Genomic DNA, 41,639 nt, shown 5'->3' with positions numbered 1-41,639 from the left:
ACCCAGCCGCGCCGCGCCGCCGCGAGCAGGCCCAGCGCGGTGCCGACCACGAGGCCGATGCCCACCGCGATCACGCCGACAAGGATCGACGCCCGGGCACCGACCAGCAGCAGCGAGGCGACATCGCGCCCTAAGGCGTCGGTGCCCAGCCAGTGCCTGGCCGAGGGCGCCTGCATCTTGTTGGCCATGTCCATCTCGTACGGCGACCAGGGCGTCCAGACCAGCGAGACGGCCGCGGCCAGGATCAGCAGCAGGCTCAGGACGGCGCCGATCGTGAAGCTGCGGTGGTGCAGCGCGCGGCGCCAGAAGCCCGGCACCTTGAAGGCGGCCGCGCTGGGTATGGTGGCGGGAGCGGTATTCATGTCAGCCCCACGCTCATATGTCGGATGCCTTGATGCGCGGGTCGATCACGGCATAGAGCACGTCGACCACGAAATTGACGATGACGACCATCGCGGCCAGCAGCATCACGCAGTTGCGCACCACGATCAGGTCGCGGTTGCTGATGGCCTGGAAGATCAGCCGGCCCAGGCCAGGCAGGTAGAACACATTCTCGACCACGATGGTGCCCGCGAGCAGCTCGGAGAACTGCATGCCCATCACCGTGATCACCGGGATCAGCGCATTGCGCAGCACGTGGCGCCAGAGCACGGCGCGCTGCGACACGCCCTTGGCGCGCGCGGTGCGCACGAAGTCCTCGCGCATCACCTCGAGCACCGCCGAACGCGTGATGCGCGCCAGGATCGCGGCCTGCACCACCGCCAGCGACAGCGCCGGCAGCAGCAGCGCCTTGAGCCCGGGCAGGATGCCTTCGCCCCAGCCCTCGAAGCCGCCGGCCGAGAACCATTGCAGCTGGACCGAGAACACCAGGATCAGCAGGATCGCGAACCAGAAGTTGGGGATCGCGATGCCGACCTGCGTCAACCCCATCAGCCCGACGTCGCCGAGCTTGTTGTGGCGGGCCGCCGCGGTCACGCCGACCACCAGCGCCAGCACGGTCGTGAAGGCCATCGCGAGCAGGGCCAGCGGCACGGTCAGGGCGAGGCGCTCGAGGATCAGGTCGAGCACCGGCGAACTGTAGGCATAGCTGTCGCCCAGTTCGCCCGTCAACAGGCCGCCGATCCAGTGCCAGTAGCGCGTCCAGGCCGGCTGGTCGAGCCCGAGCTTGGCGGCCAGCGCGGCCACCGCGTCGGGCGAGGCGTCCGGGCCCATGAGCATCTGCGCGGCGTTGCCGGGCAGGATCTCGAGGACCAGGAAGACGATGACCGAAGCACCGATCAGGGTGGCGATCAAGGTCAGGAAACGCTTGAAAAGAAACAGACTCATAGGGCGGGGCGCAGCATAACCCGACACGCAACGTCCATGCCCGAGTCGATCGATAATCGTTGAATGGCCCTGATGATCACCGACGAATGCATCAATTGCGATGTCTGCGAGCCGGAGTGCCCCAACGACGCGATCTACATGGGCGTGGAGATCTACGAGATCGACCCGCACAAGTGCACCGAATGCGTGGGCCACTTCGACGAACCGCAGTGCGTGCAGGTGTGCCCGGTTGCCTGCATCCCGACGCATCCGGAGCACGTCGAGACGCGCGAGACCCTGTGGCAGAAGTTCGAGCGTCTCGCCGCAGCGAAGGCGGCCAAGGCCGCGGCGGCGCAGGCGGGCCCGGCTGCCGCCTCGGCACCCTAGCTGTCCGCGTCGTTCGCGGCGCTTGAGTTGGAGCGCTTCTTCTTGCCCGGTACCGGCGGCTTCTGGACGCCCACGTACTGCGGGTCTTTCCTGGCCTTGCCTTTTTTCATCGCGCTTTCCCTGGGATTCGACGCGGCGTCCCGCGGGCGTGGCGCGTTGTCGATCAGGGCGGCTTGCCCGGGCCCTTGCGTCGCTTCCAGGCGCAGCCGGTCCCGCTCCATGCGCATCGCCTCGGCGCGGGCTTCGCGCGTCGCCCGGTCGGCGTCGTGTTTCTGCACCGCGCTGCGTGCGTCGTCGAGTTCGAGGGCCTGGCCCGCCTTGCAGGGCTGGTCCGTGTAGGTGTTGCCGCAGCGCCAGACGGAGGTTCCGCCCTCCGCCGCGATGGCGCCCCATTGGAGGCAGGCGCCCGCCAGCAGCAAGCTGCCCCGGGTCGCGATCCGTGCATGTGACAGTCTCATTGTTCTTGTCTCCCTTTCCTTCTTCTCTCTCTCGCTTCCGCTAGCCCGCGGCGGGTGCACCCCCGTCGCCGGGCTCGCGCCGCGGTGGTTTGGGGCGCGGCGGCTTGCTCGTGTGAATGAGCAGGGTCGCCTTGTCCATTTCGCCGGCCACCAGCGCCGGGAAGGCGTGCAGCGTGCGCACGATCGCGTCCTCGATGGCCTCGCGTTGTTCCTTCAGCGGCTTCTTCAGCACCCAGTTCACGACCTCGGACTTCACGCCCGGGTGGCCGATGCCGAGGCGCAGCCGCCAATAGTCGCCGGTGCCGAGTTGGGCGTGGATGTCGCGCAGGCCGTTGTGGCCGGCGTGGCTGCCGCCGAACTTCAGCTTGGCCTGTCCCGGGACCACATCGAGCTCGTCGTGGGCGACCAGGATCTCGTTCGGCTCGATCTTGAAGAAGCGCGCCAGCGCCGCCGTCGATTTGCCCGAGAGATTCATGAAGGTCTGCGGCTCGAGCAGCCAGAGCGGCTTGCCGCCGACCTGCGTGCGCGCCACCAGCCCGTGGTAGCTGCGCTCGGGGGACAGCGTGAGCTTGAGGTCGCGGGCGAGCGCATCGATCCACCAGAAGCCGGCGTTGTGGCGCGTGGCTTCGTATTCAGGGCCGGGGTTACCGAGGCCGACAAACAGCTTGATCATAAAAACGGATTGTGACTTGCGCCCGGGAAACGAAAACGGCCCGCACTGGGCGGGCCGTCGAAGCGCGATCGCGGGAAGAATTACTTCTTCTTCGCGGGCGCCTTGGCGTCGGCCTTGGCGGCGGGTGCGGCTGCGGCGCCTTCGGCACCTTCGGTGCCGGCTGCGGGCTCTTCAGCGACCAGCGGCGGCACGGCGGAAACCACCACCGGGTTGATCTTGCCGTGGCTCACGAACTTCACGCCCTTGGGCAGCTTGATGTCGTTGACGTGGACAGTGGCGTTCTTGGTCAGGCTGGAGAGGTCGACTTCGATGAACTCGGGCAGGTCGGCCGGCAGGCAGCTGACTTCGAGTTCGTTCATCACGTGGTTCACGAGGTTGTGGTCGAGCTTGACGGCGGTCGACTCTTCCTCACCCTTGAAGTGAAGCGGCACCTTGACCGTCATGCGGGTGCGGGCATCGACGCGCTGGAAGTCGATGTGCTGCACCAGCTGGCGGAACGGGTGGTATTGCACGTCGCGCAGCAGCACCTTGGTGGTGGTGCCGGCGAGTTCCATCTCGAGGATCGAGGCGTGGAAGGCTTCCTTCTTGAGGGCATGCCACAGCGCGTTGTGATCGATTTCGATCATCTGGGGCTTGCTTTCGCCACCGTAGACGATGCCGGGCGTCTTGCCCGTGATGCGGAGACGGCGGCTCGCACCCGTGCCCTGCTTGGCGCGCTCAAAAGCGACGAATTTCATAGTTAACTCCTGTGGAAGTCGACCGCGACCAGTGCGACTCCGGTTTCAAAAAGGGCTTCCGCTGCGGGAAGCCCGGCTTCTTTCTCGGAACAGGCTCGTCAAAACCTCAGAAGAGGCTTTGTCCAAATCTCAAAAGAGATTTTCCTGGTCCGAGAACAAACTCATCACCGACTCGCCCTTGGCGATGCGCTGGATCGTCTCGGCGATCAGCGGCGCCACGGACAGTTGGCGGATCTTGGTGCAGCCCAACGCAGCGTCGGACAGCGGGATGGTGTTCGTCACGACCACTTCGTCGAGCGCCGAGCCCTGGGCGATGCGCTCGATGGCGGGACCCGAGAAGATCGGGTGCGTGCAATACGCATACACCTTCTTGGCACCGCGTTCCTTCAGCACCTCGGCGGCCTTCACGAGCGTGCCGGCGGTGTCGATCATGTCGTCCATGATCACGCAGTTGCGGCCGTCGATCTCGCCGATCACATGCATGACCTCGCTCACGTTGGCGCGCGGACGGCGCTTGTCGATGATCGCGAGGTCGCAATTCAGCTGCTTGGCCAGCGCCCGGGCGCGAACCACGCCGCCGACGTCGGGCGAGACCACGATCAGGTCTTCGTAGTTCTTCTGCCGCAGGTCGCCCAGCAGTACCGGCGAGGCATAGATGTTGTCGACCGGGATGTCGAAGAAACCCTGGATCTGGTCGGCGTGCAGGTCCATGGTCAGCACGCGGGCCACGCCCACGGTCTCGAGCAGGTTGGCCACCACCTTGGCCGAGATCGGCACCCGGCTCGAACGCGGACGGCGGTCCTGGCGCGCATAGCCGAAGTACGGGATCACGGCACTGATGCGCTCGGCCGATGCGCGCTTGAGCGCGTCGACCATGATGAGCAGTTCCATCAGGTTCTCGTTGGTCGGCGCACAGGTCGACTGCACCACGAACACGTCGCGGGCACGCACGTTCTGATTGATCTCGACCGTGACTTCCCCGTCGGAGAAGCGGCCGACCCGGGCGGCCCCCAGCGAGGTGCCCAGGTTGTGCGAGATCTCGGCGGCAAGGCCCGGATTGGCGTTGCCGGTGAAAACCATGAAATCAGGGTGTTGAGCCTGCATGAGTGCGTCCCGGCAATGCGAAGTGGCTCTTTCGGGAGAGCCGCCAAAATTCTCGTGAATGAATTTGGCAGGGGAGAAAGGATTCGAACCTTTGCATGCTGGAATCAAAATCCAGTGCCTTAACCAGCTTGGCGACTCCCCTACACGGGTCGACGACCAATGTCGCCAACCGATATATGTCGCATCAATCCGCGTGAGCGGGTTGATCTACTTCATCAATCCGCGTGAGCGAACTGACCCGTTTCATCGAACCGTGTGAGCGATCCGATCTTAACTTCAGGCTGCCCAGCCCACGAGGGGATGAACGGCCAAGTTGCTGCACTTGCGAACCTGCCAGCCCTGGGGCGCCTCGGCGAGTTCCGCGTCATGCGGCATTGTCGCAAACACCGAACTTCCCGAACCGGTCATCCGGGCCTTGAGTCCTTGGCGACCGAGCCATTCGATGGCTTCGGTGACCGCGGGACAAAGCCGCTGGGCAACCGGCTGCAGATCGTTTCGACCAAATCCAGCAAAACCAAGAAAACCGGATTTACCGTTTTCATCAACTTGGCCTTGATGCGATTCGCTGTGTGCAGCAAAGCCAGAGATTATAGCAGTCGGTGTGGCGCGTTGCAGGTCCGGTGCAGTAAAAATTTGACGGGTATCGATTCCTTCGGGCGGTTTGACCACCGCGAAGCGCCCTGGCGGCAGGGTGACAGGGGTGATGATTTCCCCGATCCCCTCGACCCAGGCATTGCGTCCACGCAGGAAGAAGGGCACGTCGGCACCCAGTCCGAGACCGATCTGCTCCAGTGTCGAGAGCGGCAGGTTCAGGCCCCAGAGCCGGTTCAGGGCCAGCAGGCAGGTGGCGGCGTCGGAAGAACCGCCGCCCATGCCCGCCTGCGCCGGCACCTGCTTGGCGACGCCGATGTGGGCGCCGAGCGGCGTTTGCGCAGCCGATTGCAAGGCTCTGGCGGCGCGCACGATCAGGTCGTCGGCCGGCAGCGCCGTGGTGAGGTCTTCGCGCGTGATCGCGCCGTCGTCGCGCCTTTCGACATGCAGCGTGTCGCACCAGTCGATCAGCATGAAGACGGACTGCAGCAGGTGGTAGCCGTCGGCGCGCCTTCCCGTGATGTGCAGGAAGAGGTTGAGCTTGGCTGGCGCCGGGAGGTCGTAGATCGCCTTCATGCGCGCTCGAACACGATGCGCAGGTCGGCACGGGGCTGCGGCGACTCGCGCGTGGCCTGCAAGCGTCCGGCGGAGACCTGCGACAGGTCGGGCCGCCAGCCGGGCACCTGTTCGTCGCGGCCGGCCAGCCAGGCGAAGAGGGCGCCGACCGGGATCACCGCGCCGGTCGCGGCCTCGATCAGCGCATCGACCGAGTCGTAGCGGCGCGTCTCGCCGCCGTTCCTGAGCAGCGCCTCGCCGGGCGCCCAGTGGAGCTGGGCCAGGGTGCTGCCGATCGGGCTCGTGAGGATCAGCTCGCCGGCCTGCGGCGCGCCGCGCAGCTCGAACAGGGCCGAGAAGCTCTGGTTGGGGTCGCCGTCGACGCGCAGCGACAGGCGGCCGCTCCAGGCCGCGCGGCCGCCGCCGGCCGGGCCACCGGGGCTTGCGCAGCCGGCCAGCAGCAGGCCGGCCCAGCCGGCCAGCAGCGCCCTGCGCCGGTTCAAAGTTTCACGTGCAGGCGCTTGAGCGTTTCCTGCAGCGTCTCGTTGTCCGCATCCGCGAGCGACGCCTCTTTCCAGATGACCACCGCGCGGTCGCGCTGGCCGGCGGCCCACAGCACCTCGCCGAGATGGGCGCCGATTTCAGGGTCGGGGCGGCGCTTGTAGGCGTCCTCGAGGACGCGCAGCGCCTCGGCCGTGTTGCCCAGCCGGTACTCGACCCACCCCAGGCTGTCGGCGATGAACGGATCGTCGGGCGCCAGCTGCACGGCCTTCTGGATCAGCGTGCGGGCCTCCTCCAGCCGCACCTTGCGATCGGCCAGCGAATAGCCGAGCGCGTTGTAGGCGTTCTGGTTGTCCGGCTTGAGTTCGATCACGCGGCGCAGCAGGCGCTCCATCTCGTCGAGGCGGTTCAGCTTCTCGGCCACCATGGCCTGGTCGTAGATCAGGTCGGTGTCGGTCGGCGCTGCCGTGCTGGCCTGGGCCAGCATGTCGAACGCGGCCTGGTGCTGCTTGGCATCGCGCAGCAGCTGCACTTCGGTCAGGAACTTCTGCTTCTTCTCGTCCGCGGTGCGTTCGGGCAGGCTGCGCACCAGTTCGCGCGCCTCCGATAGCTTGCCCTGGCGCGCGAGCAGCGCGGCCCGCCGCGCCTGCGCGCCGATCAGGTCGTCGGTGCTGTCGATGCGGGCCAGCCAGCTTTCGGCGCCGGTGAAGTCCTTGCGCCGCTCCGACAGCTGCGCCATCAGCAGGTAGGCCTGGGTCAAGCCGCGCTCGCGGCCTTCGGGGTCGCGCAGCGTGGGCGCGAGCGAGATGAAGCGCTTGATCGAGGCCTCGGCCGCCTTGTCCTGGCGCGCCTGGGTCTGGAGGCTGCCGAGCAGCAACCAGGGTTCGGGCAATTCGGGTCGGGCCGCCGTGAGGGCCGAGAGTTCGGCCGAGGCTTCCGCGTAACGACGGCCTTCGACCAGCACCCGGGCGTAGGCGACACGCATCTCGGGCTGCGCCTTCGGCCCGGCGAGGTAGCGCTTGACGATCGGTTCGGCCAGCGGCTGGCTGGGGTCGATCAGGTCCAGCGCGACCAGGGCCGGCCCTTCCGCGGAGGGGTCCAGCTGCTGTCCCTTGATGGCGGCTTCGAGCGCGCCGGACGTGTCGCCAGCGCCGAGGCGCAGGCGGCCGACCGTGGCCCAGGCGGCGCCGCCGGTCGCGGGGCTCGCGAGTTCGTCGGCCAGCGCCTGTTCGACCACCGAGGCCGCGAGCTTCTTGTCCGTCGCCCTCGAATAGTTGCGCGCAATGACGGCCATCAGGAACGGCCGCTCGACCTGTGGCGTGGCGGCGATCTCCGCGCGCAGCGGTTCGACCGTGTCGGCGATGCGGTTCAGCGCGATCAGGATCTGGAGTTCGAAGCGGCGAGCCTCCCTCGAGTCGGGCAGCGTTTCCTTCCAGGCTCGGGCGGCTGCCAGGGCGGAGTCGCCCGAGCGCGCCTGCAGCGCGATCTCGACCGCGCGCTGGAACAGCTTGCCGTCACGCGCGCGCCGCGCCGCGTCGAGCACCAGTCCGTAGGCGGTCCCGGGGTCGGAGCGCGCGTTGAGCTCGCCCAGCAGCACCTCGTAGAACAGCTCGGCGGACATGGCCGAGGGTTGGGCGGGCGATGTCGCCTTGGCCGCCGCGGACTGCCCGGCAGGGTCGACAAGAGGTGCGGGGTTCGTGGGCGCTGCGGCAGGCGCTTCGGTCTGGCCCTGCGCTGCGAGCGCGATCAGAGCCAGGAAAGCGGCCGCCGCAAGACGGGATCGGCGAGGCAGGAAGGTCATCGAAGCCATAATAATCCAAGGCTTTTGCGCCATGTCGCGTGGGGCTTCAACGCCGGCGTGATTTGATGTCAGCCTTCTCACATGCCTGAACTCCCCGAAGTCGAAGTCACCCGCCGCGGAATCGCCGATCGCATCGCGGGCGCCCGCATCGATGCGGTGCGCCTCGGGAAGCCCCTGCGCTGGGCGCTGGCGGTCGAGCCTGGCGCACTCGTCGGGCGCACGGTGCGCGCCGTGCGCCGGCGCGGCAAGTACCTGCTGGTCGACCTCGACGCCGGCCTCCTGCTGCTGCACCTGGGCATGTCGGGCAGCCTGCGCTTCGACGCCGTGTTGCCCGCGCCGGGTGCGCATGATCACTTCGACCTGGTCACGAGCCGCGGCACGCTGCGGCTCAACGATCCGCGCCGCTTCGGCGCCGTGGTCTTCGTGGAGGACGAGGGTTCTCTGCTCGCACGCAAGCTGCTCGGCGGCCTGGGCATGGAGCCGCTCGGCGATGATTTCGATTTCGAGGCCTTCCACGCCGGCCTGCGTCGGCGCCGGGCGCCGATCAAGCAGGTGCTGCTGGCCGGCGACGTGGTGGTGGGCGTGGGCAACATCTATGCCTCCGAGGCGCTCTTTCTGGCCGGCATCCGGCCGACGCTGTCGGCTGCGCGGATCAGCCGGCCGCGTGCGCTGCGGCTGCATGCCGCGGTGCGCGACATCCTGGCGCGTGCGGTCGAGCGCGGAGGCAGCACCTTGCGCGACTTCTCGAACGTGGACGGCCAGAGCGGCTACTTCCAGCTCGAAGCCACTGTCTACGGCCGCAAGGGCGAGCCGTGCCGGGTCTGCGCGACACCGGTGCGGGCGATCCGGCAGGGCCAGCGCGTAACCTATTTCTGTCCTGTGTGCCAAAAGCACTGAATCGCGCGGGCGAATGACTTCCGTTGCGCGTGCCGATGCTATATTTTGTAAGTCGTCTTTACAAATCCTGCCTTGACCGATTCATTCAATCAGCAATTCGACAAGCACGGCGCTTGGCGGCGCAATTTTGCGCACCGGCTCAAGTGGCTGTCCCGCTGGCTGAATGAAAACGAGCTACTGAACCAGAGCGTGGCCGAGCGGCTGCGGGATCTGGAATCGCAGTTGCGAACCAGCAAGGTCATGGTCGCTTTCGTGGCCGAGTTCTCGCGCGGCAAATCCGAGCTGATCAACGCGATCTTCTTTGCCGGCTACGGCCGGCGGATCATGCCGGCCAGCGCGGGCCGCACGACCATGTGCCCGACCGAGCTGGGCTATGACGCTGCTTTTCCGCCGAGCCTGCGGCTGCTGCCGATCGAAACCCGGCTCGAAGCCCATTCACTGGCGCACTGGCGCGACGAGCCCGAACGCTGGACCGAGATCGCGATCGATGTCGAGAACGCCGAACAGCTGTCGGAGGCGATGAGCAAGGTCGCGGAAGTCCGCTGGGTGCCGCTGGCCGAAGCCCGTGCGCTGGGCTTCTGGAGCGACGACGTTCCCGACGACAACCCGGTGCCCGATTCGGACGGGCGGGTCGAGATTCCGCGCTGGCGCCATGCGGTGCTGAACATGCCGCATCCGTTGCTGGAGCAGGGGTTGGTGATCCTGGACACGCCCGGCCTCAACGCCATCGGCGCCGAGCCGGAGCTCACCGTGAGCCTGATTCCTCAGGCCCATGCGGTGGTCTTCATCCTGGGCGCGGACACCGGCGTGACGCGGTCGGACCTTTCCATCTGGCGCGAGCACCTGGTCACCGAAGGCGATCTCGCCGACACCCGGATCGTGGTGCTCAACAAGATCGACACCATGTGGGACATCCTGAGCACGCCGGCCCAGGTCGACGCCCAGATCCAGCGCCAGCGCAAGGGCGCCGCCGAGCTGCTCGGCGTGCCGCTGCCGCAGGTGCTGCCGGTGTCGGCGCAAAAGGGGCTGCAGGCCAAGATCCGCCGCGACGCGCCGCTGTTGCAGGCCAGCCGGCTGCCGGCGCTGGAGGCCGTGCTCGGCGAGGGCCTGCTCGGCAAGCGCGAGCTCATGCTGCGCCTGGCCGTCGACGCCGGCATCGTCGCGCTCAGGGCCGAGGCGGCGCGCATCCTCAACGTGCGCCAGCGCGACCTCTCCGAGCAGGCGCTCGAACTGCAGGGCCTGCGCGGCAAGAACGGATCGGTGATTCGCCACATGCGTACGCGCATCGAGCAGGAGCAGACCGAGTTCGAGGGCAGCAACGCCCGCATCCTGGCGCTGCGCTCGGTGCAGGGCAAGCTGCTGCGCGAGGTCTATGCGGTGCTCGGCAGCACCGCGCTGAAGGCCGACATGGCGCGGCTCGCGGCGGCCCTCAAGCGGCGCGGCCTCAAGTTCAGCGTGCGCAAGGTCTACGGCGAGACCTTCGACTCGCTGCGCAACAATCTGCGCGAGGTGCAGGCGACCAGCGCCGAGATCCAGGCGATGCTGCATGCGACCTTCCGCCAGCTCAATGCCGAGCACGGCTTCACGCTGCAGGCGCCGCCCGAGCCCGACCTGTCGGACTTCGAACAGCAGCTGAGCCAGATCGAACGCAGCCACCTCCATTACCTGAGCGTGGGCAACCTGCTCAAGCTGGCACAGCCGGACTTCTGCGACAAGCTGGTGCGCGCGCTGGCGAGCCGGCTGCGCGTGGTCAACGAGGCCGCGATGACCGAGGTGGAGCGCTGGAGCAAGGGGGCGGGCGCCCAGCTCGACGCGCAGCTCAAGGAAAGACGGCGCAATTTCACCAAGCGGATCGAGGCCGTCGAGCGCATCCAGGGCGCGGCAGGCAATCTCGACGAGCGCCTGTCGGAACTGGCGGCGCAGGAAGGCAGCCTCGGGGAACTGCACCGGCGCCTGCTCGAACTCACCACCTTGCTTGCCAGCAACGAAGCGCCGAACGCCCCGCCCGCGCGCGTCGAACTCAGTGCGGCTTGAATTTGCTCACCCCCAGGTTGGCTCACTTCGTGTAGCCGCCCACCCCCTCACTGGGGGCAACACCAGCGGCCCGGCGAAGCCGGTTCCGCGGTGTTTCTGGCTTTGAACGCGCCGGCTTCATGCGGCGCGGGTCGCGAGGCGGCTCGGATGCTGGCACCGGTTTTCGCGGAGCGCATCGTCGCCTGGCAGCGCAGCCACGGGCGCAGCGAGCTGCCGTGGCAGAACACCCAGGATCCCTACCGCGTGTGGCTGTCCGAAGTGATGCTGCAGCAGACGCAGGTCTCGACCGTGCTGGGCTACTTCGCGCGCTTCCTGGCGCGCTTCCCGTCGGTGGCGGCGCTCGCGGCAGGCACCGAGGACGAGGTGTTTGGACTCTGGAGCGGACTGGGCTACTACAGCCGTGCGCGCAACATGCATCGCTGCGCGCAGGAAGTGGTCTCGCGCTTCGGCGGCGAATTTCCGCGCACGGCGGCCGAGCTCCAGACCTTGCCCGGCATCGGCCGCTCGACCGCTGCGGCGGTCGCGGCCTTCTGCTTCGGCGAGCGGGTGGCGATCCTCGACGGCAACGTGAAGCGGGTGCTCACGCGATTGCTGGCCTTCGACGGCGACATGTCTTCCGCGGCCCAGGAGCGCCTGCTGTGGAACGAGGCCACCGAACTGCTGCCGCCGGCAAAGGATCGGCCCGGCATCGCCCGCTACACCCAGGGGCTGATGGACCTGGGCGCCACGGTCTGCCTGCCGCGCAAGCCCAGTTGCATGATCTGCCCGGTCAGCGACCTGTGCGCAGCACGCGAACAGGGCGCGCCCGAAAGCTATCCGGTCAAGACGCGCAAGCTGCGGCGCAGTTCCCAGTCGCTGTGGATGTTGCTGGCCCGGGACGCCCAAGGGCGCGTGTGGCTGGAGAAGCGGCCGTCGCGCGGCATCTGGGCCGGGCTCTACTGCCTGCCGATCTTCGAGAGCCGTGCCGCACTGCTGGAAACGCTGGCCGCCCGGGACCGCGCCAACGCCCGCGACGACGTCGCCTTTCTGCACGTGCTCACGCACAAGGATCTGCATCTGCATCCGGTTGGCGTCGACAGCCGCGGCACCACGCCGACGGCCGGAGCAGGCGACTGGTTCGCCACCGGCGAGTGGACCGCGCTGGGGCTGCCCGCGCCGGTGCGCAAGCTGATCGCCCAGGAGGGTTAGGGCCTGTGAACAGGCCCTAGATTCCGTCGAGCTCGCGGTGCCGCTTGAGCGCGGCCCAGCGGGCGCCGAAGCCGCGCGCCAGCTGCTCCACCAGGAACACCGAGCGGTGCTGGCCGCCGGTGCAGCCGATGGCCACGGTGACGTAGCTGCGATGGTCGCGCGCCAGGGCGTCGAGCCAGCGGCCCAGGAACTGCTCGATGTCGCCGTACATCCGGGCCACGTCTTCGTCCTCGCGCAGCCACTCGATCACGGGCGCATCGCGTCCGGTCAGCGCCCGCAGCGCCGGCACGTAGTGCGGGTTGGGCAGCATGCGGACGTCGAACACGAAGTCGGCGTCGAGCGGCACGCCGCGCTTGAACGCGAAGGACTCGAACACCAGCGTGAGCGCGCTCTCGGGGGCCGAGATCAGCGCCTTGACGTAGCTCTGCAGCTGGGCCGGGCGAATGATGCTGGTGTCGACGACGTCGGCGCCGTCGCGCAGGTCCGCCAGCAGTTCGCGCTCGAGCTCGATCGCCTGGATCAGGACGCGCTGCTGCTCCGGCGCATCGGTGGTGCGGCCTTCCTGGCGCGACAGCGGGTGCCGGCGCCGGGTCTCGGAATAGCGGCGCACCAGCGCATCGGTGGTGGCGTCGAGGAACAGCGAGCGCAACGACACGCCCTGCTGCCGCAGGCCTTCGAGCTGGTGCGGCACCAGCGGCAGCGAGACGCCGCTTCGCACGTCCATCGCGATCGCGACCTTGGCCGCCTGCTGTTGCTGCTGCAGCGCGATGAAAGGCGAGAGCAGCTCGGGCGGCAGGTTGTCGACGCAGTAGTAGCCGGCGTCTTCGAGCGCGTGCAGGGCGACGGACTTGCCGGAGCCCGACATGCCGGTGATCAGTACGAGTTCAAGGCTCATGACGCCGCCGCCGTCGCCTTCTGCCCCAGCATCTCGCGCGCATGCGCCAGCGAAGTGCGGGACACGCGTTCGCCGCCCAGCATGCGGGCGATTTCCTGCGCCCGGCCTTCGTCGTCGATTGCCGCGACGCTGCTCTCGGTGCGCGCGGCGTCCTGGCCCTTGGCGGCGGTCTGGCGCTTGGCGACCACGAGGTGGTGGTCGGCGCAGGCCGCCACCTGCGGCAGGTGGGTCACGGCCAGCACCTGGCGGTCGCGGCCGAGCTGTTTCATGAGCCGGCCGACGGTTTCGGCCACGGCGCCGCCGACGCCCGCATCGACCTCGTCGAAGATCAGGGTCTGGGCGGCGCCGAGCTCGCTGGTCGTCACCGCGATGGCCAGGGCGATGCGCGAGAGTTCGCCGCCGGAGGCCACCTTGCCGATCGAGCGCGGCGTGCTGCCGGCATGTCCGCTGACCAGGAAGGCGATGTCTTCGAGGCCCGAACGGCTCGGTTGTGCGAAGGGCTGCAGCGCGACCTCGAAGCGGCCGCCCTTCATGCCGAGTTCCTGCATGGCCTGCGTGACTGCCTGCGCGAGCTTGGGCGCGGCCTGCTTGCGGGCCTTGGCGAGCGCCTTGGCCTCTTTCAGGTAGATCTGCTGCGCCGATTGCTCGGCGCGTTCGAGCGCCTCGAGATCGCTCTGGGCATCGAGCGCCTTCAACTCGGCCTGCCAGCCGGTGAACAGCGCCGGCAGCTCGGCCGGTGTGCGCCTGTAGCGGCGGGCCAGCGACATCCACAGGCCCATGCGTTCGTCCAGCTCGGCCAGCCGCTCGGGGTCGGTGTCGGCCTGGCGCAGGTAGCTGTGCAGCGAATGCGCGGCGTCCGAGGCCTGGGCCACGCTGGAGGCGAGCACTTCGCCCAGCGCCTTGAATTCCGGCTCGATGTGCTCGCAGTTCTGCAGCAGCGCGAGGGCGCGGGCCAGCGCAGCCAGGGCGCCGCTGTCGTCGTCCTCGAGCGCGCTGCTGGCGCCCTCGGCTGCATCGATCAGTGCCTGGGCGTTGGAGATGCGGCTGTGGCTGGCGGTGAGTTCTTCCCACTCGTCCTCGCCCGGCGCCAGCTTGGCGACCTCGGCCACCTGCCATTGCAGGCGCTCCCGTTCGCGCTGCAGCGAGTCCTGGGCCGAGCGGGCAGTCTCGAGCGCGGCGATCGCCTGGCGCCAGCCTTGCCAGGCCGTCTCGAGCGCGCCGGTGTCGACGCCGGCATAGGCGTCGAGCAGGCCGCGCACGGCTTCCGGCCGCGTCAGGCTTTGCCAGGCGTGCTGGCCGTGGATGTCGAGCAGGCGGTCGCCGAGCTCGCGCAACTGGGTGGCGGTGGCCGGACTGCCGTTGATCCAGCCGCGGCTGCGGCCCTGGAGGTCGACCGTGCGGCGCAGCAGCAGGACATCACCGCCCTCGAAGCCGCCTTCCTCCAGCCAGTCGGCCAGGCCCGGGTCGGTGTCGAATTCGACGCTCACGTCCAGCCGCTCGGCGCCTTCGCGCACCGCGCCGGCATCGGCCCGGTTGCCGAGCGCCAGCTGCAGCGCGTCGATCAGGATGGACTTGCCGGCACCGGTCTCGCCGGTGAGCACCGTGAAGCCGCCGGCCAGATCGAGCTCGAGCGCATGCACGATCACGAAATCCCGCAGCGCAATGCGCCTCAACGCCATCTCAAGATCCCCCTTCGTTCCAGTGCAGTTTGCGGCGCAAGGTGTCGAAGTAGCTCCAGCCCTTGGGATGCAGGAAGCGCACCCGGTAGTCGGAGCGGCGCACCATCACCTTGTCGCCGATGGCCAGCGTGGCCAGCGATTGCATGTCGAAATTGGCGCTGGCGTCGCGCCCGCCGACCAGTTCGATCGTGACCTCGTCCGCGTCCGGCAGCAGCAGCGGCCGGTTCGACAGCGTGTGCGGCGCGATCGGCACCAGCACCCAGCCCCGCACCGCGGGATGCAGCAGCGGCCCGCCGGCCGACAGCGCATAGGCGGTCGATCCGGTGGGGGTCGCGATGATCATGCCGTCGGCGCGCTGGTTGGCGACGAAATGGGCGCCCACCGTGACCCGCAGCTCGACCATGCCCGAGGTGGCGCCGCGATTGACCACCACGTCGTTCATTGCCAGGGTGTCGAACACCGATTCGTCGCCGCGCATCACCCGCGCCTTCATCAGCGTGCGCAGGTCTTCCTCGTAGTCGCCGGCCAGCATCGGGATCAGCGTCGCCTGGTAGTTGTCGAGCGAGATGTCGGTGATGAAGCCGAGCCGGCCGCGGTTGATGCCGATCAGCGGCACGTCGTGCGGCGCGAGCTGGCGACCGATGCCGAGCATGGTGCCGTCGCCGCCGACCACCAGGCCGAGCTCGCACTGCTGGCCGATTTCTTCCACCGTCAGCGCGGGATAGGGGCCGGTTTCGACGGCGTCGGATTGCGACTTCTCGACGAACACCTTGCAGCCCTGCGATTCGAGGAAGGCGCCGATGCCTTCCATGATGTCGTCCTGCGCGCCGCATTGCGCCCGGGCGCCGGAGGCCTGGTATTTACCGATCAGTGCGACATGCCGAAAGCGGGAGCTCATTCACAAATTACAACATTAAAATCATTCGATGCTGGACGACCGTGCCAAGTTGCTGCTGAAGACTCTCGTCGAGCGCTACATCGCCGACGGGCAGCCCGTGGGATCGCGCACGCTTTCCCGTGCGCCGGGGCTGGACCTGTCGCCGGCGACCATCCGCAACGTGATGTCCGACCTCGAGGTGCTCGGGCTGATCGCAAGCCCCCACACTTCCGCGGGTCGCATTCCGACCGCCCGCGGCTATCGGCTGTTCGTCGACACCATGCTGACCGCGCAGCACGAGCAGTTCACCTCGGCCTCGGCGCCGAGCCTGGCGCCCGACCAGCCGCAGAAGGTGATCACGAACGCCGCCCACTTGCTGTCGAACATGTCGCAGTTCGTCGGCGTGGTGATGGCGCCGCGGCGTGCCTCGGTGTTCCGGCAGATCGAGTTCCTGCGGCTGGCCGACCGCCGTCTGCTGGTGATCATCGTCGCGCCCGACGGCGACGTTCAGAACCGGGTGATATTCCCCGAGGTCGACTACTCGCAGTCGCAGCTGGTCGAGGCGTCGAACTACATCAATGCCCACTTTGCCGGCTTGACGATCGAGCAGGTGCGCGACCGCCTGCAGTCCGAGGTCGAGCAATTGCGCGGCGAGATCGCGGCGCTGATGCAGGCCGCCGTGCAGGTCAGCTCCGAGGTCATGACCGAGGCCCAGGACGAAGTCGTGATCGCGGGCGAGCGCAACCTGCTGGCGGTGACCGACTTCTCCAGCGACATGAGCCACCTGCGGCGCGCCTTCGAGCTGTTCGAGCACAAGACCCAGCTGATGCGCCTGCTGGATGTCTCGAGCCAGGCGGAGGGCGTGCGCATCTTCATCGGCGGCGAAAGCCAGGTGGTGCCCTTCGACGACCTGTCGATCGTCAGCGCGAACTACGAGGTCGACGGACAGGTGGTCGGCACGCTGGGGGTCATCGGTCCCACGCGGATGCCGTATGAGCGCATGATCCAGATTGTCGACATCACCTCGAAGCTGGTCACCAACGCGCTGAGCCACCGCAAGTAGGGCACGGCGTCGCGGCCCACTAGAATCCGGGGCGCGTGGGCCGTTAGCTCAGTTGGTTAGAGCAGCGGACTCATAATCCGTTGGTCCCTGGTTCAAGCCCAGGACGGCCTACCAGGCATTCATTGAAGTTCAGGTCTGCTCCCGCGCTCGGTCTTTTGCAAAACAAAAACCGATGCGTCGACAGATACCGAAAATTGGCGCTATAATCGAAAGCTGTGCGGCTGTAGCTCAGTTGGATAGAGTACTTGGCTACGAACCAAGGGGTCGTGGGTTCAATTCCTGCCAGCCGCACCACTCTCTTAAAGGGTTAGGACGTTCACGCGTCCTAACCCTTTTTCTTTTGCGCGACTTCTTGCGCGACGGCGACCTGTCTTTCGCCTCGTCGCGGCCGGGCGCTCAGGTCACGTCGACATTGATGCGTCGCGGTTGAGCGTGTTCCGTCTTTGGAATCCGCAGCTTGAGCACGCCCTGCACCAGCTCCGCCGAGATCTTCTCGGTGTCGAGTTCCTTGCTCAGCGTGAAGACCCGATGGAAGCGGCCGAGGCCGACTTAGGTGTGGCTGGACTGCAGCCCTTCGGGCACCGCCATGTCGATCTCCCCTTCGATCGTCAGCGAATCGGATTCGACGTTCAGGTGCAGCTTGTCGCGCGGCACGCCGGGCAGGTCGGCGTACAGCGTGATGCCGGCGCTGTCCTCGATCACGTCCACGGGGGGCGTGAGGGCGGCCTCGGCGTAGCGCCGCTCGTCCTTGCGCGCGACCACGTCGGAGGACTTGTTTCTCTTCTGGATGTCGTTCATGGCTGTTCTCCCGATCATTGGATGGCGATGCGTCGCGGCAAGGCGGAGGCGCGGCGCTGGACGGTGATGTGGATGACGCCGTCCCGCGCCTTGGCCTCGACCGCCTCGGGGTCGGCGTCGTCGGGCAGGCTCAGCACCCGGCGGAAGGTGCCCTCGAAACGCTCGTTGATGTGCAGCGTCTCCTTGCCGCCGGGCTGCGGCGCCGCACTCTGGCGCTCGCCGGCGATGCTGAGGATGCCTCGGTCGAGGTTGATCTCGAGCGTCGCGGGATCGACGCCCGGCGCCAGGACATAGATTTCGACCGTCTTGGCCGTGCCACCGACGTTGAGAGCAGGGAAAGCGCTGCGGCCGAAGCCGCGGATGGTGGGAGAGAGGTCGAAGGCCTGCTGCATCTCGCGCTGCAGGCGATCCATCTCCGCGAACATGTCGCGTGAAAAAAGGGATCGATACATGGCGCATACCTCCATTCAGGGTTGAGGTGGGCGCTGGAGGCGTCTCCAGCGCTTCCGGATTGGAAACTAGGATCGGCTTGCGAAACTTCAAGGGATGACCCGGCCAAACTTGCTCAGGGCGTCACAGAACGCGCTGGCGCGCCGCTTGGGGCGAGTCGGCAATGCGGCAGGTGTAACCGCGAGCCGCAAGCAACATTACCGCCGCCGTGGGCGCCCTGTGACTGCGGGCAACCGGACGCCCATAATCCGACCCTCGGCCAAGCCAGGGGCCGCTTTCATATGCCTGGCGTTCATTGGGGCGACCACGATGAGTTCATTGCAAAAGTTCCTGCCGGCCTCCGAGCCCGCACGCAGCGAGGCCCTGGCCCAGCTGAAGAAGACGCACCATGCGCCGCGGCATCTCGTCCGGGGCGTCGCGCGCGGCGCCTTCGGAAAACAGGCGTCGGCAGTTCAGCAAGACCAGGAACAGGAAATCGTCCCGCAGGGCGAATCGCCGTCGGAACCGCAAGTGGGCTGAGCGCCGCACCTGATCCGACCTCCGACCCGGTCCCGCGCCGTCGCGACCCCCGCGATGGCGCAGCCGCGGGCGGCGGCTGCGCACGGGCAAGGGTAAAGCCGGGCTTTCCGATCCTTCAAACGCCGGTATCTTTTGTATCCAGTGGCATCTAGACGCAAGTCCGGGTGCAGGCTGGGCCGAGGTCGGCCGCGGCCCCACCGTGCAAGGAGTCGGCCATCGCCTCGCCTGCCCACCGTGCCGATCTGTTGCGCGTCGAAGGTGTCACCGTGCGTTTCGGTGGCATCACGGCGCTCGACAAGGTGTCGTTTTCGGTGCCGGAGGGCCACATCGTCGGCCTGATCGGCCCGAACGGCGCCGGCAAGACCACGCTCTTCAACTGCCTGTCGCGGCTTTACGCCTTCAGCGAGGGCAGCATCTCGTTCGAGGGCCGCTCGCTGGTCGAGACGCCGGCGCACGGCATCGCGGCGATGGGCATCGGCCGTACCTTCCAGAACCTCGCGCTGTTCCGGACCATGACCGTGCGGCAGAACATCCTGCTGGGCGGCCACTGCCGCACCCGCAGCGGCTTCTTCGCCAACGCCTTGCGGCTGCCGGGGGTGCGGCGCGAGGAACAGGTGCTCGAAGCCCATGCCGACCAGCTGGTCGGCCTGCTCGACCTCGGCGCCGTGGCCGGCACGCGCGTGATGGACCTGCCCTTCGGCACCCAGAAGCGCGTCGAGCTGGCCCGGGCGCTGGCGAGCCAGCCCAAGCTGCTGCTGCTCGACGAGCCGGCCGGCGGCCTGAACCACGAGGAGGTCGGCAGGCTGATGGCGTTGCTGCGCGAAGTGCGCGCGCGGCTCCAGCTCACGATGCTGCTGGTGGAGCACCACATGAACCTCGTGATGCGGGTGTCCGACAAGGTGGTGGCGCTGGATTTCGGCCGCATCATCGCCGACGGCTCGCCGGCCGAGGTGCAGGCCAACGCCGAGGTGATCCGCGCCTACCTGGGGGACGCCGGCTGATGGCCCGCCTGCTCGAAGTCCGTGGACTGCGCGCGCAGTACGGCGCGAGCCAGGTGCTGCACGGCATCGACTTCGACGTCGAGGAAGGCGGCATCACGACCATCCTCGGCGCCAACGGCGCCGGCAAGACGACCACCTTGCGCGCGGTCTGCGGCATGGTCAAGACCGAAGGCGAGATCCACTTCGCCGGCCACCGCATCGAAGGCCGCGCGACCGAGTCCATCGTGCGCCTGGGCGTGGCCCACGTGCCCGACGGGCGCGGCACCTTCGTCGCGCTGAGCGTCGAGGAGAACCTGCGCCTGGGCGCCTACACGCGCCGCGACAAGGCCGAGGTGGCGGCCGATTTCGAACGCATCTACAACCACTTCCCGCGGCTCAGGGAGCGCCGCCTCCAGCAGGCCGGCACCCTCTCGGGCGGCGAGCAGCAGATGCTCGCCGTCTCGCGCGCCCTGATGCTGCGGCCCCGGCTGCTGCTGCTGGACGAGCCCTCGTTCGGCCTGGCGCCGCGCATCGTGCAGGAGCTGTTCGAGATCCTGCGCGAGATCAATGCCAGGGAACGCGTGAGCATGCTGCTGGTGGAGCAGAACGCGGCGCTGGCGCTGCGGCTGGCCGACCATGCCTACCTGCTCGAAACCGGCCGCGTCGTGATCTCGGGCAGCGCCGAAACCGTGCGCAACGACGAAGCGGTGCGGCGCTCCTACCTCGGATATTGAAATGAACCTGCTGCTGCACCAGGTGCTCTCCGGACTCGCCACCGGCGGCATCTATGCCAGCGTGGCGCTGGCGCTGGTGATGATCTACCAGGCCACGCACCTGGTGAACTTCGCCCAGGGCGAACTCGCGATGTTCTCCACCTATATCGCCTGGAGCCTGATGCAGGCCGGCATGCCGTACTGGGCGGCGTTCTTCGCCACGGTGGCGGTCGCCTTCGTGCTCGGCGTGCTGATCGAGCGCATCGTCGTGCGGCCGGTCGAGAGCGCGCCGATTCTTTCGGTCGTGATCGTCTTCATCGGCCTGCTGGTGATCCTCAACAGCCTCGCGGGCTGGATCTTCAGCTACACGATCAAGCCCTTCCCGAGCCCGTTCCCGACCGAGCCGCTGTTCGGCAATCGCTTCATGTCCTCGCACGAGCTGGGTTCGATCGGCATCACGCTGGCGGTGCTGGCGCTGGTGTTCGTTTTCTTCCGCTACACGCCGCTCGGCCTGGCGATGCGCGCGGCGGCGCAGAACCCGGACTCGAGCCGGCTGGTGGGCATCCGCGTCGGCTGGATGCTGGCCCTGGGCTGGGGCCTGGCGGCGGCGATCGGCGCCATCGCCGGCATCATGGTCGCGCCCGCCGTGTTCCTCGAGCCGAACATGATGGCCGGCATCCTGCTGTATGCCTTCGCCGCCGCCCTGCTCGGCGGCATCGACAGCCCGGGCGGCGCGGTGCTCGGCGGCTTCATCGTCGGCGTGCTCGAGAACCTGGTCGGCGCCGTGCTGGGCACCGAGCTCAAGCTGACGGTGGCGCTGGTGCTGATCGTCGGCGTGCTGGTGATCCGGCCGTCGGGGCTGTTCGGCAAAGTCAACGTCACGCGGGTCTGAACCATGACCGAGCCGCACGCGCCCACCCGCAAGCCATCGACCAGGCTTCGCCTGGTCGGCCTGCTGCTGCTGGCCGTGGTGGCCTGCGCGCTGCCCTTCCTGGTCAGCAACTACCGGGTGTTCCAGTTCACGCTGGCGCTGGTCTATGCCATCGCGCTGCTCGGGCTCAACATGCTCACCGGCTACAACGGCCAGATCTCGCTCGGCCACGGCGCCTTCTACGCCATCGGCGCCTACGTCGCGGCGATCCTCATGGACCAGTTCGGCGTGCCCTACTGGCTCACGCTGCCGGCCGCCGGCGCGGTGTGCCTGCTGGCCGGTTTCCTGTTCGGCCTGCCGGCGCTGCGGCTCGAAGGGCTCTACCTGGCGCTGGCGACCTTCGCGCTCGGCGTGGCGATGCCGCAGATCCTCAAGTACAAGCATCTGGAGCACTGGACCGGCGGCGCGCAAGGCATCGTGATCGTCAAGCCCGAGGCGCCCGAGTGGACCGGGCTCACCCAGGACCAGTGGCTCTACTTCGTGGTGCTGGGGGTGCTGATCGTGATGTTCGTCCTCGCCTGGAACCTGCTGCGCGGCCGCATCGGACGCGCGATGGTGGCGATCCGCGACCAGCCGATCGCGGCCCAGGCGATGGGGGTCGACACCGCCATGGTCAAGTCGTTGACTTTCGGCGTCTCCGCGATGTACACCGGTGTTGCGGGGGCGCTGGGGGCGATCGTGGTTCAGTTCGTCGCGCCGGACTCGTTCAACATCTTCCTCTCGATCACGCTGGTGGTGGGTGTGGTGATCGGCGGCCTGGCATCGATCCAGGGCGCGATCTACGGCGCGCTGTTCATCCAGTTCATACCGAACGTCGCCGACCAGATCTCGAAAGCCGCACCGTGGGCGATCTACGGCGTTTTTCTGATCGTCTTCATGTACGTGATGCCCACCGGGGTGGCCGGGCTGGTCCGCATCGTCGCCGGCCGCTTCAGGCTGCGGCGCGAGCGACTACGGAGTTCATCGTTGACACAGAAGGAGACATCATGAAATTCAGTCCCTACCGTCGCGCAACCCTGCTCGCCGCGGCCCTGGCCGTCGTTGCCGCACCGGCGCTGGCGCAGAAGAAATACGGGCCCGGTGTCACCGACACCGAGATCAAGCTCGGCCAGACCATGCCCTACAGCGGACCGGCCTCGGCCTACGGCACCATCGGCAAGCTCCAGCAGGCCTATTTCGGGATGATCAACGAGCAGGGCGGCATCAACGGCCGCAAGATCAACCTGATCAGCCTCGACGACGGCTACAGCCCGCCGAAAGCGGTGGAGCAGGTGCGCCGGCTGGTCGAACAGGACGAGGTGCTGGCGCTGTTCCAGACGCTGGGCACGCCGAGCAACTCGGCGATCCACAAGTACGTGAACGCGAAGAAGGTGCCGCACCTGCTGCTGGCCACCGGCGCCACCAAATGGGCCGACCCCAAGAACTTTCCGTGGACGCTGGGCTTCAACCTGAGCTACCAGTCCGAAGGCCAGATCTACGCCAAGTACCTGATGAAGGAGAAGCCCAACGCGAAGATCGCGATCCTTTATCAGAACGACGACTACGGCAAGGACCTGCTCAAGGGCGTGAAGGACGGCCTGGGCGCGAAGGGCGCCAAGATGGTGGTCGCCGAAGCCAGCTACGAAGTGACCGACCCGACGGTCGACTCGCAGATCCTCACGCTGCAGAACTCCGGCGCCGACACCTTCATCGACATCACGACGCCGAAGTTCTCCGCCCAGGCCATCCGCAAGTCCTTCGACTCGGGCTGGAAGCCGCTGCACATCATCAACAACGTCGGCGCCTCGGTGGGCTCGGTGCTGGCGCCGGCCGGACTCGACAAGTCGACCGGCCTGCTCACGCTGCAGTACTACAAGGACCCGAACGACCCGCAGTGGAAGGACGACCCGGCGATGCTCGAATGGCGCGCCTTCATGGGCCGCTACTACAAGGAGGGCGACCCGAAGGACGCCTCCAATCTGTACGCCTACCTGGCGGCGCAGATCATGGTCCAGATCCTCAAGCAGTGCGGCAACGATCTCACGCGCGAGAACGTGATGAGGCAGGCGGCCAACATCAAGAACCTGAAGCTGCCGCTGCTCCTGACGGGCATGTCGCTGAACACCACGCCGACCGACTTCTTCCTGGTCAAGCAGGGGCAGCTGGCGCGCTTCACGGGCACGCAATGGCAGGGCTTCGGCGAGGTGCTGAGCACCACCGACTGAGCTTTTCGCTGTGATACAACCATCGGAGCATGAGCAAGGCATTCACGAAGGAAAGCGACGCGGACGACGACGAGGGCGCAGCGCTGCCGCCGTTGCCCGCGGGCGGCAAGAACTACATGACGCCGGCCGGCTATGGGCGGCTGCGCGCGGAGTTGCTCGACCTCATGGACAACGAGCGGCCGAAGGTGGTCGAGGCGGTGCATTGGGCGGCCAAGAACGGCGATCGCTCCGAGAACGGCGACTACCTCTACGGCAAGAAACGGCTGCGCGAGATCGATCGCCGCATCCGCTTCCTGACCAAGCGGCTCGAGGTGGCGGAGGTGACCGACCCCTCGGTGCACCATGGCAGCGACCAGGTGTTCTTCGGCTCGACCGTGCGCTATGCGGACGAGAACGGCGAGGAACGCGAGGTCACCATCCTCGGCATCGACGAGGCCGACAGCGCCCAGGCGCAGGTCAGCTGGATCTCGCCGATCGCGCGGGCGCTGCTCAAGGCCAGGGAGGGCGACGTGGTCAAGCTGGCGACGCCCGGCGGCGTGCACGAGATCGAGGTGCTGTCGGTCAGCTACCCTGCGCCGACTTGAAGATTTAGGGCGCCGGAACGGTCCGCGCCGCCGCGAGCACGGACGACGTGCGCCGCGCTGCGCGCAGCACCGCATCGAGGTGCGTGCGGTCGCGCACCGCGATCACGAAGCGCAGGTCGGTCGAATCCTGCGGCGTCTCGTCGGCCATCTCGACGTGCGTGATGTCGGCTTCGGCGTCCGCCAGCGTGGCCGCGACCCGCGCCAGCACGCCCTTGTCGTTGCGCACCGTGATCACCACGCCGGTCTCGAAGGTGCGCACCGGCTCGTCGGCCCATTCGACCGCGAAGAAGCGCTCGCTGTCCTTGTAGCGCAGCCGCTGGCCGACGCCGCATTCGTCGGTGTGGACCACCAGGCCCTCGCCGTGCCCGAGGTAGCCGACGATGGCGTCGCCCGGGATCGGCCGGCAACACAGCGCGAAGCGCACGGAGGAGTTCTCGCTGCCGTCGAGCGTGACCGCGCCCTGCGACACCCCCTCGTGCGCGGTGAATCGTTCGCGGCTCAGCATCAGCGCGTCGGGCTTCTCGCCGCGCTCGGCCAGGAGCGCCATCAGCCGCTTGGCCACGATGCTCGCGATGCGCTTGCCCAGTCCGATGTCGGTCAGGAGCTCGGAGCGGGTCCGGTTGCCGGTGAAGCGCAGCAGCTTCTCCCACAGCGCCTGGTGCTCGGCGTCGTCGTCGGGCAGCTTGCCCAGGCCTTCGGCGCGCAGCGCCTGCGCCAGCAGCTTCTCGCCCAGGCCTTCGGATTCGGCGTGCGCCAGGGTCTTGAGGTAGTGGCGGATCTTGGAACGGGCGCGGCCGGTGCGCACGAAGCCGAGCCAGGCCGGGTTGGGCGTCGACACCGGCGCCGTGATGATCTCCACCACGTCGCCGTTCTTGAGCTCGGTGCGCAGCGGCACCTGGTCGCCGTTGATGCGCGCCGCCGAGGTGTGGTCGCCGATGTTGCTGTGGATCGCGTAGGCGAAGTCGACCACGGTGGCGCCGCGCGGCAGCGCCATGATCTGGCTCTTGGGCGTGAAGACATAGACCGCGTCGGGGAACAGGTCGACCTTGACGTGGTCCCAGAACTCGGCGGCGTCGCGGGTCTCGTCCTGGATGTCGAGCAGCGACTGCAGCCACTTGGCGCCCAGCCGCTCGCTGGTCGCCGCGGCCGGCTCGGCCGCCTTGTAGAGCCAGTGGGCCGCGACGCCCGACTCGGCCACCACGTGCATCGCCTCGGTACGCAGCTGGAACTCGACGTTGACACCCGACGGACCCACCAGCGTGGTGTGCAGCGACTGGTAGCCGTTCAGCTTGGCGATCGCGATGTGGTCCTTGAACTTGCCCGGCAGCGGCTTGTACATCTGGTGCAGGATGCCCAGGCCGGTGTAGCAGGCGATCACGGTCGGCACGATCAGCCGGAAACCGTAGATGTCGGTGACCTGGGCGAAGCTCAGGTGCTTCTCGTCCATCTTGCGGTAGATGGAATAGAGCGTCTTCTCGCGCCCGGCGATGCGCACGCTCATGCCGGCGGCGGCAAAGCCGGTCTCGACTTCCTGCTGCACCTTCTGGATCAGGTCGCGGCGCCGTCCGCGCGCCTTCGCCACCGCCTTGGACAGCACCGAGTAGCGCCAGGGCCGCAGGTGCCGGAATGACAGGTCCTGCAGTTCGCGGTAGGTCTGGTTCAGGCCCAGGCGGTGGGCGATCGGGGCGTAGATCTCGAGCGTCTCGCGCGAGATGCGGGCCCATTTCTCGCGCGGCGCATCGTCCAGCGTGCGCATGTTGTGGGTGCGGTCGGCCAGCTTGACCAGGATCACCCGCACATCGCGCGCCATCGCCAGCAGCATCTTGCGGAAGGACTCGGCCTGGTTCTCCTCGCGGGTGTTGAAGCGCAGCTTGTCCAGCTTGGTGAGGCCGTCGACCAGTTCGGCCACCGGGGCGCCGAAGCGCTCGATCAGCTCGGACTTGGTGACGCCGCAGTCCTCGATCGCGTCGTGCAGCAGGGCCGCCATCAGCGCCTGGGCGTCGAGCTTCCATTCGGCGCATTGCGCCGCCACGGCGATCGGATGGGTGATGTAGGGCTCGCCGCTGTTGCGCAGCTGCCCCAGGTGGGCCTCGTCGGCGAAGCGGTAGGCGCGGCGGACCTGCTCGATGTCCTCGGGGACCAGGTAGTCGAGCCGGTCGGTCAGGGCGGCGAAACTGGCGGCGGCCGCATTCAGCGCCGCGGGGCTCGGCCGCAGGGCAGGAGGTGTCCCGGACTGGGGCTTGACGACCGCGCTCATGGCGTGCACTTTAGCGTGACGGCCGGTGCCACGCATTCGCCCACAAAAAAAGCACCGCGTACGGTGCTTCCTTGTTGCATGTGAGCATCAACTTCTCAGCCGGGGACCTTCTTCAGCATCTCGAGGCCGATCTTGCCTTCGGCGATTTCGCGCAGCGCGGTCACGGCCGGCTTGTTCTTGCTTTCGATCTTCGGGGCGTGGCCCTGGCTCAGCATGCGCGCACGGTAGGTGGCGGCCAGCACGAGCTGGAAGCGGTTCGGGATGTGAACGAGGCAATCTTCGACGGTGATGCGGGCCATGAGGATCTTTCGGTGGGCGGACTTTGGGGTCGTTTCAGGGGATGTTCAGCGCGGCGAAGGTGTCGGCGCGTGCGCGGCGCTGTGCGGAATAGCGCAGCCGCTGAGCGTGGACGATCGCTTTCAGGTCGAAAAGTGCGCGCTCAAATACCTCGTTGATTATAACGAAGTCGAATTCCCCTGCGCGCGCCATCTCTTCTGCGGCGTTCTGGAGCCGCAGTTCGATGATCGCGGCGCTGTCCTCGCCGCGGCGCTCGAGCCGCGAGCGCAGCTCTTCCCAGCTCGGCGGCAGGATGAAGATCATCACGGCATTGGCGAAGGTCTTGCGGATCTGGAGCGCGCCCTGGAAGTCGATCTCGAGGATCACGTCCGCCCCCTGGGCGATGCGTTCCTCGATCGCCTTCTTGGAGGTGCCGTAGCGCTGGCCGTGCACATGGGCCCACTCGACGAAGGCCTCGGCCTCGACCATGGCGTCGAATTCGGGGTGTGAGGCGAAGAAGTACTCGCGGCCGTGTTTTTCCTGGCCGCGGGGCGGGCGCGTGGTGTGCGACACCGAGGGCTGCACGGCCGAGTCGAGCTCCATCAGGGCCTTGACCAGGCTCGATTTGCCGGCGCCGCTGGGCGCCGCGACCACGAAGATGTTGCCGGGGTAGTCCATGGATTCTGTGTTCGATGCCCGGCAGCCCAGGCGCGATGCGGGCTTTCAGCGGCTGGATTCTGGGGTGTGGTCGCGTTGGCGGGAACCCTGAAGTTTATCAGCCGGGGCCGGCGCGCCCGGGCGCCTGGTAGCCCGGCGCCAGCAGCGCATTCGCGGCGCCGTAGAGCACCAGCGGGTCCGTGAGGCTCAGGGCGTACTCGGGGCCGCGCAGGCTGTGGTCCGGCGAGCAATCGACGTTCCAGCGCCTGAGCATGTGGCCGACGTTGGCGGCCCGCACCTTGAGGCGCAGTACGCCGCCGGGCATGTCGTAGTCGCGCCGGATGACCTCGGGGCGCGGGTGCGAGGGGTGCGGCACCAGTTCGAGCTCGACGATGCGGCTCCACTGGACGTCGTGCTCGGCGGTTTCCTCGCGGCCGACCCCGCTGTCCTCGATCACGACCGGCGACTCGATCCGCGTCAGCACGAAATCCCGGAATTCGGCGGACTTCCGGTCGAAGGCCCTGACGTGCCACCGGACGCCGGAGTCGACCAGCGCGAAAGGCACCAGCTCGCGCTCGCCGGGTTCGCCGGACAGGGAGTGATAGACCAGCCGCAGCGCCTTGCCGCAGTGGATGGCGCGGGTCACGGGCGCCAGCACCGCCATGCGCGGGACGCTGAGGGCGGCCGGGGTCTCGCAGCGCAGCAGCGGCGAGAGGTCTTCCGCGGCGCCCTGGCCGAAGCCCTGCGCCAGCGCGCTGAGCACGCGTTGGGGCGCGTGGTCGAACAGCGGAGTGAACGAGGCGCTCGGCAGGTAGAGCTTGCGGGTGCCGTCGAAATCGAGGTTGCCGGGCGCCGCTTCGCGGTACTGCGCGATGTCCCGGGTCGCGCCGGCCGGCCCCATGCCGAACTTCGAGACCAGGTCGGAGCGCCGCAGCTGGCCCAGGAAGTACAGCCGGAAGTCGATGTACGACAGGCGTTCGAGCTGGGCGCGGGGGATCGGCGACATTGCGCAGATGGTAACCTGATCGTCACCATAAAAGATCAAAAAGATAATTTTATGTCATCAAAATGATGATGTAATGGCGCAAAGGCACCACGGACCATGACACGCTTCCTTCATACGGCCGACTGGCAGATCGGGCGCCAGTTCGCCACCTTCGATCCCGAGCACGCCCCCATCCTGGCCGAGGCGCGCATCGCCGCGGTCGAGCGCCTGGCCGCGCTCGCCACCGAGCAGCAGGTCGACGCGGTGCTGGTCGCCGGCGACGTGTTCGATGCACAGACCGTGTCGGAGCGCACCGTGCGCCGCCTGTTCAATGCGCTGGCGGGCTATGGCGGTCCCTGGCTGATGATCCCCGGCAATCATGACGCCGCCCTGGCCGAGAGCGTCTGGACCCGCGCCCAGCGCCTCGGCGCCGCGCCGCCCAACGCCCATCTGCTGCTGACGCCCGAACTTCGGCTCTTCGAAGCGCAGGGCTTCGCGGTGCTGCCGGCGCCGCTGACGCAGCGCCACACCTACAACGACCTGACGGCCTGGTTCGACGCCGCCGAGACGCCGGCCGGCCTGCTGCGCATCGGCATCGCGCACGGGAGCGTGCAGGGCATCCTGGCCGAGGGCATCGATTCGGCGAATCCGCTGGCGGCCGAGCGTGCCGCCAGTGCCCGGCTCGACTACCTGGCGCTGGGCGACTGGCACGGCTGCAAGCGCATCGACGGGCGCACCTGGTATGCCGGCACGCCCGAGCCCGATCGCTTCAAGGCCAATGAGGCCGGCCAGGCGCTGCTGGTGGAGATCGCGGCGCCGGGTGCGGAGCCGCAGGTGACACCTCTGGCCGTCGGCCAGTTCCGCTGGCAACTGCTGGGCGCCCACCTGCACGTCGCGAGCGACCTCGATGCGTTGCTGGCGCAGCTGGCCGGGCTCGATGCGCAGGACGTGGTCGATCTGCGCGTCCAGGGCCGGATCGACCTGGCGGGCCGGCAGCGGCTGCAGGCCGCGGTCGGCAGCGCGGAAGCGCGGGCGCGCCATCTGCAATCCGACCTGTCGGCCCTCCAGCTGGTGCCCACGGACGAGGACATCGCCGGCCTGCAGGCCGACGGCTATCTGGGCGAGGTGATCGCCGAGCTGCGCGAGGCCCAAGGCGGCACCGATCCGCAGGCCCGGGTCGCGCAGGACGCGCTCGCCCTGCTGACCGCGGCGCTGGTCCAGCGCGCACCGGCCGTGCCGATCGTCGCGATGGAGGCAGCGCCGGCATGAACCTGCAGATCACCCGCCTGCGCGTCGAGCAACTGCGGCGATTCCGCAAGCCGCTGGAGCTGCGCGGCTTCGAGCCCGGGCTCAACATCCTCAGCGCGCCCAACGAGGCCGGCAAGAGCACGCTGGTGCGCGCCATCCGCGCCGCCTTCTTCGAGCGCCACCGTTCCACCGCGGTCGACGACCTGCGCCCCTGGGGCGAGGGCAGCGGCGCGGCGCCGCAGGTCGAGCTGGACTTCGTGCTCGACGGCCAGCCGCACCAGCTGGTCAAGAGCTTCCTCGGCAAGAAGCGCTGCACGCTGCGCATCGGTGTGCGCACGCTCGACGGCACCGAGGCGGAAGACCATCTCGCCCAGCGCTTCGGTTTCGCCTTCGCCGGCAAGGGCGCCAGCAAGCCCGAGCACTGGGGCATTCCCGGCCTGCTGTGGGTGGAGCAGGGCACCGGCCAGGAGCTGGACGTGGGCCATGCCCGCGACCATCTGCACGACGCGCTGCAAGGGCAGGTCGGCGCCGCGATCGGGACGCTGGCCGCCACCGGCGGCGACGAGCTGCTGGAGCAGTTGCGCGCCCAGCGCAACGAGCTGCTGACCGGCACCGGCAAGCCGCGTGCCGCCTATCTCGAGGCCGCGGAGTCGATCGGCGCCATGCAGTCGCAAGCGGATGCGCTCGACGCGCAGATCGCCACCTACCGCGAGCAGGTCGACCAGCTCGCCGCGCTGCGCCAGCAGCATTGGTCCGACGAAGCCGCCCAGCCCTGGGAGGCGCTGCGCCAGGACCTGGTGGCCGCCCGCCAGCGCCAGCAGGCCTTGCAGGCGAGCCAGGCGCAGCTCCAGGCCGATCGGACCCGGCTGCAGCAACTGGAGGGCACGCGCGGCCTGCTCGCGAAGGAACTCGACGGGCTGGCCCGACAGCAGTCCGACGCCGCCGTCCGCGGGCAGGCGCTGGATCAGGCCGCCCTGCAGCTGCAGGCCGCCGATGCCGCAGTGGCCGCGGCGCGCCAGCACGCCGAAGCCGCCCGCTCGCGCGCCCACGCGGCCCGGGAGGCTTCGCGCATCGCCCGCCAGGAGGGCCAGCGCGACAGCCTGCGCCAGCAGCTGCAGCAGGCCCAGGCCGAGCTCGTCCGCAGCGCCGAAGCGCTGCAGCGCGCCGAAGAGGCCCAGCAACGCCTGGCCGCGCTGCGCGCCGGTGCCGCCGAGGCGCCCCATATCGGCAAGGCCCAGGTGCAGCGGCTGCTCGAACTCGACCGCGCCGAACGCGACGCCGCGCTGCGGCGCCAGGCCGTGGCCACGCGCCTGCAGTTCAACCTGCCCGAGGGCCAGACCCTGGGCCTGCAAATCCACGGCGACAGCCTGGCGCTGCAAGCCCGCGGCGAACGGCTGCTCGACGCACCGACCACGCTCCAGCTGCCCGGCGGCGGTGAACTGACCATCACGCCGGGCGGCGAAGACCTGGCCCTGCTGGCCCGCGGCCATGCCGAGGCGCAGCAGGAGATGAAGGCCGCGCTGCTGGCGCTCGGCGTGGCCGACCTCGCGCAAGCGCAGGCGCGGCTGAGCGCGGTCGTCGAACGCGACGCGCAGATGCGGCTGGCCGAGCAGGCCTTCGCCATCGTCGCGCCGAAGGGGCTGGAACCGCTGCGCAGCGCGCAGGCCGAGGCGCAGTCGCGCATCCGCACGGCGCAGGACGTCCTGGTGCGCTTGCCCGAGGCCCCGGCCGAGTCCGTGCTGCCGCCGGACCGGGCCGAGGCCGAGCAGGATGCGGCGGCCGCCACCGAACAGGCCACCGCCGCCGCGCTGGCCCAGGCGCAACGCCGGCAGGCCGCCGCGCAGAGCCTCCACGGCACCGCGCAGCACGAGCATGCCGCGGCCCAGGCGGCGCTGGCCGATCCGGCCCGCACCCAGCGCCAGGCCGAGGCGCAGCAGCAACTGCTGGCCACCGGCGCCGAGCACGCCGCGCTGGCCGCGCGGATCGACCAGGCCAGCGCCCAGGTGCGCGAAGCCCGGCCCGACATCGTGGCCCAGGACATCGACCGCCTGCAGCGCAGCATCGAGCAGATGACGCGCAGCCACCAGCAGCGCCGCGAGGACATCCTGCTGCTCGAGAACACCCTGCAGCAGGCCGGTGCGCAAGGCCTCGAGGAGCAGCGCGGCGCGCTCGCCGGCCGCCTCGCGCAGGCCCGGCGCCGCCACGCCGAGCTGCAGCGCCGCGCCGAGGCGCTCGACCTGCTCTGCAGCAAGCTCGACGCCAAGCGCCAGGCCACGCTGGCCCGTCTGCAGGCGCCCCTGCAGGAGCGCCTGCAGCACTACCTGCCATTGCTGCTGCCGGGCGCCAGCGTGCAGATCGACGCCGGCCTCGCCCCCGGGATGCTGAGCCGCACGCTGGCCGGCGGCGCGAGCGAGTCGGGCCAGGTGCAGGACCTGAGCTTCGGCGCCCGCGAGCAGCTCGGCCTGATCAGCCGCTTCGCCTACGCCGACCTGCTGCAGCAGGCCGGCCGGCCCACGCTGCTGATCCTCGACGACGCGCTGGTGCACAGCGACGCCCCGCGCCTGGCGCAGATGAAGCGGGTGCTCTTCGATGCCGCCCGGCGCCACCAGGTGCTGCTGTTCACCTGCCACCCGCAGAATTGGCAGGACATGGGCGTGTCTCTGCGGCCCCTGTCCTGACCCGCCGCGCAATGACCGACCCCGTTCTCTCCCCCGGCTTCATGGCCGTGCACAGCAACCACCCGGAGGCGTTGCGCGACCTGATGGTCGCCTGGATGGCCCGCCATCCGCTGGCGCCGCTGGAGGACGAGTGGGTGCTGGTGCAGAGCAACGGCGTGGCGCAGTGGCTCAGGCTCTCGCTGGCGCGCGATGCCGGGCAGGGCGGCGTCGGCATCGCCGCCGCCCTGCAGACCGCGCTGCCGGCCGGCTTCATCTGGCAGGCCTACCGCGCGGTGCTGGGCGCGCAGGCGGTGCCCGCGGCCTCGCCCTTCGACAAGCCCCTGCTGGTCTGGCGGCTGATGCGGCTGTTGCCGGCGCTGCTGGCCGAGGAGGTGTTCGCGCCGCTGCGCCGCTTCCTCGCCGACGATGCCGACCTGCGCAAGCGCCACCAGCTGGCCGAGCGCCTGGCCGACCTGTTCGACCAGTACCAGGTCTACCGGGCCGACTGGCTGGCCGGCTGGGCCGAAGGCCATGACCTGATCGCCACCGGCCGCGCCGGTGCCCAGCCGGTGGCCGACGAACTGCGCTGGCAGCCGCGCCTGTGGCGCGCGCTGCTCGCCGACGTCGGCCCGGCCGGCGCGGCCCACAGCCGCGCCTCGGTGCACCAGCGCTTCATGGCCGCGGCCTCGGCCTGGCAGGGCGAGCGCCCGGCCGGGCTGCCGCGGCGGCTGGTGGTGTTCGGCGTTTCGTCGCTGCCGCAGCAGTCGCTCGAGGTGCTGGCCGCGCTGGCGCGCTGGATGCAGGTGCTGATGTGCGTGCACAACCCCTGCGAGCACGACTGGTCCCACATCGTGGCCGACAAGGACCTGCTGCGCGCCGAGCGCCTGCGTCAGCGCCGGCGCCCCGGCGGCGAGGGGGCCATCGCCGAGGAGAGCCTCCACCTGCACGCACAGCCGCTGCTGGCCGCCTGGGGCAAGCAGGGCCGCGACTTCATCCGCCTGCTCGACGCCCATGACACGCACGAGGCCTATGCCGAGCGCTTCGCGGCCATCGGCGAGCGCATCGACTGCTTCGATCCCAATCCGCGCGACACGCTGCTGCGCCAGCTGCAGGACGACATCCGCGACCTGCGCCCGCTGGCCGAGACCCGCGCGAAATGGCCGGCGCTCGATGCCGGCGCAGACCGCTCGATCCGCTTCCATGCCACGCACGGCCCGCAGCGCGAGGTCGAGGTGCTGCACGACCAGTTGCTGTCCGCCTTCGCGGCCGACGCCACGCTGCGCCCGCGCGACGTGATCGTGATGGTGCCCGACGTCGCGGCCTATGCGCCGCACATCCAGGCGGTGTTCGGCCTGCTCGCCGCGGACGATCCGCGCCATGTGCCCTACACCCTGGCCGACCAGGGCCAGCGCCACCACGATCCGCTGCTGGGCGCGCTCGAGAAGCTGCTGGCCCTGCCGCAGTCGCGCATCGCCGTGAGCGACCTGCTCGACTGGCTCGAAGTGCCGGCGCTGCGCGCACGCTTCGGCATCGACGAGAACCAGCAGCCGCTGCTGCACCGCTGGATCTCGGCCGCCAACATCCGCTGGGGCCTGCATGCCGAGCAGCGCCGCGGGCTCGACCTGCCCGAAGCGCTGGCGCAGAACAGCTGGGACTTCGGCCTGCAGCGCATGCTGCTGGGCTATGCCGTGGGCACGGGCGAGGCCTGGGCCGGGGTCGAGCCGCTCGACGAAGTCGGCGGCCTGGACGCCGCGCTGCTGGGCCCCCTGGTGCAGCTGCTGTCCACGCTCGAAACCCACTGGCGCACGCTGGCCACGCCGGCCGCGCCTGCGGTCTGGGGCGAGCGGCTGCGCGCGCTGCTGGCCGACTTCTTCGCCGCCGACGAGGACAGCGACGGCTTCACGCTGCAGCGGCTCGAGACGGCGCTGCAGCAGTGGCTGGACGCCTGCGCCAACGCCGGCCTGGCCGAGGAAGTGCCGCTCTCGGTGGTGCGCGAACACTGGCTGGCGCAGATCGACCAGCCGACCCTGAACCAGCCCTTCTTCGCCGGCGCCGTGACCTTCGCGACCTTGATGCCGATGCGCGCGATTCCGTTCCGCGTGGTGGCGCTGCTCGGCATGAACGACGGCGACTATCCGCGCAGCCGGGTGCCGATGGACTTCGACCTGATGGGCCAGGACTACCGGCCCGGCGACCGCTCGCGGCGCGAGGACGACCGCTACCTGTTCCTCGAGGCGCTGCTGTCGGCGCGCGAGCTGCTGCACATCAGCTGGGTCGGCCGCAGCATCCACGACCATTCGGAGCGCCCGCCCTCGGTGCTGGTTGCCCAGCTGCGCGACCACCTGGCGGCCGGCTGGCGCCTGGCGGGCGACGAGGCGCTGCCGCAGCAGGCGGCGGGCGAGCGCCTGCTGCACGCGCTGACGGTGGAGCACCGGCTGCAGCCCTTCCACCCGGCCTACTTCACGCTGGGCGGCGACGAGCGCCTGTTCAGCCATGCGCGCGAGTGGCGTGCCGGGCTGCTGGCGCAGCCGGCGGTCGGCTCGGAGGCCGCCGAGCTGGCCCCCTGGACCTTCGACGGCCCGCTCACGCTGCGGCTGCTGGCCGACTTCCTCAAGGACCCCGTGCGCAGCTTCTTCCGCCAGCGCCTGGGCATCCATTTCGAGGCCGACGATCCGGTCGGCGAGGACGAGGAGCCCTTCGCCCTCGACGCCCTCGAGAACTGGCAATTGCAGAACGAGCTGATCCTGGCGCAGAAGGCGGCGCTCGAGGCCGGCGGCTCGCGCGAGGAGGCGCTGGGCGCGCAGCTCGCCCGCATGGCGCGCCGCGGCGAACTGCCGGCCGGCCATTTCGCCGACCTGGCGCAGGAGCGGCTGGCCGAGCCGATGGAGAAGATGTTCGACGAATACGCCAAGGCGCTGGCCGAGTGGCCCGAGGCGCTGCCGGATGCGGCGCTGGACGTCCTGCCCGAGGGCCTGGACGAGGCGCTGCGCCTGGCCGACTGGCTCGGCGGCCTGCGGGCGAACGCGAGCGGCGGGCGATGCCGCCTGCTGCTCGACAGCGGCAGCCTGGTCAAGGAAGGCCGCTACCGCCTCGACAAGCTGGTGCCGTTCTGGGTCGCGCACGTGGCCGGGCACCTGGACGGCGGGTCGATCACCAGCCGCATCGTCAGCAAGGCCGGCAGCGTCACGCTGCAGCCGCTGGACCCGGGCCACGCCCTGGCCTGCTGGTCGGTGCTGCTGGATGCCTGGCAGCAAGGCCTCGGCCGGCCCCTGCCGCTGGCGCTGCGCAGTGGGCTGGCCTGGCTGGGCCGGGGTGGCACGCCAGCCGACCTGGCCGCCGGCGCACCGCGGGAAGCCGCGCGCGCCTGCTACGAGGACAGCGATCCGCAGTACGGCAAGTTCGGCGAGCGCGACGGCAACGCCTATCTGGCACGCGCCTATCCCGATTTCGACGCGCTGTGGGCCGAGGGCGAATTCGCCCGCTGGAGCCTCGCGCTGCTCAAGCCGCTGGGCGATGCCGTGGGCCGGGCCCCCGCCAAGGAAGCCGCATGACGCTGCCGTCCCTGCTTGAACCCTTGCACTTCCCGCTGCGCGGCAGCCGGCTGATCGAAGCCAGCGCCGGCACCGGCAAGACTTTCACCATCGCCGCGCTGTACCTGCGCCTGGTGCTGGGCCATGGCGGCGAGGCTGCGTTCAGCCGCCCGCTGGCGCCGCCCGAGATCCTGGTCGTCACCTTCACCGATGCCGCGACGAAGGAGCTGCGCGACCGCATCCGCGCCCGCCTGGCCGAAGCGGCCGAAGCCTTCCTCGCCGACCCTGCGGCGGTGCCGGCGAAGCCGCCCGGCCAGGACCTGCTGCACGACCTGCGCGCCGACTATCCGCCGCCCCAATGGCACGCCTGCGCCCGCACGCTGCGGCTCGCGGCCGAGTGGATGGACGAGGCCGCGGTTTCCACCATCCACGGCTGGTGCAACCGCATGCTGCGCGAGCACGCCTTCGACAGCGGCAGCCTGTTCAACCAGACGCTGGAGACCGACCAGCGCGAGCTGCAGGCCGAAGTCGTGCGCGACTACTGGCGCAGCTTCTTCACGCCGCTGTCGCCCGCGGATGCGAAGCGGGTGCACGGCTGGTGGGCGACGCCCGGGGCCCTGCTGAAGGCGGTCGAGAGCCTGATGGGCCTGAGCGAGGTGCTGGGCGAGGGCCTGCCGCCCGCCGCCGCGCTGCAGCGGGCACGCGAGCACACCGAGCGCGAGCTCGCCGTCCTCAAGGCCCCCTGGGCCGGCGACCGGGGCTGGGCCGCCGAGCTGCTGGCCGGCCTCGAAGCCGCCACCGCCGCCAAGCAGTGCAAGCTGCCCAAGCGCAGGGAGTGGCTGCAGAAGCTGCGCGACTGGGCCGAGGGCGAGGGGCGGCTGCCCGGGCTGACCAAGACCGCCTGGGACCGGCTCACGCCCACCGGGCTGGCCGAGGGCTGGAGCGGCGACACCACGCTGCTCCGGCACCCTGCGCTGCGGGCGCTCGCGAGCTTGCAGGAGGCCGCGCGGGCCTTGCCCGACGGCCGCCAGGACCTGCTGCGCCACGCCGCCCGCTGGTCGGCCGAGCGCCTGGCCGGCGAGCAGGCCAGGCGCGCGCAGATGGGTTTCGACGAACTGCTGACCCGGCTCGACGCCGCGCTGCAGGGCCCCAACGGCGAGCGTCTGGCGGCCCTGATCCGGCGCCAGTTCCCGGTCGCGCTGATCGACGAGTTCCAGGACACCGATCCGCTGCAGTACCGCATCTTCGACGCCGTCTACGGCATCGCGGCCAACGCGCAGGACACCGCCGTGGTGCTGATCGGCGACCCCAAGCAGGCGATCTACGCCTTCCGCGGCGCCGACATCCACACCTACCTGGCGGCGCGGCGCGACACCGAGGCGCGCCACGCCACGCTCGGCACCAACTTCCGTTCGACGCCGGCGATGGTCGAGGCGGTCAACCGCGTCTTCATGCAGGCCGAGGCGCGCGCCGCAGGGCAGGGCGCCTTCCTGTTCCGCGAGCGCGGCGAGAACCCGCTGCCCTTCCTCGCGGTGCAGGCCCGGGGCCGCAGCGAGCGCTGGTGCGTGGCGGGCGAGGAGGCCCCGGCGCTCACCTGCTGGACGCTCGACGGCGATCCGCCGCCCGGCAACGGCGAGGCCCAGCGCCTGCTCGCCGCCGCCTGCGCGACCGAGATCGTGCGCCTGCTCAACGACGGCCAGGCCGGCCGCACCGGCTTCGCGAAAGAGGGCGACGCGCTGCGCCCGGTCCGGCCCGGCGACATCGCGGTGCTGGTCAACAGCGGGCGCGAGGCGGCCGCCGTGCGCCAGGCGCTGTCCCGGCGCGACGTCCGCAGCGTCTATCTCTCCGACAAGGACTCCGTCTTCCAGAGCCCGGTGGCGGCCGAGCTGCAGCGCTGGCTGGCCGCCTGCGCCGAGCCCGACGACGACCGCCCGCTGCGCGCCGCGCTCGGCAGCGCCACGCTGGCCCTGGGCTGGGCCGAGCTCGACCGGCTCAACCACGACGAGCTGCAATGGGAAGCGCGGGTGCTGCAGTTCCGCCGCTACCAGCAGGCCTGGCGCCGCCAGGGCGTGCTGCCGATGCTGCGCCACCTGCTGAACGACTTCGGCGTCCCGCAGCGCCTGCTGGCCGCGGAGGACGAGCGCACGCTGACCGACCTGCTGCACCTGGCCGAACTGCTGCAGCAGGCCAGCGCGCAGCTCGACGGCGAACACGCGCTGATCCGCTGGCTGGCCGAGCAGCGCCAGGACGGCGGCAGCGACAACGACGCGCGCAAGCTGCGCCTCGAAAGCGATGCCGACCTGGTGAAGGTGGTCACGGTGCACAAGTCCAAGGGCCTCGAGTACCCGCTGGTCTTCCTGCCCTTCGCCACCGCCTTCCGGGCCGCCAAGGCCGAGGACCTGCCGCTCAAGTGGCACGACGACGCCGGCCGGCTCGTGGTGGCGCTGCAGGCCGACCCCGAGTCGCTGGCCCGCGTCGATCGCGAGCGGCTGGGCGAAGACCTGCGCAAGCTCTACGTGGCGCTGACCCGCGCCCGCTACGCCACCTGGGTCGGCGTGGCGCCGCTGGCCGGCGTGGAGCGCACCGCGCTGGGCTACCTGCTGGGCGGCGGCGCATCCTTGCCCCCGGCGGCACTGGCGGACGCGTTGGGCGAACTGGCGCGGGGGTCCCCGGCGATCTCGGTGCAGGCCGCACCCGCGGCCGGCGACGAACGCTATCGCCCGGTCGCCACCGCGCCGCGACTCGCCCCCGAGCCCGCGCTGCCCTCCGGCCCGCGCGAGCGCTGGTGGATCGCCAGCTACTCGGCGCTGAGCCGGGCCGGCGACACGCTGGACGACGAGGCCGCGCTGGCCCAGGGCGAGCCCGCGACGCGGCTGGCCCTGCCGCCGACGCCCGCCAGCGCCGCCGAGGACATCTACGCCGACAGCCGCGCCGATGCGGCGGTGCCGGAAGACGAATCGACCGCGCCCGAGCCCCGCACCGGCAGCCTGCACGACTTCCCGCGCGGCGCGGGCCCGGGCAGCTTCCTGCATGGCCTGCTCGAGTGGGTGGGCCGCCAGGGCTTCGCGCGCGTGCCGTCCGATCCCGCGGCGCAGGCCGACCTGGCCGACCTGATCGCCCGGCGCTGCAACCTGAGCGGCTGGAGCGCCTGGACCGAGCCGCTGCGCGCCTGGATGATGGACTGGCTGGCCACGCCGCTGGCGTTGGGCGCCCTGGGGGGCGGCGCCGTGGCGCCCTCGGCGCTGGGCCGGGTCCAGATCGAGATGGAGTTCTGGTTCGCGGTGACACAGGTCGACCTGCGCGCGCTCGACGCCCTGGTCTGCCGCCACACGCTGGGGGGCGCCCCGCGAGCGCCGCTGCTGCCGCAGCAGCTCAACGGCATGCTCAAGGGCTTCGTCGACCTGGTGTTCGAGCACGAGGGCCGCTACTACGTGGCCGACTACAAGTCCAACTGGCTCGGCCCGCGCGATGCCGACTACACGCCCGCGGCGCTGCGCGACGCGGTGCTGGCGCATCGCTACGAGCTGCAGTACGTGCTCTACGTCTTCGCCCTGCACCGCCTGCTGCGCGCGCGGCTGCCCGACTACGACTACGAGCGCCACGTCGGCGGCGCCGTCTACCTGTTCCTGCGCGGCCATGCGGCGCCGGGCCAGGGGCTGCACTGCGAGCGTCCGCCGCGGGCGCTGATCGAGGCGCTGGATGCGCTCTTCAGCGGCGCGGCGCAGCCTTCGGCGGAATTGCCGGCATGAAAGCACCGACCGTGACCACCGACGTCTTCCTCGGCCCGCTCCCGGCCCGCCACGCGCCCCTGCTCGCCGACCTCGAACGCTGGGTCGCCGAGGGCTGGCTGCGCGCGCTGGACCGCAGCTTCGCCGCCTTCCTGGCGCAGAAGGCGCCCGATGCCGATCCGCTGCTGGTCCTGGGCGCCGCGCTCGCCAGCCACCAGCTCGGCCGCGGCCACGCCTGCCTGGACCTGCAGGCCGCGCTCGCCGATGCCAGCCAGGCCCTGTCGATGCCGCCCGAAGGCGCGGCGCGGGCGGCGGTCGAAGGCGCGGCGCCGATCACCGCGCCCTCCACCCTGCTGGCCGGCGTGAGCCTGGCGCGCTGGACCCAGGCGCTCGCGCATCCCGCGCTGGTGGGCCATGGCCCCGGCGCCACGCCGCTGGTGCGGGTCGGCAGCCGCCTGTACCTGCGCCGCTACTGGCAGTACGAGCAATCGGTGCGCGCAGCCATCGCCGGGCGGGTGGCGACGCCCACCGCGGCGGCCGCGCCCGAGGCTCAAGCCACCCTGGCCGCGGCGCTCGATGTGCTGTTCCCGCACCGCGACGGCGCCGCCGTCGACTGGCAGAAGATCGCCTGCGCGCTCGCCGCGCGGCAGGGCTTCGGCATCATCACCGGCGGCCCGGGCACCGGCAAGACCACCACCGTGGTGCGCCTGCTCGCGGTGCTGCAGCACCTGGCGCTGGCGGGCGGCAAGGGCCGGCGCCTGCGCATCCGCCTGGCCGCGCCCACCGGCAAGGCGGCGGCGCGTCTCAACGAATCCATCGCCGGCGCGGTCGCCCGCCTGCCGCTCGAGGGCCTCTCGGATCCCGAGGCCGTGCGCGCGGCCATTCCGACCGACGTGACGACCGTGCACCGCCTGCTGGGCAGCCGGCCCGACACGCGCCACTTCCGCCACGACGCGCGCAACCCGCTGGCGCTCGACCTGCTGGTGATCGACGAGGCCTCGATGCTCGACCTCGAGATGATGGCCTCCGTCTTCGCCGCGCTGCCGCCGCACGCGCCGCTGATCCTGCTGGGCGACAAGGACCAGCTCGCCTCGGTCGAGGCCGGCGCGGTGCTGGGCGACCTCTGCCAGCGCGCCGATGCGGGCCACTACCGCATCGACACCGACGCATGGCTGCAGGCCGTCACCGGCGAACTGCTCGAGCCCGAGCTGTGCGACGCCGACGGCAGCGCGCTCGACCAGGCGGTGGTCAAGCTGCGCGTCAGCCATCGCTTCAGTGCCGCGAGCGGCATCGGCAAGCTGGCCGAGGCGGTCAACGCGGGCGATGGCGGCGCGGTGCGGCGCGTGTTCGAGCGCGGCTACGCCGACCTGTCGCAGCAGCGCAGCCTCGACGACGCGGCGCTGCGCCGGCTGGTGATCGACGGCGCGCCCGAGGGCTTCGCGGGACAGGGCCAGGGGCGGGTCGATGGCGGCAAGGCGGTGCCGCCGCCGGCGGGCTACCGCCACTACCTGGCGCTGATGCGCGCGGGCAAGCCGGGCATCGATGCACCGCAGGCCGGGTTCGACGCCTGGGCGCGCGAGGTGCTCGCGGCCTACGGCCAGTTCCAGCTGCTGTGCGCGCTGCGCAGCGGCCCGCAGGGGGTCGAAGGCCTGAACCTGCGCATCGCGGGCCTGCTGCGCGCCGAGGGCCTGCTCGAGGCCGATCACGGCGGCTGGTACCCGGGCCGCCCGGTGCTGGTCACGCGCAACGACTACGGCCTGGGCCTGATGAACGGCGACGTCGGCGTGACGCTGGCGCTGCCGACCTCGGTGCCCGGCGAACAGCGCCCGCGCTGGACCCTGCGCGTGGCCTTCGCCGCCGGCGACGGCCAGGGCGGCATCCGCTGGGTGCTGCCGAGCCGGCTGCGCGCGGTCGAGACCGTGTTCGCGATGACGGTCCACAAGTCGCAAGGCTCCGAGTTCGCGCACGCCGCGCTGCTGCTGCCCGAGCGCTCGAGCCCGGTGCTGACGCGCGAACTGGTCTACACCGGCATCACGCGGGCCCGCCACTGGTTCACGCTGGCGGCGGCGCCGGAAGTGATGCAGGGGGCGGTACGCAGGCGGGTCGACCGGGTCGGCGGACTGGGCTTGCGCGGCGCGTGAGCGCAGCGCCGGGCCGCTCCCAAGCAAGCTCGCACCGCAGTGCGAAGCACGAAGGTACTCCAGTGACCCCGCGACGCGGCGCTCACTCCAGCCCGGCCTTGTCGAGGCCGTAGGCCCGGTCGGCGGAGCCCGGCACCGTCTTGAAGGCGACGTTGAGCCGGTTCCACGCGTTGATCGCCATCACGGAGAAACTGAGGTCCGAGAGCTCTTTCTCGGAGAGTTGGCTGCGCACGCGG

Annotated in this window: 34 protein-coding genes, 3 tRNA genes and 2 pseudogenes (1 of these 39 only partly in view); 19 read left to right on the top strand and 20 right to left on the bottom strand. The window is 69.8% G+C overall.

All coding sequences use genetic code 11. The features are described 5' to 3' along the window. Both AC1D2O_RS28555 and AC1D2O_RS28550 read right to left on the bottom strand, forming a co-directional pair. A pseudogene (locus tag AC1D2O_RS28555) lies at window positions 1-362 on the bottom strand (ABC transporter permease); the annotation flags it as partial. Window positions 363-375: 13 nt separating this feature from the next. After that, the gene (locus AC1D2O_RS28550; protein ID WP_478093584.1) at window positions 376-1,326 is read right to left on the bottom strand and encodes an ABC transporter permease; all 951 of its coding nucleotides are present in this window, start codon (window positions 1,324-1,326) and stop codon (window positions 376-378) included. 63 nt (window positions 1,327-1,389) lie between these two features. Between AC1D2O_RS28550 and AC1D2O_RS28545 the strand changes: the two genes are divergently transcribed. Beyond that, window positions 1,390-1,692 (top strand): YfhL family 4Fe-4S dicluster ferredoxin, encoded by a 303-nt coding sequence (locus AC1D2O_RS28545; protein ID WP_478093582.1) that lies wholly within the window; start codon window positions 1,390-1,392, stop codon window positions 1,690-1,692. Here AC1D2O_RS28545 and AC1D2O_RS28540 read toward each other — a convergent pair. The 8 genes from AC1D2O_RS28540 to AC1D2O_RS28505 form a co-directional block, all read right to left on the bottom strand. Then, window positions 1,689-2,150, bottom strand: coding sequence for a hypothetical protein (locus AC1D2O_RS28540; RefSeq protein ID WP_478093580.1), 462 nt, complete (start codon window positions 2,148-2,150; stop codon window positions 1,689-1,691). The two genes, AC1D2O_RS28545 and AC1D2O_RS28540, sit on opposite strands and share 4 nt — an antisense overlap. 40 nt (window positions 2,151-2,190) lie before the next feature. Beyond that, entirely contained in the window at window positions 2,191-2,823 is a 633-nt protein-coding gene (gene pth / locus AC1D2O_RS28535) for an aminoacyl-tRNA hydrolase (protein ID WP_478093578.1), read from the bottom strand. Window positions 2,824-2,903: 80 nt separating this feature from the next. Further along, window positions 2,904-3,560 (bottom strand): 50S ribosomal protein L25/general stress protein Ctc, encoded by a 657-nt coding sequence (locus tag AC1D2O_RS28530; RefSeq protein ID WP_478093576.1) that lies wholly within the window; start codon window positions 3,558-3,560, stop codon window positions 2,904-2,906. Between the two features lie 129 nt (window positions 3,561-3,689). After that, window positions 3,690-4,664 carry a ribose-phosphate pyrophosphokinase gene (locus tag AC1D2O_RS28525; RefSeq protein WP_286534710.1) on the bottom strand — a complete coding sequence of 325 codons (975 nt, stop codon included), beginning with the start codon at window positions 4,662-4,664 and terminating at the stop codon, window positions 3,690-3,692. A gap of 65 nt (window positions 4,665-4,729) precedes the next feature. Beyond that, window positions 4,730-4,806: transfer RNA gene (locus AC1D2O_RS28520), tRNA-Gln, on the bottom strand. Window positions 4,807-4,940: 134 nt separating this feature from the next. Next, window positions 4,941-5,831 carry a 4-(cytidine 5'-diphospho)-2-C-methyl-D-erythritol kinase gene (ispE, locus tag AC1D2O_RS28515; protein WP_478158277.1) on the bottom strand — a complete coding sequence of 297 codons (891 nt, stop codon included), beginning with the start codon at window positions 5,829-5,831 and terminating at the stop codon, window positions 4,941-4,943. After that, window positions 5,828-6,313 (bottom strand): lipoprotein insertase outer membrane protein LolB, encoded by a 486-nt coding sequence (locus tag AC1D2O_RS28510; RefSeq protein ID WP_478158276.1) that lies wholly within the window; start codon window positions 6,311-6,313, stop codon window positions 5,828-5,830. The genes ispE and AC1D2O_RS28510 overlap by 4 nt, the downstream gene beginning before the upstream one ends. Further along, window positions 6,310-8,112 (bottom strand): tetratricopeptide repeat protein, encoded by a 1,803-nt coding sequence (locus AC1D2O_RS28505; RefSeq protein ID WP_478158275.1) that lies wholly within the window; start codon window positions 8,110-8,112, stop codon window positions 6,310-6,312. The genes AC1D2O_RS28510 and AC1D2O_RS28505 overlap by 4 nt, the downstream gene beginning before the upstream one ends. A gap of 81 nt (window positions 8,113-8,193) precedes the next feature. Between AC1D2O_RS28505 and mutM the strand changes: the two genes are divergently transcribed. From mutM to mutY, 3 genes are all read left to right on the top strand, one after another. Further along, window positions 8,194-9,009, top strand: a complete 816-nt coding sequence (gene mutM / locus AC1D2O_RS28500) for a bifunctional DNA-formamidopyrimidine glycosylase/DNA-(apurinic or apyrimidinic site) lyase (protein WP_478089367.1) — start codon at window positions 8,194-8,196, stop codon at window positions 9,007-9,009. Between the two features lie 72 nt (window positions 9,010-9,081). After that, a complete protein-coding gene (locus AC1D2O_RS28495; protein ID WP_478089368.1) occupies window positions 9,082-11,043 on the top strand; it encodes a dynamin family protein in 1,962 nt (653 codons plus the stop codon). 147 nt (window positions 11,044-11,190) lie between these two features. After that, entirely contained in the window at window positions 11,191-12,231 is a 1,041-nt protein-coding gene (gene mutY / locus AC1D2O_RS28490) for an A/G-specific adenine glycosylase (RefSeq protein ID WP_478089369.1), read from the top strand. A gap of 16 nt (window positions 12,232-12,247) precedes the next feature. Here mutY and rapZ read toward each other — a convergent pair whose 3' ends face one another. The 3 genes from rapZ to AC1D2O_RS28475 are packed head-to-tail and all read right to left on the bottom strand — an operon-like array spanning window position 12,248 to window position 15,703. Beyond that, window positions 12,248-13,126 carry an RNase adapter RapZ gene (gene rapZ, locus AC1D2O_RS28485; RefSeq protein ID WP_478089370.1) on the bottom strand — a complete coding sequence of 293 codons (879 nt, stop codon included), beginning with the start codon at window positions 13,124-13,126 and terminating at the stop codon, window positions 12,248-12,250. Next, window positions 13,123-14,805 (bottom strand): DNA repair protein RecN, encoded by a 1,683-nt coding sequence (gene recN, locus AC1D2O_RS28480; protein WP_478158274.1) that lies wholly within the window; start codon window positions 14,803-14,805, stop codon window positions 13,123-13,125. Before recN ends, rapZ begins: the two co-directional genes overlap by 4 nt. 1 nt (window position 14,806) lies before the next feature. Beyond that, a complete protein-coding gene (locus AC1D2O_RS28475) occupies window positions 14,807-15,703 on the bottom strand; it encodes an NAD kinase (RefSeq protein WP_478089372.1) in 897 nt (298 codons plus the stop codon). Between the two features lie 28 nt (window positions 15,704-15,731). On the opposite strand from AC1D2O_RS28475, the gene hrcA reads away from it, so the two are divergent. The 3 genes from hrcA to AC1D2O_RS28460 all read left to right on the top strand — a co-directional run bounded on the left by hrcA (window position 15,732) and on the right by AC1D2O_RS28460 (window position 17,039). After that, window positions 15,732-16,745 carry a heat-inducible transcriptional repressor HrcA gene (gene hrcA / locus AC1D2O_RS28470; protein ID WP_478089373.1) on the top strand — a complete coding sequence of 338 codons (1,014 nt, stop codon included), beginning with the start codon at window positions 15,732-15,734 and terminating at the stop codon, window positions 16,743-16,745. Window positions 16,746-16,782: 37 nt separating this feature from the next. Further along, window positions 16,783-16,859 (top strand) — tRNA-Ile (locus AC1D2O_RS28465). A gap of 103 nt (window positions 16,860-16,962) precedes the next feature. After that, window positions 16,963-17,039 (top strand) — tRNA-Arg (locus tag AC1D2O_RS28460). Between the two features lie 102 nt (window positions 17,040-17,141). Here AC1D2O_RS28460 and AC1D2O_RS28455 read toward each other — a convergent pair. Beyond that, window positions 17,142-17,543, bottom strand: a pseudogene (locus AC1D2O_RS28455) (Hsp20/alpha crystallin family protein). A gap of 14 nt (window positions 17,544-17,557) precedes the next feature. Continuing rightward, the gene (locus tag AC1D2O_RS28450) at window positions 17,558-17,995 is read right to left on the bottom strand and encodes an Hsp20/alpha crystallin family protein (RefSeq protein ID WP_478089374.1); all 438 of its coding nucleotides are present in this window, start codon (window positions 17,993-17,995) and stop codon (window positions 17,558-17,560) included. A gap of 307 nt (window positions 17,996-18,302) precedes the next feature. On the opposite strand from AC1D2O_RS28450, the gene AC1D2O_RS28445 reads away from it, so the two are divergent. The 7 genes from AC1D2O_RS28445 to greB all read left to right on the top strand — a co-directional run bounded on the left by AC1D2O_RS28445 (window position 18,303) and on the right by greB (window position 23,924). Further along, window positions 18,303-18,512 carry a hypothetical protein gene (locus tag AC1D2O_RS28445; RefSeq protein WP_478089375.1) on the top strand — a complete coding sequence of 70 codons (210 nt, stop codon included), beginning with the start codon at window positions 18,303-18,305 and terminating at the stop codon, window positions 18,510-18,512. Between the two features lie 266 nt (window positions 18,513-18,778). After that, window positions 18,779-19,513, top strand: a complete 735-nt coding sequence (locus AC1D2O_RS28440; RefSeq protein WP_478089376.1) for an ABC transporter ATP-binding protein — start codon at window positions 18,779-18,781, stop codon at window positions 19,511-19,513. Next, entirely contained in the window at window positions 19,513-20,226 is a 714-nt protein-coding gene (locus tag AC1D2O_RS28435; protein WP_478089377.1) for an ABC transporter ATP-binding protein, read from the top strand. The genes AC1D2O_RS28440 and AC1D2O_RS28435 overlap by 1 nt, the downstream gene beginning before the upstream one ends. A 1-nt stretch (window position 20,227) precedes the next feature. Further along, a complete protein-coding gene (locus tag AC1D2O_RS28430) occupies window positions 20,228-21,097 on the top strand; it encodes a branched-chain amino acid ABC transporter permease (protein ID WP_478089378.1) in 870 nt (289 codons plus the stop codon). Between the two features lie 3 nt (window positions 21,098-21,100). Beyond that, a complete protein-coding gene (locus tag AC1D2O_RS28425; protein WP_478158273.1) occupies window positions 21,101-22,126 on the top strand; it encodes a branched-chain amino acid ABC transporter permease in 1,026 nt (341 codons plus the stop codon). Next, window positions 22,123-23,340: an ABC transporter substrate-binding protein gene (locus AC1D2O_RS28420; RefSeq protein WP_478158272.1), complete on the top strand. Its 1,218-nt coding sequence runs from the start codon at window positions 22,123-22,125 to the stop codon at window positions 23,338-23,340. The genes AC1D2O_RS28425 and AC1D2O_RS28420 overlap by 4 nt, the downstream gene beginning before the upstream one ends. A gap of 29 nt (window positions 23,341-23,369) precedes the next feature. Then, window positions 23,370-23,924, top strand: a complete 555-nt coding sequence (greB, locus tag AC1D2O_RS28415) for a transcription elongation factor GreB (RefSeq protein ID WP_478158271.1) — start codon at window positions 23,370-23,372, stop codon at window positions 23,922-23,924. 4 nt (window positions 23,925-23,928) lie between these two features. Here the strand turns inward: greB and AC1D2O_RS28410 are convergent, their stop codons facing one another. From AC1D2O_RS28410 to AC1D2O_RS28395, 4 genes are all read right to left on the bottom strand, one after another. After that, window positions 23,929-26,181, bottom strand: coding sequence for a RelA/SpoT family protein (locus AC1D2O_RS28410; RefSeq protein ID WP_478158270.1), 2,253 nt, complete (start codon window positions 26,179-26,181; stop codon window positions 23,929-23,931). 95 nt (window positions 26,182-26,276) lie between these two features. Beyond that, window positions 26,277-26,480 (bottom strand): DNA-directed RNA polymerase subunit omega, encoded by a 204-nt coding sequence (gene rpoZ, locus AC1D2O_RS28405; protein ID WP_019656435.1) that lies wholly within the window; start codon window positions 26,478-26,480, stop codon window positions 26,277-26,279. A 34-nt stretch (window positions 26,481-26,514) separates the two neighbouring features. Further along, on the bottom strand, window positions 26,515-27,135 hold the full coding sequence (gmk, locus tag AC1D2O_RS28400) for a guanylate kinase (RefSeq protein WP_478090902.1): 621 nt from the start codon (window positions 27,133-27,135) through the stop codon (window positions 26,515-26,517). Window positions 27,136-27,232: 97 nt separating this feature from the next. Next, window positions 27,233-28,120 (bottom strand): helix-turn-helix transcriptional regulator, encoded by an 888-nt coding sequence (locus tag AC1D2O_RS28395; RefSeq protein ID WP_478090903.1) that lies wholly within the window; start codon window positions 28,118-28,120, stop codon window positions 27,233-27,235. 96 nt (window positions 28,121-28,216) lie between these two features. On the opposite strand from AC1D2O_RS28395, the gene AC1D2O_RS28390 reads away from it, so the two are divergent. Genes AC1D2O_RS28390 through recD form a run of 5 tightly spaced genes read left to right on the top strand, consistent with a single transcriptional unit; the run spans window position 28,217 to window position 41,403 of the window. Then, entirely contained in the window at window positions 28,217-29,368 is a 1,152-nt protein-coding gene (locus tag AC1D2O_RS28390; RefSeq protein ID WP_478090904.1) for a metallophosphoesterase family protein, read from the top strand. Beyond that, entirely contained in the window at window positions 29,365-32,025 is a 2,661-nt protein-coding gene (locus AC1D2O_RS28385; protein WP_478158269.1) for an AAA family ATPase, read from the top strand. Before AC1D2O_RS28390 ends, AC1D2O_RS28385 begins: the two co-directional genes overlap by 4 nt. An 11-nt stretch (window positions 32,026-32,036) precedes the next feature. Further along, window positions 32,037-35,555, top strand: coding sequence for an exodeoxyribonuclease V subunit gamma (recC, locus tag AC1D2O_RS28380; RefSeq protein WP_478158268.1), 3,519 nt, complete (start codon window positions 32,037-32,039; stop codon window positions 35,553-35,555). After that, window positions 35,552-39,283 carry an exodeoxyribonuclease V subunit beta gene (recB, locus tag AC1D2O_RS28375; RefSeq protein WP_478089687.1) on the top strand — a complete coding sequence of 1,244 codons (3,732 nt, stop codon included), beginning with the start codon at window positions 35,552-35,554 and terminating at the stop codon, window positions 39,281-39,283. The genes recC and recB overlap by 4 nt, the downstream gene beginning before the upstream one ends. Then, window positions 39,280-41,403 carry an exodeoxyribonuclease V subunit alpha gene (gene recD, locus AC1D2O_RS28370; RefSeq protein ID WP_478089686.1) on the top strand — a complete coding sequence of 708 codons (2,124 nt, stop codon included), beginning with the start codon at window positions 39,280-39,282 and terminating at the stop codon, window positions 41,401-41,403. The genes recB and recD overlap by 4 nt, the downstream gene beginning before the upstream one ends. An 82-nt stretch (window positions 41,404-41,485) precedes the next feature. On the opposite strand, the gene AC1D2O_RS28365 is transcribed toward recD, so the two are convergent. Next, on the bottom strand, window positions 41,486-41,639 hold the end of the coding sequence (locus AC1D2O_RS28365) for a carboxymuconolactone decarboxylase family protein (protein ID WP_478089685.1). Its footprint extends 326 nt past the window's final position; 154 of the gene's 480 nt are visible here — the last part of the coding sequence; the start codon falls outside the window, past its right edge; it ends in the stop codon at window positions 41,486-41,488.

The sequence above is a fragment of the Variovorax sp. P1_G12 genome (genome assembly GCF_056405555.1).
The sequence above is the reverse complement of the archived record's forward strand: the minus strand, read 5'-3'. Positions and strand labels throughout refer to the sequence as shown.

Coding starts and splice junctions, on each gene's coding strand:
- AC1D2O_RS28550 (WP_478093584.1), bottom strand. CDS start 1,326: ATGAGTCTGTTTCTTTTCAAGCGTTTCCTGACCTTGATCGCCACCCTG.
- recB (WP_478089687.1), top strand. CDS start 35,552: ATGACGCTGCCGTCCCTGCTTGAACCCTTGCACTTCCCGCTGCGCGGC.
- AC1D2O_RS28390 (WP_478090904.1), top strand. CDS start 28,217: ATGACACGCTTCCTTCATACGGCCGACTGGCAGATCGGGCGCCAGTTC.
- rapZ (WP_478089370.1), bottom strand. CDS start 13,126: ATGAGCCTTGAACTCGTACTGATCACCGGCATGTCGGGCTCCGGCAAG.
- AC1D2O_RS28420 (WP_478158272.1), top strand. CDS start 22,123: ATGAAATTCAGTCCCTACCGTCGCGCAACCCTGCTCGCCGCGGCCCTG.
- AC1D2O_RS28545 (WP_478093582.1), top strand. CDS start 1,390: ATGGCCCTGATGATCACCGACGAATGCATCAATTGCGATGTCTGCGAG.
- greB (WP_478158271.1), top strand. CDS start 23,370: ATGAGCAAGGCATTCACGAAGGAAAGCGACGCGGACGACGACGAGGGC.
- AC1D2O_RS28445 (WP_478089375.1), top strand. CDS start 18,303: ATGAGTTCATTGCAAAAGTTCCTGCCGGCCTCCGAGCCCGCACGCAGC.
- AC1D2O_RS28410 (WP_478158270.1), bottom strand. CDS start 26,181: ATGAGCGCGGTCGTCAAGCCCCAGTCCGGGACACCTCCTGCCCTGCGG.
- pth (WP_478093578.1), bottom strand. CDS start 2,823: ATGATCAAGCTGTTTGTCGGCCTCGGTAACCCCGGCCCTGAATACGAA.
- mutY (WP_478089369.1), top strand. CDS start 11,191: ATGCTGGCACCGGTTTTCGCGGAGCGCATCGTCGCCTGGCAGCGCAGC.
- mutM (WP_478089367.1), top strand. CDS start 8,194: ATGCCTGAACTCCCCGAAGTCGAAGTCACCCGCCGCGGAATCGCCGAT.
- AC1D2O_RS28435 (WP_478089377.1), top strand. CDS start 19,513: ATGGCCCGCCTGCTCGAAGTCCGTGGACTGCGCGCGCAGTACGGCGCG.
- AC1D2O_RS28430 (WP_478089378.1), top strand. CDS start 20,228: ATGAACCTGCTGCTGCACCAGGTGCTCTCCGGACTCGCCACCGGCGGC.
- AC1D2O_RS28450 (WP_478089374.1), bottom strand. CDS start 17,995: ATGTATCGATCCCTTTTTTCACGCGACATGTTCGCGGAGATGGATCGC.
- AC1D2O_RS28425 (WP_478158273.1), top strand. CDS start 21,101: ATGACCGAGCCGCACGCGCCCACCCGCAAGCCATCGACCAGGCTTCGC.
- rpoZ (WP_019656435.1), bottom strand. CDS start 26,480: ATGGCCCGCATCACCGTCGAAGATTGCCTCGTTCACATCCCGAACCGC.
- recD (WP_478089686.1), top strand. CDS start 39,280: ATGAAAGCACCGACCGTGACCACCGACGTCTTCCTCGGCCCGCTCCCG.
- AC1D2O_RS28525 (WP_286534710.1), bottom strand. CDS start 4,664: ATGCAGGCTCAACACCCTGATTTCATGGTTTTCACCGGCAACGCCAAT.
- AC1D2O_RS28385 (WP_478158269.1), top strand. CDS start 29,365: ATGAACCTGCAGATCACCCGCCTGCGCGTCGAGCAACTGCGGCGATTC.
- ispE (WP_478158277.1), bottom strand. CDS start 5,831: ATGAAGGCGATCTACGACCTCCCGGCGCCAGCCAAGCTCAACCTCTTC.
- AC1D2O_RS28395 (WP_478090903.1), bottom strand. CDS start 28,120: ATGTCGCCGATCCCCCGCGCCCAGCTCGAACGCCTGTCGTACATCGAC.
- AC1D2O_RS28530 (WP_478093576.1), bottom strand. CDS start 3,560: ATGAAATTCGTCGCTTTTGAGCGCGCCAAGCAGGGCACGGGTGCGAGC.
- hrcA (WP_478089373.1), top strand. CDS start 15,732: ATGCTGGACGACCGTGCCAAGTTGCTGCTGAAGACTCTCGTCGAGCGC.
- AC1D2O_RS28475 (WP_478089372.1), bottom strand. CDS start 15,703: ATGAGCTCCCGCTTTCGGCATGTCGCACTGATCGGTAAATACCAGGCC.
- AC1D2O_RS28505 (WP_478158275.1), bottom strand. CDS start 8,112: ATGACCTTCCTGCCTCGCCGATCCCGTCTTGCGGCGGCCGCTTTCCTG.
- recN (WP_478158274.1), bottom strand. CDS start 14,805: ATGGCGTTGAGGCGCATTGCGCTGCGGGATTTCGTGATCGTGCATGCG.
- AC1D2O_RS28540 (WP_478093580.1), bottom strand. CDS start 2,150: ATGAGACTGTCACATGCACGGATCGCGACCCGGGGCAGCTTGCTGCTG.
- recC (WP_478158268.1), top strand. CDS start 32,037: ATGACCGACCCCGTTCTCTCCCCCGGCTTCATGGCCGTGCACAGCAAC.
- gmk (WP_478090902.1), bottom strand. CDS start 27,135: ATGGACTACCCCGGCAACATCTTCGTGGTCGCGGCGCCCAGCGGCGCC.